The following is a 54,142-nucleotide window of genomic DNA, read 5'->3' as shown; positions in this document are numbered from 1 at the left end:
AATCAACATCAGCGCGAAAGCGGGTGACGATATCGAAGAGCTAGCGACGTACATCAACGGTCAAACAGACCTAGTAAAAGCGTCAGTAGACCAAGACGGTAAACTGCAAGTTTTCGCTGGTAACAACAAAGTAGAAGGCGACGTTGAATTCTCTGGCGGCCTATCTGGTGAGCTAGGTCTAAGCGACGGTAAAAAAGTAACGGTTGATACTATCGACGTAACATCAGTTGGTGGCGCACAAGAATCTGTGGCTATCATTGATGCGGCATTGAAATACGTAGACAGCCACCGTGCAGAGCTAGGTGCTTTCCAAAACCGTTTCAACCACGCAATCAGCAACTTGGATAACATCAACGAGAACGTGAACGCGTCGAAGAGCCGTATCAAAGATACAGACTTCGCGAAAGAAACGACTCAAATGACCAAGTCACAGATTCTATCGCAAGCGTCAAGCTCAATCCTTGCGCAAGCGAAACAAGCGCCTAACTCAGCGCTAAGCCTACTAGGTTAATCAACCTAATATGACGCGATACAAAAGCCAGGCTCACCCCTGGCTTTTTGCTTATTCAAATCACGCATTAGGGACACCGAATAGGACAGGTGACAAGGAGTTCGTATCGATTAGATGGTCTCTTTAAATACCAATGTCACTGCGATGATGACGCAGCGACACCTCAGTCATGCGGCTGAGCAAAACATAGAGTCTCAGCGAAATCTCACCTCGGGTTATCGGATTAACTCCGCCAGTGATGACGCTGCAGGTCTGCAAATCTCCAATACTCTTAACGTTCAAACTAGAGGGCTTGATGTCGCCTTGAGAAATGCGCACGACGCGTACTCCGTGGCACAAACTGCAGAAGGCGCTTTGCAAGAGAGTAGCGATATATTGCAACGCTTACGCTCTCTGGGGCTTCAAGCTGCAAACGGCAGTAATGACTCAAGTGATCGGCAAAGTATTCAATACGAGGTCGTAGCGCTGCAAGATGAGCTTGATCGTGTCGCGATCACGACGACATTTGCAGATAAAAACCTGTTTGATGGTTCTTACGGCTCGCAAAGCTTCCATATTGGTGCGAATGCCAACTCTATCTCTCTGACACTGCGAAATATGCGCAGTCACATCCCGGAGATGGGAGGGCAGCATTATGTTGGTGATGCGGTCGATAAAGATTGGCGAGTCACTAGAGATAATCAAACCCTTAAATTTGAATACCAAGACAGTAAAGGGCAAACCCAAACAGAATCTATTGGGCTCAAGCTAGGAGATCGCATCGAGCAAGTTGCCACTTACATCAACGCACAGCAATCGATAGTGAGTGCTTCAGTGACTGAAAACAATGAGCTGCAATTCTTTGCCTCGACGCTGAATGCACCTGAAGGTGTAACGTTAGAGGGCAGTTTAGCGGATGAGATTGACGTTAGTGCTGGTGGTTTTGTCACAATGGACGACATCGATATGTCGACAGTTGGTGGGGCACAGCTTTCGATTGGAGTGATTGACGCGGCAATTAAGTATGTTGATTCACATCGAAGTGAAATAGGTGGCTTCCAAAACCGGGTGAGTGGCACGATGGATAATCTTAATACGGTGAACCGGAGTGTGACTGAATCTACAGGGCGGATACGCGATACGGATTTTGCTCGAGAATCGACGGAGATGGTACGCTCACAAGTGCTGCAAGATGCGACTACTGCATTGTTAGCCCAAGCGAAGCAGAGACCGAGCTCGGCACTTGGCTTGCTCAGTTAAAAGGGTTGCAGCGATGAACATCGCTCAGGAACAAAAGTTTCAGGTAATAAAAAACGCTGCCAAAGGCAGCGTTTTTTTCGTGTTGGGCTAAGTAAAAATTACTTAGTTACACGTAGAACTGGAGTTTCACCAACAGTAACAGAACCAGAAAGCTTGTTCAGCTCTTTGATTTCGTCCATGTTAGAGATAACAACTGGAGTTAGCGTTGATTTCGCTTTCTCTTCTAGAAGAGCTAGGTCGAATTCAATTACAGTGTCGCCAGCTTTAACAGTTTGACCTTCTTCAGCGATACGCTTGAAGCCTTCGCCTTTAAGTTCAACAGTATCGATACCGAAGTGAACGAAAAGCTCAACACCGTCGTCAGACTCGATAGAGAACGCGTGGTTCGTTTCGAAGATCTTACCGATAGTACCGTTTACAGGAGCTACCATTTTGTTACCAGCAGGTTTGATAGCAATACCATCACCAACGATTTTCTCAGCGAAAACAACATCTGGCACATCTTCGATGTTCACGATCTCACCAGAAAGTGGTGCGATGATTTCGATTGCACCTGCGTCAGCGCTGTCGTCAGATACTAGCTTCTTAAGTTTGTCAAACAGACCCATTGTGTCATGCTCCTAACGTTTTATTTAATTCTGTCGAATTATAGTATACCAATCTTTCGAGATAGACGACTTTTTTTAACCGCCTATCTCATTGGAATTAGTTGATTATTGAGTTTTCTCTGCAATGAACTTTTCTACAACTGCTTCGATTTCTGCTGCTGTTGGTAGAGAAAGTGCTTCTTCAGCCATTGCTTTCACTTCTGCGAAGTTAGAGTTACGGATAACTTTCTTCACTTTAGGGATAGAGATACCGCTCATTGAGAACTCGTCTAGACCCATACCTAGAAGTAGAAGTGTTGCACGCTCATCACCTGCTAGCTCACCACACATACCAGTCCACTTACCTTCAGCGTGAGAAGCGTCGATAACTTGCTTGATCACAGTAAGTACAGCTGGTGATAGTGGGTTGTATAGGTGAGAAATCATCTCGTTACCACGGTCAACCGCCAGTGTGTACTGAGTTAGGTCGTTTGTACCGATAGAGAAGAAAGCAACTTCTTTCGCTAGGTGGTGTGCGATAGCTGCTGCAGCTGGAGTCTCAACCATTACACCGATTTCGATGTTTTCGTCGAATGCATGACCTTCAGCGCGTAGTTCTGCTTTGTACTCTTCGATTGCTTTCTTAAGCTCACGGATTTCTTCAACAGAGATGATCATTGGGAACATGATACGTAGTTTACCGTGTGCAGATGCACGTAGGATACCACGTAGCTGGTCACGTAGGATTTCACGACGATCCAAGCTGATACGTACTGCACGCCAGCCTAGGAACGGGTTCATCTCTTTTGGAAGATCCATGTATGGAAGATCTTTGTCGCCGCCGATGTCCATAGTACGGATGATCACAGACTCACCATTCATTGCTTCCGCAACTTCTTTGTAAGCTTGGTATTGCTCTTCTTCAGTTGGAAGTGCATCACGATCCATGAACAGGAATTCAGTACGGTACAGACCAACACCTTCGCCACCGTTACGGATGATACCGTCACAGTCTTTAACAGTACCGATGTTACCGCAAACTTCTACGCGGTGACCGTCAGTTGTTTCAGCGTGTAGGTCTTTTAGCTTCGCTAGCTCTTCTTTTTCAGCAAGGAATGCAGCTTTAACTGCTTTCGCTTCTTCTAGTTCAGCTTCTGAAGGGTTGATAACGATTTTGTTGTTCATCGCATCAAGAATCAGCATGTCGCCGTTCTTAACTTGCTTAGTGATGTCGTTAGTACCAACGATAGCTGGAAGTTCTAGTGAACGAGCCATGATTGAAGTGTGAGAAGTGCGACCACCGATGTCACAAGCGAAACCAAGAACGTAATCTAGGTTGATTTGTGCAGTTTCAGATGGCGTTAGGTCGTAAGCCACTAGGATAACTTCTTCATTGATGTCGCTTAGCGAAACAATGTTGATGCCTAGAGCGTTCTTAACGAAACGAGAACCGATATCACGGATGTCAGTTGCACGTTCTTTCAGGTATTCGTCGTCTAGAGACTCAAGAGCCGTTGCTTGCTCTTCGATCACAGAGTGGATCGCGTGGTCAGCAGACATTTTGTCGTTTTTGATAAGTGCTAGGATTTCTTCTTCTAGCTCTTCGTCTTCAAGAAGCATGATGTGACCTTCAAAGATCGCTTCTTTTTCTTCGCCAAACGTTTCAAGCGCTTTTTGCTTGATAGTTTCTAGTTGAGCAGAAGATTTGTTACGAGCGTCAAAGAAACGTGCAACTTCTGCTTCTACTTGATCATCAGAAATAGTGTTTGTGTTTAGGACAATTTCATCTTCTTGAAGTAGTAGTGCTTTACCGATTGCAATACCTGGAGATGCTAGGATGCCTGAAATCATAGCCTTACCTTAAGTTGGTCAACTTTATAAAACGGGAGAATAATGGGTGCGCTAACGAATAGTATTAGCTTAGTTTTGAGCCTATTTCCAACGAAGCCATTTTGCTTTCACAAAATGGCTTCTGAAATAGGAGACCGAATTAGTGTAGTTGGTCCATTAGAGCAACTAGGTGGTCAACTGCTTGCTGAGCTTGTGGGCCTTCAGCTGAGATAGTAACTAGAGTACCTTTTACTAGGCCTAGTGTTTGTAGCTTGAATAGGCTCTTAGCGCTAGCGCTTTTACCGTTAGAAGTCACAGTGATGTCCGCGTCGAATGCTTTAGCTTCTTTAACGAACTGTGCAGCTGGACGAGTGTGAAGACCGTTTTCTGCTGTGATTTCTACTTGCTTCTCGTACATGTGATATACCCCAATAAATGTATTTTTTTGTTAGTTTGTGACTGAGTTTTAGCTTAACTGCTTTACACCTTGTGCGCTAGCACGGGAGAGTTCAAAGCGTGTCAGAACTGATACTAGTCAAAAGTTTGGTGATTGCGCAACTGTTTGCGTGCGTAATCACTCTGAAACCTTTTTGGTTTAGATTCTTTATTTTGAACCTAAAAATAAAACACCCTGATATTACCAAAGGTGGGGCAGGGATCAACAAAAAAGCCCCTGAACGGGGCTTTTTTAAACGAAAAATTGATTTGACCACATATTACTGTTGGTTCTCTTTCTCGGTAAAGATGCCGGCAAATAGTGCCGTACTTAGGTAACGTTCACCAGAGCTTGGAAGAACAGTTACAATCGTTTTTCCTTCAAATTCAGGTAGTTCTGCAAGGCGGTTTGCCGCAACGACTGCTGCACCTGAAGAAATACCCGCTAGGATACCTTCTTCTTCCATTAGGCGACGAGCCATCTCAATCGCTTCTTCAGACGTTACTTGCTCAACACGGTCTAGAAGTTCTAAATCTAAGTTACCAGGGATGAAACCAGCGCCGATACCTTGGATTTTGTGAGGAGCCGGTTGGATTTCTTCGCCTGCTAGCGCTTGTGCAATCACTGGTGATTCTGCTGGCTCTACTGCCACAGAAGTGATGGCTTTGCCTTTTTCACCTTTGATGTAACGGCTTGTACCAGTGATAGTACCGCCCGTACCAACACCTGCTACGAATACGTCGATTTCACCGTCTGTTGCTTCCCAAATTTCAGGACCCGTTGTCTTCTCATGAATCTCTGGGTTTGCAGGGTTGTTGAACTGTTGTAGAAGCAGGTATTTGTCTGGATTGCTTGCTACGATTTCTTCTGCTTTCGCAATCGCGCCTTTCATGCCTTTTGCTGCTTCTGTTAGTTCTAGATTTGCACCTAGCGCTTTAAGAAGTTTACGGCGCTCAAGGCTCATTGATTCAGGCATCGTCAGTGTTAGCTTGTAACCGCGAGCTGCTGCTACGAATGCAAGCGCAACACCTGTGTTACCACTGGTTGGCTCTACTAGCTCAACGCCTGGCTTGAGCGTACCTGCTTTTTCAGCTTCCCAAATCATGTTTGCACCAATACGGCACTTAACGCTGAAGCTTGGGTTGCGCGCTTCGATTTTCGCTAGAACTTTACCCTTGCTCACTTTGTTTAGGCGAACTAGAGGAGTATTACCAATGGTAAGAGAGTTGTCTTCGTAGATCTTGCTCATAGTGATGTTCCTTCATTACACGTTTTGTGAATATGGATAGAAGAATATGCGGTATAAAAAAAAGGGAAAAGGATTAAAAAGTTATATCTTATGAGGTTGGTCAAGAAATCCACAAAATAACTGAGGAGGCACATTCGTCCTCCTCAATTGGTTTAAAAAGCCACCTATTATTGATGCTTAAATTCGGTAACCCACATCGCGGTTGCGCCACAGACAGCAACAGGCATAACGATAAGATTGAGAATTGGGATAGTCGTGAATACAGAAACCAACACACCAAATCCATATGCCTTACCTTGCTTTTGTTTCAATTTGTAACGCATGTCGTTGAAAGGGACTTTGTGGTTATCAAATGGATAGTCACAATATTGAATCGCTAACATCCATGCGGTGAAAATAAACCATAGAAAAGGTCCAACGGTTTGACCTAATGCTGGGATGAGCAAGAGTAAAAACAGACCTATCGCTTTTGGTAACACGTAAAGTAGTTTGCGCCATTCACGGGCCATCACGCGAGGTACATCCTTGATGAGTGCCGCAAAGCCGTCGTCATTGACTTTTTGTCCTGTAAGAGATTCTTCTACTTTCTCTGCCAACAACCCATTAAAAGGCGCAGCGATGAAGTTAGCTAATGTACTAAAGAAGTAGGAGAACGTGGCCAGAATGGTCAATACCAATATCGGCCATAAGATGTACGTAAGCCAAGAGAGGAACTCTGGCAGCTTACCAATCCAATTCTCGATCCAAACATCGAGATGGGAAAATAAATAGAAGATAGCGCCACCAACAAGCAAAATGTTGGCAAGCAGCGGCAAGACGACAAAACGTCGGATCTCAGGGGAGAGAGCTATTTGAATTCCGTATAGGAAGTAACCGAATCCGGTTCTAGGCTGATTATTCGACTTCATATCCATTTTGTTTCTTGTAAGTGAAAACCCATTGTACCTGTGGATGCTTTTCTTTCAATGCCCTAACAATTTGGGTCTTGTAAAGTGGAATCGTGGCAAGAATCACAACAAAAAGCGGAACTTCTTGCATTAAGTTGTTCTAAACCTACATATAGTTTTGGTAAAGTAAAAGCATCATTCGGATTTATTGCACTTGGGTTACTGCTCAAGGATGTGCGAGTAGTAAGAACAAGTAGATTGAGAGTAAATAATGCAGGAATTGCGATTCGTACTCATTGTTGTTGGCGCATTAGCCATCGCCGCATTGCTATTTCATGGTTTGTGGACAAGCAAAAAAGAAGGCAAAGCGAAATTTGGTAACAAGCCGCTTGGTAAGTTGGACGTTGACCAAGAGGATAAAGACTCCCTAGATCAAGAGCGTGAAATCGCTCCTGCTCCAGAAGACGATTTCGAAATCATCCGCAAAGATCGTAAAGAGCCTGACTTTGGGATGGAAAGTTCTTTCGACAACAAATTTGCCTCTGATCCACTGATCGATGATGTTCTTGATGTTAGAGAAAAAGAACACAAAGAAGAGCGCGAAATCCCTGCTTTTGTCGCAACGAAGAAAACCGAAGACGAACTAGAGCCTGTTTTGCAAGAGCCAGTACAGTCGTCGGTTGTTGAAGAAGAAATTATTGAACCAGTCTTTGAAGCTCCTGAAGTACCAGAAGCGCCAGTTATGCCACAAGTTGAGGCGACACCGGTAATGGCTGAAGAAGTGATTGAAGAGCCAAAACCTGAACCTGAAATGCAAGTGATCGTTTTGAACGTTCATTGCGCTGGCGATGAGCCTTTCATCGGCACTAAGCTGTTCGATAGCATGCAGCAAAATGGATTGATTTACGGTGAGATGAATATCTTCCATCGTCATGTTGATTTGTCAGGCAATGGCAAAGTGCTATTTAGCGTGGCCAACATGATGCACCCAGGTACGTTAGAACACGGTGACCCAGCTGAATTCAGTACTAAAGGTATTTCGTTCTTTATGACGCTACCTTGTTATGGTGAAGCAGACCAAAACTTCAACCTTATGCTGCGTATTGCACAACAAATCGCTGACGATATGGGCGGTAATGTTTTGGATGATCAACGTAACTTGATGACACCAGATCGATTGGCTTCATATCGACGTCAAATAGTTGAGTTTAACGCTGCTAGCGCATAACCTTAACAACAAATAATGATAGGGCTCCGTTAGGAGCCCTTTTTCTTAGATTCCCAACCTCATTGAACAATATACACGGGGCTTTAATATGTCTGAATCAGTACTTCAGCGACTAGAAGAATTAAAAGAGTCGTTGCATTACCACGCTGTTCGTTACTACGTGGAAGATAACCCAGAGATTCCAGACGCAGAATACGACCGTATGATGCGTGAACTATTGGATATTGAAGCCGAGCACCCAGAGTTGGTGACTGTTGACTCTCCAAGCCAACGTGTTGGTGGTCAGCCTCTGTCTGAATTCAGCCAAGTCACTCACGAAGTGCCAATGCTGTCTTTGGACAACGCGTTTGATGATGCTGAACTGGATGGTTTTCACAAACGTGCTCAAGACCGTGTCGTTGGCCATACCATTAAACAATACTGCTGCGAGCCTAAGCTTGATGGCTTAGCTGTGAGCCTGCTGTATGAAAATGGCGTTTTGGTGCAAGCGGCAACGCGTGGTGACGGTACAACGGGTGAGAACATCACTGAAAACGTACGTACTATCAGCGCTATTCCATTAAAGTTACAAGGCAAAGACTGGCCGACACGTCTAGAAGTGCGCGGTGAAGTGTTTATGCCAAAAGCGGGTTTTGACAAACTTAATGAGAATGCACGAAAAAAAGGCGAGAAAGTTTTTGTTAACCCACGTAACGCGGCAGCAGGTAGCCTACGCCAACTAGATTCCCGTATCACTGCATCACGTCCTCTAAGCTTTTATGCATACAGTGTTGGCGTTGTGGAGGGGGCAACTCTTGCTAACAGTCACTACGAACGATTCTTACAAATCAAATCGTGGGGCTTGCCAATGTGTCCAGAAACCAAGCGTGTCGATAGCTTGGAAGAGGTTAAAGCGTACTACCAAGATATTCTTACTCGTCGTGAAGCTTTGGCTTACGAAATTGACGGTGTCGTTATCAAAGTGGACGACATTACGATTCAAGAGCGTTTAGGTTTTGTCGCTCGTGCTCCTCGTTGGGCTATTGCCTACAAATTCCCGGCTCAGGAAGAAATCACTACACTGAATGAAGTTGAGTTCCAAGTTGGTCGTACTGGCGCGATTACTCCAGTAGCCAAACTTGAACCAGTATTTGTTGGTGGTGTAACAGTCTCTAACGCTACGCTTCATAACGCAGACGAGATTGAGCGTTTACAAGTGATGGTCGGTGACCAAGTCGTGATTCGTCGTGCTGGTGACGTGATTCCACAAGTGGTGTCTGTTATCAAAGAGCGTCGCCCTGAAACGGCTCGTGAAATCCTTTTCCCAGATGCTTGTCCGGTATGTGGCTCTCACGTTGAGCGTATCGAAGGTGAAGCGGTAACACGTTGTACTGGTGGCTTAGTATGTCAGGCACAACGTAAAGAAGCGTTAAAGCATTTTGTTTCCCGCAAAGCGTTAGACGTAGACGGCCTGGGTGACAAGGTGATTGAGCAGCTAGTGGATCGTGAGATGGTGGAAACACCAGCTGATCTATTTAAGCTTTCTGCAGGTGTCTTAACCGTACTAGAGCGTATGGGGCCGAAATCGGCAACCAACGTTGTCAATGCGCTTGAGAAATCAAAACTCACTACATTGCCACGCTTTTTGTACTCACTCGGCATTCGTGAAGTAGGGGAAGCAACCGCAGCCAACCTAGCACAACACTTCAAGAATCTGGATGCTATTCAGCAAGCGACAGAAGAGCAATTGATTGAAGTACAAGACATTGGTGTGATCGTGGCAAAACACATTACGACTTTCTTTGGCGAAGAGAAAAACCAAGCTGTTGTTCGTGACTTGCTAGAACAAGGCATCAACTGGCCAGAGATTGCAGCACCACAAGAAGGTGTTGAATTACCATTGGAAGGCAAGACGGTCGTATTAACTGGCACGCTTTCTCAACTAGGTCGCTCAGAAGCGAAAGAAGCATTACAGAATCTAGGCGCGAAAGTAACGGGTAGTGTATCTAAGAAAACAGACATTCTGTTTGCTGGTGAGAACGCGGGTTCTAAGCTTGCAAAAGCGCAAGAGCTCGGTATTGAGATTCAAACTGAGCAAGACTTACTCAACTTGATGAATTAACTTCTATCAAAAAAGCTAAAAAATACCTAAAAGCCCCAATTGCCAGTCAGTTGGGGCTTTTTCTTTGCAATTAAAAAGTCACTCAATAACCTCCGAATTCCGCTGTTTAGTGATTTCAGTGATCATGATCGACCCTTCAACGATTCATCTCCTATAGACCAAAGTCTGCGATCAACTTCAAATTGAGCTTTGTTATTTTTATCTAACTAATTGTATTTAAACTACTTAATTGCTTGTTGTGTCTTTGGTGTTAAAAATAAGATCTGGATCAACAACTTATATGGAACTTTGGCGTTGGTCATATTTTTTTAGAAAAAAAATAAGTTCCATTTGGATGTTTTTAGATGCGAAGTTAGTCTTAGAAGCGTGGATACACGGTGTGTATGCAGGAACTAAAAAGAACCGATTTAGAAATATTGAGGTTCACTCAGGAATTTACTTCTCTCCTTCGGCGGCCAACTTAAGGTGAGATAGAAAAATACAGCTATATCCATTTTTAGGAGTTTTTTCCATGGACAAATTTTTTAAAGTATCTGCCCTTTCTGCGGCAATGATGGGTGCAGTAGTTGCTGCTCCAGCAATGGCTGAAGATCCATTAGGTCCAGAGTACGCTGGCGCAGTTTCAGAGTTTTTCTCTGAGTCGACTATCAGTGGTAACCTTAACTTTTGGATGCGTGCTCGTGACCGTGGCAATGTAGATGCAAATGGTAACGACACTAAAAAGGTAACGAACCTAGACCACGGTTCTATCTTTGCAAACCTAGGCTTCAACTCTGGCTATGTTGGCGGTGTTGCTGGTCTTGATGTTGTTATCTACAGCACATTCGACATGTGGCAAAACGGTGGTGCAGACCACGAAATGAACTTCTGGGGTGTAAACAACCCATACGATAAAGAAGCGAAAGACAGCGCATGTTCAAATGTATGGACTGACTGTACAGACAACGGCGTTTCATTTGCTACTGCGGCAGCGAAGTTCAAACTAGGTGATTCTGCTACTGCGAAACTTGGTTACTTCCAACCATCTGTACCTAGCTCTCTAGGTGTTAACTGGTCATTCGCTCCTGGTACTTACCTAGGTGGTGAAGTTGGCGGAAAAATCGGTGGTTTTGACCTAGGTTTGGTTGTTGCGACTGAATACAAAGCACCGTGGTTCAAAGAAACTTACGAATTCAGAACAACTAAGGGTGAAGACGCAGGTACACTTTACTCTGTAGGTGGTCGTTACACTCTAGACAACGGTATCTCTCTAGATGCAGCATACGGTGGTCTATCTGATGGTGACCGTTGGAACGCTCACTTTAAAGTGAAAGGTACAACAGAAGGTGGTCTATACTGGTCTCCTCAACTATACATCGTTGATGATAGCGAACAGTACGACAGCACTGCATACCAGCTAGCACTTTTGACAAGCTTCTCTTCTGGTCAGTACTCATACCGTGCTGAAGCGACATACACTGGCGCAGATTCTGGTGACCCAGCAAACGTTGGTAACATGTCTTACCGTCTAACTAGCCAATACGGTGGTTCAAACGGTGCTTACGAAATCTGGTGGAACAACCGTTCTGACTTTAACCACGATGAAGAGCTAGCAGTATTTGGTTCTGTGTCTCGTGACTTCTCTGATATCGGTGGTAAAGGCTTTAGTGCTGGTCTAAGTGGTGCATACGGCTTCGGTTCATCTGCTCAAGGTTACGATGACCTTAGCGAGTACGCATACAGCGTTTTTGCAAACTACGCAATCCAAGCTGGCGCACTTAAAGATGCTCACATCAGCTTCTACTACACTAACTACTACAATGATACAAACGCTCCAAACTGGACAGGTTACACTAACTTGTTCCAAGATGAGGAAGATTTCAAGCTAGTACTAGCAATTCCGTTCTCAGTTAAATAAGCGAACTGAATAAACTAAATAGTGTCTAAAAAGCTGAGCATACGCTCAGCTTTTTTTGTCTCAGAGACCAAGGAGCTAACCATGAAGAAAGCACTGATCATTCCATTTGTATTATTCTCCCTTCAAGCTTGCAGCACTGCCCCTAAAACTCCAGCCGAGTATTGGTATGGGCAAGGTGAACGGTTTGGCTCAAATGGCTACCGCTACGACAACGATGTTTTAGCGAACTTAAAAGAGAGTGTTTCTTTTGACGAAGCATCCTACAAGTCGGGCTATGAAGCAGGTAAAGCAGAGTACTGTGATCCTTTCAAAGCGTTTGAAAAAGGTATCCAAGGTACTCGTTATACTGACCAATGTGCAGGTCAGCCTCAAGAAGTAATGATCAAAGCGGAATGGCAAAGAGGGTGGGATGCATTTATCGGTGCTGACTTCTACAAGTTCTAAGTTTTTTCATTTAATGGCCAACGAAGTTTATCCCCATAAAATAGATAAACTTCGTTAAAACCATTGATAATGTTAATTATTTAAATGTACCACCGTACATTGTGCATAATTCTCGTGGTAGGTGTTTTACTGTACCATCACTAAATGTGCAATCTACGCCGGCACCGAATGCATGTCCCGCTGAGTTTTGTGCTAAAGAAATTGGAGATGCAAAAATAAAGCACGCGATAAATAAAGCAGCAATCTTTTTCATGGTGAATCCTCTCACTCATTAAATTTCCAGCTTAGGCTGAATAATTAATTGATCTTTCAATTTAAAGTTAGAATTGTTTTATTTCTTTATCGTACCATTTTGATGTTGGCATAAGACGATTGGCATATAATCGCTAGTCCCGTCTGGTAGATAGCATTGCACGTTAGGCCCTGTAGCACTGTTACCGTTTGAGCCTGAGTAGGCAAACACGCTTGATGAAAACAACACCACAGCGAACAACATCATTGTCTTTTTCATAGTACTTCCTCTTACTTACCTTAAAAAAATATAAGCACTTAATTGACATGCTTATGCGTTAAGTATGTATAGAGACCTAGAAAGATCAAAATTAAATTCAACAGTGTTTTATTTTTTAAAATAAATTTAGATTTCGAAAAAGGATATATATTTTTCTATGTGTCTGAATTATTTAATTTGAATAATTGAGTAAGAGTAGGAAAAGAGAGTATGCTGATAATATTTATATCACTTAATTTTTTCGGTTAATTTAAATAAGTGAATGAAATAAAAGAAGTAGTTTGAATAGATATGAAATAGGGTGCTTTGCACCCTATTATTTTGACACAAGTCAGCGAGAAACCGGTTTAATCTTAAGAATAATACCGTCAACGGCGATAATTTCGACTCGAGTTCCTGCTGGTAAATCGTGTTCTGATTCAGCAGACCAAGTAGTATCTGCCACTCGTAACCGGTTCATCCCCACCGTGAAATCTTCATCTAATGTCACGATACTACCGACTAATTGCTTCTGCTTTTGGTTAAGATCGCGCGCGCTGTCGCTCTTACGATCTTTCGACCATTGCTTTCTCCACCACAGCCACGTTGTCATCAAGCTGAAAGCGGCAAAAGCTAACCATTGCATCTGCCAACTGATGGGCAAGAATGACAAAATGGTTCCGACGATAAGCGCTGATATGCCAAGCCATAAGAAATAGCCAGCAGTGCCGAGTAGCTCGATCGCTAGCAAAGCGAAGCCAAACGCAATCCAATGCCAGAATGTAACGCTTTCCAATAGGCTAAATAAATCCATAAGTAGACCTTAGTCTTTACTTTGTTTGAACATCTCTGCGATACCAGCAACGGAGCCCATGAGTCCAGTTGCTTCAATCGGCAACATGATAATCTTACCATTTTCTGCTTGGCCGATACTCTTCAATGCCTCAGTGTAGCCCTGAGCAATAAAGTAGTTCACTGCTTTGACGTCGCCTTTAGCAATGGCTTCTGACACCATGTAAGTTGCTTTTGCTTCCGCTTGCGCCGCACGTTCGCGGGCTTCTGCATGTAAGATCGCAGACTGCTTTTCACCTTCCGCTTTTAAGATCTCTGATTGTTTTTGACCTTCAGCGCGTAAGATTTCTGCTTGGCGCACACCTTCAGCTTCTAAGATCTCTGCACGTTTATTACGCTCTGCTTTCATCTGAGCATTCATCGCTGCAGTCAGATCTGCGGGTGGCTGAACGTCTTTAATCTCAATACGTGTCACTTTAACACCCCAAGGGTTAGTCGCTTGGTCAACAATAGAGAGAAGCTTGGTGTTGATCATGTCACGTTGGCTGAGCATTTCGTCCAGCTCCATTGAACCAAGAACTGTACGGATGTTAGTCAACGTAAGGTTACGAATAGCATGCTCTAGGTCGTTTACTTCATAGGCTGCTTTGGATGCGTCGATAACTTGAACAAAGCCGACTGCGTCGATAACGACATTCGCATTATCTTTAGAAATGACTTCTTGAGCTGGAATGTCGAGAACTCGCTCCATCATATTGATCTTCTGACCGATTCTATCGACAAACGGAATGATTAAGTTCAAACCTGGTTTAAGAGTGTGGGTGTAGCGCCCAAAGCGTTCAACTGTCCAGTTGTTGCCTTGAGGAACGGTTTTAATCGCAGATGCGAGGAGGATGATGGCTAGAGCAACGAAAATACCGATGGTGATGAATGAGTCAATTGGCATGTGCTATTCCCTTAAGTGCATAGTATTGATTCATTTTTACTCATTTGGGCCTATGAAACAATCGTAGAAATGAGAGGTTTGATAAATTCCAGACAAAATAAAGGCCGGAAATTCCCAGCCTTTATTCACTTTAATTTCAGATTGTTACTCTACGTCGAGCTTTTACTTAGGATATTCAATCCAACTTGAACCATCTAACGAGACGTAGTACTTACCATTTACTTCAATCACCGTTGAGCCAGAGTTCTGCGCGACGACTTGTGTTTCAGGTAGGTTTCCTGCTAACTCATCCGGACTAAAGGATTTCTTCTCATAAATGTTTTGCTCAAGAATATTCGATACCAATTGCGATAGCGCTAAATAGCTTGATGGTGCTTTTACGTGCTTAGTATCGCCTTGGCGTTGGATACCTTCGCCGAAGACTTTAATTCCGACAGGAGTGTGAACGATCGTTGGTGCCGGAATCTCACGCATGCCTGAAATCTGCATTCTATCTCCTCGCATACCGGCGCCATGTTCTGGCACTAAAGCAACAACGATATTGCGTTTAGAGGCTTTAAGCTCTTGGAAGAACGAATAAAGATCATCAAGAAGGTTCTTTAGACGTTTCTTGTAACTCACCATAGACGTTGTCGAATTGGCATTGATGATGCGGTTACCATCATGCAATGAAATGGTGTTATACAACGCAACGACTTTCTCATCCTCGCTTTTGATTCGTTGTTGCCACCAATCATCAAGCACCTGTTTGTCACGGAAGATCGACGAGCCATCAAATGATTTTTGATAAGGCTTGAACCCTTCTTGAGACATCAAGTTCGTTTTGAGATCGCCATCTTTTTTGATCAGTTCTAAGAAGCTATCGAACACACCGTTATGGTTCATCAACAGATTTTCTTTGAAGCCGAGATCTTTCAGGTTATCGAACAAGTAACATTGCTTTGGAGCAGGCTCGAACAATTTACTGTGTTCTTGTTGACCACAGCTCGCTCTCAGCAGTCTAACAACGGCAGGCCCGCTGTAGGATGTCGCCGCGCTGAAGTTGTCAAACATGACATCAAACTCTTTGAACAACGGGTGATCTGCCATACCAGCAATCTCAATATCATCCCAAGCGACGGAACAGATGCTCAAGAACAGCAAATCAAACGGAGCATCTTGTGCACTATCAGGGCTGAACGAGACACGTCGTGACGCTTCTTTCGCAAAGAAATCTGCTGTCATACTGTTGAGCGACTCATCGTTGATTTCTGTGACTTGAGGTTGTGTCGTTTCCGCCACTTCCGTAGTTGCTGGTGGCGCAGGCTGAGTTGTCTCAACGGCGACTGAACCCTGTGGCGTTTTGGGAATGCTGACGTAAATCATCGCGATGACAACGAATACAGAAACGCGTAAAAACTTACTCAGGATGAAATACGCTGCGCACAAAGCAAACAACCCAAGCAATGCTTGCACAGAGATGAAGCGTCCCATGAGTTCGACAAGATAGCTAAACTCAAACTGCATCAACTGACCCGCCTGAGCCCATAATCGCTCTAACGGAGGTAAGAAAGAGTCATAATGCAGTAGCCATGCAGCGATGATCATTGCGATAACATGCCGCAGGACATTCAATGCTCTTACTGGCACAGGTAACAGAATAAAGAGCAAGAGCGCAAAGTTTTCTAGCGGATGGAAATCGATGATCCCTTGGAGGAAGAGGGCAACTTTGGCAATAAAATAAATGTTCCACCAACCCAATCCAATTGTGAACTGAGCGGGCTGTTTAGAGTGTGAAGTCATCACTTAAGCTTCTTGTTTTTGTTTGCAGAAAGATCTTGTTCAAAGTATTGCGCGCGTTTTAAGTATCTATTGTAGAGTCGCTTTATCGCGCTGACTGCATCACGCAGAAAGTAGCCAAGGACTAATCCTACGCAAAGGCTAATGCCTACGGTGAGTATAAAGTCATCAATGTTCATTCCTGCTCCTTAATGTTGATGGCTTTTTTTACTGCGAACAAAGCAGGAACCTCGCTCATAGGCTTTTTCGTTACCGCGAAAATCTGTTTCTCCGTGGTCAAGCTTGATACCTCCTCGGAGATGCTGACTTCATCCTCTAGGATGTATTTTAGTTCAGCTTCGATGTCGTAATGGGTATCGAAGGTGCGCGTTGAGTGAAACAAATCTCGAGGTGGAAACTCGAAAATATTGTTGAGTGCAACATCGATGTCGTTATGACGGATAGCACTGAACAAAACGTACAGTGCTTTGTTACAAGCGGTGACAACATCACCATCTCGTCGAATGTGGCACAAACGAAGGCATTCTTCAGGACTCATTCCCGGCAGCAAATTCAACTTAATCAAAGCAAAGTTGACGCTAGAACGGCTCGAACTGGCGATCACATCCGTACAGTATTGACTGAAGTCTCTGTTATGCAGGTAGCCTTTGCTGCCAAATTTAACGTCGTACTTTAGTAAGGCCTCTAAGCTTTGAGGCAATGCACGTGTCAGCATTTGTCCTTGTATAGCTTCCACCTGAGTCATAAAGCGCATCTGAGGCACTTGCACCGGTGAAATCAGATTTACACCAGCGCGAAGCAAAAACTTTTCATCCGCGTATCGTAAACATTGTTGTGTTTCTCTGATCACGAGCTTGAGTTGTCTGCCTGCTTTCGTGCGCAGTCGGTAGCAATCCAATGCCAACTGTTGCACTTCGCTCTGGCTTGAACAGTTGAATACAATGGTTGAGGCTCTAGGGCTGTCTAACATCTCCAATAGCTGTTGGTTATTTTCTGCTAGGTGCATTCCTCTTGGCACTTTTGTGCTGTCACCCAGGGCTTCTTTTGTTATGTAAAGTCGTTCGCTATCGGCTTTGTCTTCAGTAACGTCGTTCGTTTGCAACTTTTCATATGGTGTCGCGAGCAAGTGGCCGTTCTCATCAAAAGATAGGATGTATTCCTCTTCTGATTTCACCCCATGTTTGCTGGACCAAAAGTCGACAAAGTAACTGTATCGTGTTTCATCTAATGCGCTCATCGTCGCTAGACCAGCAAGGTATTGATTATTCGTCAACAACTTAGGCTTAAGTATCGATGTCGCCAAATGACCATAGATACATATATTGATAATGAGCGATTTTTTATGGGCGAATTCATTTATTGTTCTTAGGAATATGCCTACATCTTTGTCGCTGCAGTGAGATAAAATCGAGTCGGGAATAAACAAAATATAGTTAGAGCTCTTACTAATATTTATTTTGTGAATATCTTTGGCAAGATTAATTGGGTCTAACTTCTTTTTTTGACTTTTATTACTTATGAAGTAGATCTTATCAAGATAACTATCAGATAAGTCATTGAATTTTTGTGATGCTTCGCGGTTTAGACCGGAAAGGAAAGTTTCTTTATTGGTGAAACTTGTAAGTGAAGTGTTGTAATTTTGGCTTGATGCACTAATTAAGAAATCAATTGTCATGTGTTTGTGAGAAAATAAATTGACGTATACAGATCGATTTTCTCGTTCACTGGTAATTGCGGATAGACCGTTTATTAATGACATCAAAATAGCCTTTTAATCAGTTGGTTATGTTCATCTTTCTTTGTCTTTAAGCTGTCGCTGTATGTAAAACGTTACAGAAAAAAGTGCCAATGTGACAATAAAATGACGCAAAGATATTAAACGAAATTGATCAAAAATAAAATTAGATATAGCATTATCTGCCTTGATGTTTATAAGTTTAAAGTTATGCATTTGCAAACTAATATGTTTATAGTTTGACTATAATTTTGGCTTATATGTCGTAAACGGATAATTACAACTCATCTTCATAATCTCAGTTTCTGAAGCCAAACATCATTTAGGAATTTAATAATCATGTGATCAATGACTTAGGTTGTTCACATTTTTTCTCATTCTATAAATATGTGATGCACGGGTTAGGTGCGTCAAATTTTCAGCATCGTATTTGATAAAAATTTAAGCAAGATAGGAGTGTCTTAGCGCTTTATCAGATGCGTGGATAACGTGGAAAGATGTCGTGACAGAGCCAGCAAAAGACATTAATTCGATCTACTCTTCATATGACTTAACTCAGCATCAATATGTTGAGACGACAGAAAATGAGTCGTATCTCAATGTGAAAAGTAAATGGTTGGTTTTTCAATCTCAATCGACCAAAGACAGTGGGACTGGGATCAAAAACAAACAAGCAGGTCTTGAAACGGAAGCGATATGAAGCGCCTTCTTTTTGTTAGCCTGAGGGGCGGGTGTGGAGCAACCACGATAACCGCAAACTTGGCTCAAGCTTTAGTCAAAATTAACAAGCAGGTTCTTGCGATCGACGCAGTGCCTGAGAATCTGTTACGCCTTCATCTTGGTCTTCCTTACGAAGAGCGAGACGGTTGGGCAGCACGTGTGTTGTCTGGCGATGCCTGGGCAGAGGCCGGGTATCAAAGCCCGCAAGGCGCTCTGTTGCTGCCATTTGGCGAATTGGATACCGACCAAAAGGGTCAGTTCGCTCAATCTTATCAATACCTTCAAGCGCTTGGTCGATCAACGTTGCAAGTCACAGATGCAGAGCAATGGCAGTTGTTCCACGGTGATATGTCTTACCTCATGACTCCAGAAATGAACGCGTTTGTTGAGTCGATGGACATGGTGTTTGTGGTTATTAACGCTGACGCAATGAACTACGCAGTGTTACAAACGGTGCTGAGCCACTCGTCTCAAATCAGCAATCTAGTTGAGTCAGGTAAGCTGCGTTACATTCTTAATCAATATCAGCCTGAGACTGAGATTGGTCGAGATTTCATGCTGGTGTTTAAGAAGGAACTGCAAGCGTCGTTAGTGCCTGTTCTCATGCACCGTGATACGGCATTGGCTGAATGCGCCGCCAATTTGACGACCGTACAGCATTACTCTCCGACGAGCCAAGCAGCGAAAGATTACCAGTCTTTGGCATTTTGGTGCGTTTCTACGCTTGCTGCTGCAACTTCTCAGGGCTAATGCATGCGTAGTCTCAACCTTATCTTCCAAAGCTGGATAGTCGATCAATTTCAGTCGCACAAGCAGGCGTATGAGCAAGCTTGGGAGTGCAAAACCAATTGGTTGGGCAACATTGTGCTTTCTGTTTGGTTTTCATTGAGCTTTGTTTTCCTAAAACCTGTGATTTCTGGTGTTCCCTCTTGGAAGCTGCCTCTGGTCTATTTCCCACAAGTTAACTATGCCGCTCCTCGCTTGTTTGACCCGATTCGATTTGTTGTCCAGAGCGTTTGGTTACTGTGTTTTAAGCAAAGTGTGGCGTCTGCTTGGTCTCATCAAGCCAGTGGTGTCGTGATGCATCTTGCTGAGAAAATCCGCAATGCTTTCTACTTGCCGTTTGAGCTGGTGGCTAAAAGTGTTCGTTGGTTAGAACAAACGGCCAACCAAGTTAAAGATCCTGAAGTTCGTGAACGCATGAAAGCCAGCAAGCCTGCGATGGTATTGAACTATGCATTGCTGTTCCTCGTGGTGTTGCTCGCGTTGCTCTGTTTTACCGTGCCATTCGGCTATCAGGCACAGACTGTATTTGTGCTTTTATTGTGGGCACTTGCCATGATGGTGCGACGCATGCCGGGGCGCTTTCCGACCATGTTGCTCATCATTCTTTCGGTGACAGCATCTTGCCGTTATCTCTGGTGGCGTTACTCATCAACCTTAAACTGGGACGATCCTATTGCACTGATCTTAGGGGGTATTTTGCTTTTGGCAGAAACCTATTCTTGGATCGTGTTGATGCTGGGTTACTTCCAGAATATATGGCCGCTTAACCGTAAGCCGGTTTCGATGCCACAAGATCAATCGACTTGGCCAACCATCGACTTGATGATTCCGACTTACAACGAAGATCTCGATGTGGTTAAAGCGACGGTGTACGCCTCAATGGGTGTGGACTGGCCAAAAGACAAATTGAAAATTCACATTCTCGATGATGGTAAACGAGACAGCTTCCGTGACTTCGCAAAGAGTGTCGGGGTTAACTACATTCGCAGGCCAACTAACGAGCATGCCAAAGCCGGTAATATTAACTATGCGTTAAAGCAGACGGATGGTGAGTTTGTGGCGATCTTCGACTGTGACCACATTCCAACTCGAGCATTCTTCCAGCTCACCATGGGCATGTTCCTCAAAGATCCGAAGCTGGCACTGATTCAAACACCGCACCACTTCTTCTCTCCGGATCCGTTTGAACGTAACTTATCGAACTTCCGCAATGTGCCTAACGAAGGCAACTTGTTTTATGGATTGATTCAAGATGGTAACGATTTATGGGACGCGACTTTCTTCTGTGGATCGTGCGCTATTTTGCGTCGTGAACCGCTTGAAGAAGTGGGTGGTATTGCAGTTGAAACCGTAACGGAAGACGCACATACGTCACTGCGCATGCATCGCTTGGGCTATCGCTCTGCTTACCTTAAGCAGCCGATATCAGCGGGTTTAGCGACAGAAACTTTATCGGCACACGTAGGACAGCGTATTCGCTGGGCGAGGGGCATGGCGCAGATCTTCAGGGTTGACAACCCGCTCACCGGTAAGGGGCTGAAGTTGTCGCAGCGGCTTTGTTACGTCAATGCCATGCTGCATTTCTTATCCGGTATACCGCGTATTGTGTTTTTGATTGCACCTCTGGCGTTTTTGTTGCTGCACTCCTACGTCATCTACGCACCAGCATTGGCGATCATCCTGTACGTTTTGCCGCACATGATCCACGCCAGTATGACCAACTCACGCATGCAGGGTGACTATCGTTACTCCTTCTGGGGAGAAGTGTACGAAACCGTACTTGCTTGGTACATCGCAAGACCAACCACCGTCGCTTTGTTTGCGCCTCATAAAGGGACATTCAATGTAACGGCGAAAGGGGGCTTAGTTGAAAAATCGCATTACGACTGGGTGATCTCTCGACCGTATTTGGTGCTCGTGGCACTGAATATTCTTGGTTTTGCCGTGGGTCTGTATCGAATGGGGTGGGGGCCCCAAGATGAGGTTGGTACTGTCATCGTTAACTTAGTATGGACGATGTACAACTTGCTGATCTTAGGTGCAGCGGTCGCGGTTGCGGTAGAAGCGAAACAGGTACGAAAAGATCACCGCGTCGAGGTGGCAATTCCTGTTGCGGTGAGATTGCACTCTGGGCATTTGATTCAAGCTCAGATGAAAGACTTTTCATTGGGGGGCGTCCGCATCGAAATCGATGGCGTTGACGAACAAACGTGCCAGTACTTACTCGGTCAGTCACTCGAAGTGATTCTGAATCGTGGTGGACAAGAATTCGTGTTCCCGATGACGGTTGCCTATGCTCATAAAGGCATGTTCGGTATGCAACTCAATGAATTGTCGCATCAACAACAAATCCAATACGTCCAATGTACATTTGCACGAGCTGATACATGGGCGAAATGGCAACAAGGCTATCAAGCAGATAAGCCACTATCGAGTATGCAAGCCGTTCTACAAGTCGGCTTTAATGGATACAAGCGCTTGCTACAACACTGCCCGAAATTTGTCGTGGTGAGTGTGGATGCACTTTTATTTTGTATCGAATTTATTTGGTCACTTCGACCTCGCTATGTCCCAATCAGGACCACAAGTCATGCTAAATAATAAAAAACTAACAGCGTTGACGACGGCAATCACTCTGATGTGTATGTCGGGCAGTCTCGCGGCACAAGAAGTAAAACAGCAATTGTCGGAACCCCAAGCTCAGCAACAAGACGCGGAAAATGCCACCGTCTTTAAGCGAGTCGTTCCATTTACTCAATTGGGCTACAGCGGCTCAATTGCGATTCAAGGCAGTGAAGCGAACGCTTATGTCGGCTTTGGCTCTCGCCTTGATGAGGTGGTTTCAAAAGCCACGTTGTACTTTGATATTACGCCTTCGCCAGCGTTACTTGCTTTGGTATCGCACGTCAAAGTGTACTTGAACAACGAGTTGATGGGCGTGGCGTCTATCGTTGATGGCCAGCAGGGTAAAAAGCTCAGCCTTTCTATGCCGCTGGATACGCGTTACTTCAGTAACTACAACCAAATTCGTTTTGAGCTGATTGGCAATACTCAAAAAGACTGTGCCAACCCGAATGATTCCAGTATTTGGGCCGAGATCAGCCAAAGCAGCCGCATCGAAATGTTTGTGCAAAAAACGCAACTAGAAAGCGATTTGAGCTTACTGCCAGCGCCTTTCTTTGATGTTCGTGACTTTAGCCAACTTAATTTGCCTGTTGTGATGGGCGATAAATATGACTTAGACGAAGTGAAAGCAGCGGGTGTTTTGAGTTCCTACTTCGGTTCTTTAGCGGCTTGGCGTGGTGCGCAGTTCCCTCTGAGTTTCGACACTTTGCCAGAGCGCAACGCCGTGGTGTTTATCACCAACGACAACAAACCTGAATTCCTAAAAGACTTCCCAGATACGGATGGCCCGCGTGTCCAGGTGATTACCCACCCAACCGACCCATACGTGAAGCTATTGCTGGTGATTGGTCGTGATAGTGCTGACCTAAACACCGCAGTACGTGGCTTGGCATTGGGTAACCAGATTCTTACCGGCCCAATTGCCAAGATCAACGAGGTGAAGCAAATCAAACCTCGCGTACCTTACGATGCGCCAAACTGGGTGAGCACAGATCGCCCGGTTGCGTTGTCTGAATTGGTTGAGCAAAAGAGCATGCTGCAAGTAGAAGGTCGCACACCACCGCCTATCAGCGTGAGCCTACGTTTGCCACCAGATCTGTTTACTTGGCAGAGTCGTGGTATTCCAATGGATCTGAACTACCGTTACTCACCGCCGACGGAAGACCATTCTGGCTCCCGTCTGACGTTGAGCATTAACGACCAGTTCATCGAAGCCTTTAACTTGACCACTGCGGGTCAAGGTGGCGACTCTAACCGCGTTCGTGTGCCATTGTTGGATGACAGCATTCTGAGCAGCGACGACCGTGTACGTATTCCTGCATTCAAAGTTGGCAGCAAAAACCAGATCGATTTTGAATTTGGCTTTGCCTCTGTCACTGATGGCTTGTGTCAGGTGACTCAACCAAGCAAGCAATATGCAGTAGTTGATGGTGACTCGACGATCGACTTTAGCGGCTTCCCGCATTACATCGAAATGCCAAACATGCGAGCGTTTGCAACATCTGGCTTCCCTTACACACGTATGGCGGATCTGTCTGAAACCGCAGTTGTGGTGCCAAAAAATGCACCAAAAGAAGCACTACAAACCTTCTTGAATGTCATGGGCTCTTTGGGCGGTGATTCTGGTTACCCAGGTATCCAAGTATTGTTGACCGATAAGTGGGATGCACAAGCGCTAAAAGACAAAGATATCTTGAGCATTGGTGTGGTGCGTTCATTAGAAGAAGCGGCGAACGATCCAGACCAAGTGAATCTGGTGGTTGAAGCAGGCGAGCGCCAAATTCGTCTACCGAGCAAGAATGAACAGCAGCTTGGTATGAACTGGATGAACCCAAGCGATGCTAACCAAGTGCCAGCTGATTATGTTTCAGTGGAAGCAGGCGGCTCCTTTGCTGCGATTTATGGTATGGAATCACCTTACACAAATAATCGCAGTTTAGTGTCTATCATGGCTGCTCATCCTGCTGATTTTGCTACGGTTGATGAAGCACTTGCGGATTCGGGCAAAGTGGAGCATATGTTTGGCTCTGTAGTGACGCTAAGAAACGATGAAGTCGCGAGCTATAACGTTGGTTCTCATTACTTTGTGGGTGAGCTGCCAGTGTGGCAATTAGTGTGGTTCCACTTCTCAAATCATCCAATCATCGTGGCATGCTTCGCTGCGTTATTGATGGTGATCGTGACTATTGTGCTTTGGCGTGTTCTGCGTCAGGTTGCTGCAAAACGTCTAGAGAAAACTGAGGAGAAAGAGGAATGAAAAAGCTGATTGCACTTATCATGCTACTGACTTCTACTCAGCTGTGGGCAAACACGTGTGACTGGCCACAATGGGACACATTCAAGTCGGTTTATATCGAACAAGGTCGAGTCGTGGATGGCAGCGATGAGCGCATGATCACTACATCGGAAGGCCAGTCCTATGCGTTGTTCTTTGCTTTGGTTGCCAATGATCAAAAAGCCTTCGCCGAAGTATTAAACTGGACTCAAGTGCATTTAGCTGGTGGCGACCTTACGGCAAGATTGCCAGCATGGTTATGGGGCAGAAAAGCGAACGGCAGTTTTGGTGTGTTAGATACCAATGCAGCATCGGATTCCGACCTTTGGATTGCTTACGCTTTAGTGGAAGCGGGTCGACTGTGGGATAACTATTACTACCAATCGCTTGGTCATCTGCTTGCTAGTCGTATTCTACGAGAAGAGACTGTAACCATTGACGGTGTGGGCACCGTGTTACTGCCTGCACCAACAGGATTTGAGTTTGGTGATCGCTACCGTGTGAACCCGAGCTATGTGCCGTTACAGCTGATTGCGCGAATGGAAGCTCTGTATCCGCAGTATTCATGGGATGGTATGTATAAAGCAAGTGCGAGAATGCTGACGCGAACCATGCCAAAAGGTTTCAGCCCTGATTGGGCGACGCTCAGCCAAGGCCAGTACAGTGCAGATTCGGTGACTGGGCCAATTGGCAGCTACAACGCCATTCGTACCTACTTATGGGCGGGTATGCTTGATGACCAAGTCACAGAAAAAGCTCAGCTGATTCAGCAAATGCAGCCCTTTGTCGCAGCGACTAAAGCGCTCGGCGCACCACCACGAGAAGTGAATACAGAAACGGGTGAATACACTCAAGTTGGCAGTGCAGGATTTTCTGCCGCTGCTTTGCCTTTGTTGGCGGCGTCTGGTGAGTCTGAGCTGCTCAAAGCACAAGCAAGCCGAGCGCAGCAAGAGCTTATCTCGGACAGAAACGACCACTACTACGACAATGTTTTGAGTTTGTTTGGCCTAGGATGGCATCAGGCGCGCTACCGCTTTGGCAAACAAGGTGAACTGTTGCCTGCATGGAGCGAGCAATGCCAATAGCAAGACGTGCTTCATGGTTGATCTCGCTGGCCATGATGGCGAGCGGGATTGCTCCTGTCTATGCACAAAGTTTTAGCTCAAAACCGCTTAGCAAAGCGCAGTTAGCCGCAGTATACCAACCAGTTGAAACGGTTCAGTTCTCGACGTCTCTTGCTCGGGTAAACTCGGTGGAGTGGCTGGTTGAACAACTGAAACTGGCGGATGCAATAGGACGCGACGACATTGTTGAAAGTACGTTAGAGCGTTTGTTTGCGATTGAGGAAGGCAACCCGATTGGCTTGTATTACCAAGCCAATATGTACTTAAAGCGTAAACAACCTGAGCTGGCGAAGCAGACGTTTCAGCGTTTAACTAAACAATCGCCAAATTCTCCACAAGCCAAAGACTTGGCTGCCATCATGTCTCTTCAAGGAGATAAGAAAGGCGATTACCAACGAGCTAAGCTGCTTGCGAAATCTGGTCGTTACGAAGAAGCCATCCAAGCGTATAAAGTTATTTTCCCAAACGGCATGCCTTCTGCCGCATTGCAGTTAGAGTTTCTTCAGCTGCAAAGCAATCTTGATGGAAGTTGGCAGGCGGTAAAGCAAGGTTTAGAGCGCTTAAATGCAGATTACCCGGGGGTGCCTCAGTTTCAACTCGCATTGGCAAATCATATCCGCAAAGAGAATCCAGCTGACCCATGGATTTTGGATACTTACAAAAAGCTCGCTTTAGCGCCAGTCATTGGCAGCAGTGCGGCGACATCTTGGTTGCGTGCTCTCGATCAACTGCCTATCTCAGAACAAGTGGTTCAACAATACGCGATTTTAGCGAGTTACTATCCATCAGATCTTGAGATACAACGAGCTAACCAAGGCGCGAAGAAGCGCTGGGCAACCGAGCAAAATCTGCGTAAAGACCCAACCTATCTTGCTAAATTGAAAGGTCTCAAACTGCTGGATGAAGACAAAACCTTGCAAGCTGAGAAGCAGTTGCGTTATGCGATGACGACGCGTCCGAACGACCCAGAAATATTGGGTGGTATGGGCAAGGTCTATCTGCGTAAAGGTCAGCAACAAAAGGCGCTTGAGTATTTTGAACGTGCACAGCAGCTAGATAAAGACCCAGATAGTGCTTCTAAATGGGCCACTTTGATTGAAACCTCGCAATATTGGGCTTATTTGGATCAAGGTGATGCACTGGCTGAGAAAGGGCAGTTTAAACAAGCTGAAAGCCTTTACCGTAAAGCCATTCAGTCTGATAAAACACAGCCTTATGCCTTTACCTCTTTAGGGGCGCTTTACTTAGCACAAAAGAATTATGCCGCAGCAGATAAAGCTTATATCCAAGCACTACAACTTGAAGCGCTGAACGGATCTGCCTTACGTGGACGACTCGATGTTCGTATTGAGCAGCAGGATTGGGCGGGTGCGGCTTCACTTGCACAGCGTTTTTCTCCAGCACAAAAACAGGTGGTGTCTGAGAAAATCAATGGCATTCAATCTGAGATCATTCTGGCGAGATTGCGCATTGCGATAGCGAAAGATGACCAAGCAGGTATGCAATCTGCAGTGGAAGAATTGATTGAGCTAAAACCAACATCGCCGTGGTTGAGACTGGATATTGCTGATGTTGTTCGCTCTATGGGGGATAAACGTCGTGCCGACAAACTGATGTCTGAATGGGCGACGAACAGCACTGATCCGGAAATGAAGTTCTCTTATGCCTTGTATCTTGCTCAAGATTTTAAAGTAGATGCGGCGATTTCTGAGTTAGAGAGTGTGCCGAAGCGCGACGTTACCCCTGCCATGGAGCGTAACCTCACACGCTTAAAGCTCAATGCTGATTTACAAGATTTACCCGCGCGTTATCAGGCCTCACCGAAGGCTGTCACTACCATGTTGACGTCGCTTGAGTCTCAATATGCTGGGCAAGTTCAACCTCTAGCAAGGCTTGTGAGTGCGTGGGTAGAGATTGAAAAGGTTGATGAAGCGCAGCGCATTTATCAAAGCATCCGCCCCTCAAGCAAATGGACTACCGACGAAAAACTCGCTTACGGCAGTATGATGGTGAGCTTGAATCAGTTTGATGATTTCGACCAATGGTACGAAGGCTTGGCGTTGAGTAAAGACCAGCAAGCAGTCAGTGCCTCTGAAGCGCTGCAATTTGATGAACTCAAAACACGTCGTACTTTAGCGCAAGCGGATTTGTTACTTGCGAATCAACAACCAGAGCAAGCATTGGCTTTGTATGAACGTATCTCATCAAAACCTGAACCATTCAAGACGCAAGCTCAGGTGGGGTTGTTGCAAGCCAGCGCCCAGAGTGGAGATGAGGCAACCTATCACGACTTGCATCTGATCTTGAATAAGAAGCGTGACACGCTAAATGCTGCTCAGTTGATGACGGTTGCTTCGGTATTCAATCAACTTGGTTACCGCAATGATGCGAACACCCTGAACCGCTTGCTCGATGATACACAGGACGCCGACGCTCTAGCGTATCGAAACAGCATGTCTATTGCGATGGACAATCAGCAATGGACGTTAGCGGAAGAGCGCGGACGTCAGGCACTGAACAGTGATCGAATTGAAAAAAGTGCAAAACCAGATGAAGCAAGTCTAGAGACGCTTACTTTGCGTGAGTTGTATGATACAGCAGATGACTACTGGCTAACGCGCAATGTTAAGTCGGACATCGATACGCTCCATGACCGCAGTGATGGTCATGTAATTATTGGTTGGGATTACAGTGCCCGTGATGGACGTAACTCATCTAACCAAGTGCCAATCGAAGCACGTATTCCGATTGAATCACTCGACGGGCATCTGCTGCTGAGAGCGGATTACGTGTCTATCGATTCCGGCGAGCTAGATTACTACGAGAAGGATCCTAAAAACTTCCCAACTACAACAACGGTTCAAAATGATGCATCGGGTATGTCGCTTGGTGTAGGTTGGCAAGCCAAAGATTGGCAAGTGGATATCGGCACTACACCGATTGGTTTTGACCATACTACTTGGGTAGGCGGGGTCAGTGTGGATGGTGATCTCGGGGACTTCGGATGGACAGCAGAAGCGTCTCGCCGTCCTGAAACCAGCAGCACACTTTCTTATGCTGGAATGACAGTACCGAGTGGAACCAGTGATCCTCAAGGCAAAAAATGGGGTGGTGTAGTTCGAACAGGTGTTAAGCTCAATTCGAGCTGGGATATAGGTGGCCCTTACGGTTTTTGGAGCAGCCTGCAATACCATGCACTGACGGGTGAAAACGTTGAAGACAATACTCGCCTCGGTGTGCTTGGTGGGGCTTACTACAAACTGATCGCAACGGATGATCAGCGCCTGAGCATTGGCACTAACTTGATGTACCTCGACTATGACAAGAACTTGGGCGAATACACACTTGGCCATGGTGGCTACTACAGCCCGCAAAGTTATTTCTCGGTGTCATTGCCAGTCAACTATTACGGTCGCTACGACAGCACATGGTCGTATCAATTGAGTGCTTCCATTTCTAACTCATGGACAGAAGAAGATGCGCCTTATTTATCTTCTAGTGATAGTTCTGAGCGCGGTGGCGGTTTTGGTGCTTCGCTGCAAGCAGCCGTTGAGAAACGAGTGAGTAAACGTTGGTATATCGGTGCGCTGGTGGATCTACAGCGTTCAGAGTTTTATACGCCAAACCATTTTATGCTGTACGGAAAATACACCTTCAATGACCGCTGGCAGCCGATTGAATACCCACCTGCGGTACCTACGCTGTACAGTGATTTTTAGTACCAGCCTCTCTCGTGATGAGTATTTTAGGAATGGTAGAAACAACAAAGGCCGGAGTTTTCCGGCCTTTTCTATTTGAGCTGTCCTGCTTTAAATCGATTCGCTTAGTACAAAATCGAGTAAAGTTGACGGCGGTACTTACTTGCCAGTGCGTTGCCTTGGCCAAGTGCGCTCAAGATATCCATAAAGACTTTCTTCACTTCACCATCTTGTGCGCCTAGGTTGGTCTTAAGAATGTTCCAAAGTAACTCTAGCGCTTCTTCATCGCGACCCACTTGGTTGTACTGAACGGCAAGTTCACACGCCAATTCAATGTTGTCAGGGTTTGCTGCTAGTTCTTGTTCAAGACGCTGAAGCTCTGGGCTTTCTGCTGCTTGAAGGTGCAGGTCTAACTTCGCGATCAAACCTTTGTAGTAGTTGTCTTGGTATTCCAGTGGAATCGCGCTTAACAGCGTTTGTGCCAATTCAAACTTTTTGGTTTCCAGCAAGCAATCTGCCATCGCCAGTTTCACGTCTCCACGGTTTTGAAGCTCTTCCGATAGCGTTTGAAGAATCGCTAATGCCTGAGCATGCTCACCTTGTTGGAGCAATTCACTTGCTTGCTTCAACTGCATCTCATCTTGGCTTGGTAGATGCTTTTGCAGCATTGCTGTAATCGCGTCAATAGGCTGAGGACCACCCATACCATCGACGGCTTGGCCGTTCATGAATAATGCGATGGTTGGTAGCACTTGCACGCCAAATTGAGAAGCAAGAGCAGGTTGCTGTTCACAGTTCAATAGAGCAAGGGTAAATGCACCGTTGTATTGCTGAGTCAGCATTTGTAGATCAGGAATCACTTGTGCGCTTTCTGGTTGAGCGCCCGCCCAAAAGTGAATCAATACAGGCGTGTTCATTGATCCTTCAAGCGTTTCACGGAAATTTTGTTCTGTTAACTCAACGATAAATGGGGATTGCATCAGAGTATCCTTGCTTTTTGTTTCTTGTCGTTGATTGTAGATATGGAGTTGATATTTGGGAAATTCAAGCGATAGAAAGGAAAAACGCTGCCGAAGCAGCGTATTCCTGATAGCAAGCGAAAGTGCTATTAAATTTGGCTAGTCCAGCACGGTTTAGAGAGTCTTGTTAGACGTTATAGTAGTGTGCTGAGTGCGGTATCAAAATAGGATGAACATGGTCAACACTACACCCACACTAAGCCAGTTAAGCTGATTTAATGTCATTATTGTCTCGCGAAAATACAAAACAGAAAGGGTGGCGATACCAAATCTATAGTGAGTATCCACATCACGTTCAGGCTCGATGGATGAAGATACTGACTTAGAAATTGATTCGAACATTGAGGTTTTCTTAACCTACATGCTCATAATGACATCACATTGTTACGGTAAAATTACATCGTGATAAAAATTTTTTATGCTGCTTGTCGCAAAATCTTATCAAGAATACGAGTTGGTAACAGGCGCTTTAATACCGCAAATACTTTGGTCGGTGTGGTGATTCGGTAGCGAATCTTTGGTTTATCACTGGTGAGTGCGTGAAGCACTGGCTCAATACAAGACTCAGCAGGAAGGACAAATTTGTTGTTCGACTTGTCGTTATCCAAACGCTGCTTTTGTCCTTCGTAAGCTGCTCTGTGGGCACTGTTTTCCACATCAATCCACTGCTCAAACGCTTTTAAGGCATTTTGTCTAAACTGGGTCTCTATCGGGCCGGGTTCGATCAGCGCAACTTTGATGTTGGTGTCCATCAATTCCAAACGTAGCGTGTCTGTCCAGCCTTCAAGAGCGAATTTAGAGGCGTTATAGGCACCACGATATTTCATCGCAGCAAACCCTAGCACAGAGCTGTTTTGGATGATTCTTCCTTCACCCTGTTTGCGCATGTGTGGCAACACTTCTCTTACGAGTTGGTGCCAGCCAAAAAAGTTGGTCTGAAATTGTGCTTGAAGTGCTTCTGTAGGTAGATCTTCTAATGCGCCAGGTTGTCCATAAGCGCCATTGTTAAATACGGCATAGAGCTTTCCCTCGGCCAGTTCCAGAGCTGTTGAAACTCCAGCAGAAATACTTTGAGGATCATTAAGATCTAACTGAATGCAGGTTAAGCCTTCACTGGTTAAGCGTTGAACGTCTTGCTCGTTGCGACAAGAGGCAATAACGTGAAAGCCCTCTTTTTGTAAAGCATGGGCACATACGTATCCGATGCCTGTGGAGCATCCGGTGATCAGAACTGACTTTTTCATATTAGGGCTCACAAAAGGCGGTAGTGAGCCTTATGATTCAACAACTTCTGTCTTGAAGCAAGTTCTTGAGTGCAGGCTCGACGCGAGAATAACTGAACTTGAAGCCAAGCTCGGTGAGCTTTTTAGGTTTGGCTCGAACGCTATCAAACAGCAAACAAGACGATTCGCCCATTGCCATGTTCATGACCCATTTAGGGGTAAACAGGATATGTGGTCGTTTGAGAGTTTTCGCCAACGTGCCGCTAAAGATTCGGTTGCTGACAGGGTGCGGGGCACACAAGTTGAACTCGCCATGAGCATGCGGTGTTTCGAGCAAATACATGATAGCCCGAACCATATCCAAAATATGAATCCAAGGCATGTACTGTTTGCCGCTTCCTAGTGGGCCGCCTAAGCCGAGCTTATAGGGGAGAAGCATTTTGGCAAGTGCTCCACCATTTTGTCCAAGCACTAAACCTGTTCGAAGTATGCAAACTCGAGTTTGCTCGGATTCTGCACGCTTGGCAATTTGCTCCCAACGAGCACAAACATAGTGCGCAAATGCCTCACTATTTACGTGTAAGCATTCGTCAAAAGGGTGGTCTTGTTGATCGCCGTAATAGCCGACCGCAGAGCCGCTAATAAATACCGCTGGCGGCTCGGTACTGGCGTGAATTAATTCAACGATTCTCTCGGTCACTTTCCACCGACTGTTACAAATGACCTCTTTCTGCTCCTTGCTCCAGCGCTTATCTGCAATCGGTTCGCCGGCAAGGTTAATCACCGCATCGACGTCATTGAGATCTTCAATCGAATCTAGGGAGTCTAGATATTCAATGTTACCGACATCGGCATGCTGTAATCGCTGTTTTGCTTGCGCAGGGTTGCGCGTCAACAAAATAACCTGATGCGTAGTCAGGAGCTTAAGGAGCTCTGAACCGATAAAGCCTGTACCGCCAGTCAGTAATATCTTCATGTCATCCCTTTGATTGTAAAACCATTCAAATATTATAGTCGTTAACCGCCTTGCATGATCATTTCAATGACTTGCGATGTCGATTTTATTATTAGTTCCTAATGGTTTAGTAGCGATTTCTTACCAAGCGATGCAAAGCTCACAGTTTGAGTAAATGTAACAGAATGTTATCAAGCATTGAGCGTTGCTCACACTTAGCTTCAGCAAACTGTGTCATGCTGAATTTAGAAAGGATGAAGCGTTGCTAGGAGGGGAATATGGAAGCATTTGTTGCTCTGTTTCGAGCCTTGCTAAGTAGCGCCCGTGATTTGCTGCCGATTGTCCTTGTTATTACCTTCTTCCAACTTGTGGTACTTCAAGAGCCGCTTCCTAATCTGGTTTCGATTTTATTCGGCCTTTTACTGGTTATTCTGGGTTTAACCTTTTTCATTTTTGGTTTAGAGCTGGGCTTATTTCCGATTGGCGAAAACATGGCGCAAGCTTTTGCCAACAAAGGGAGTGTGTTTTGGCTGCTGATTTTCGCATTCTGTTTAGGCTTCGGGACAACCATTGCTGAACCGGCATTGACGGCTGTAGCGGAAGAAGCTTCGGAGGTGGCGGCCGAGGGAGGGATGATCGCCAATACTGAGCAATCAATGGAGGAATACGCAGATGGCTTGCGCTTAACGGTCGCTTTGTCGGTGGGGGTGGCGATTGTATTAGGCGTGCTTCGGATTCTTAAAGGTTGGCCGATTCAATATATGATCATCGGTGGCTACATCGGTGTTGTGATCCTGACGGGATTTGCGCCGGAATCCATCATCGGTGTGGCTTACGATTCTGGCGGTGTGACGACTTCTACCATAACGGTGCCATTGGTGACTGCGCTTGGGGTTGGACTGGCGTCGGCGATTAAAGGTCGAAATCCTATGATTGATGGGTTTGGACTTATCGCTTTTGCCTCTTTGTTACCGATGATGTTTGTCATGGTTTACGGGATGGTGGTGGCATGATTTCCTTTGCGCATTTCATCGATACTTTTATCTCAACCATCAGTGATGTGGTTCCTATCGCGACCATTATCTTCGGTTTTCAGTTGGCAGTGCTGCGTCGTCCCGTTTCAAACTTACCCAAAGTAATACTTGGCTTTGGTTACGTTATTTTAGGGTTATCGTTGTTTTTGCTTGGTTTGGAGATGGCGTTGTTTCCACTTGGTGAAACCATGGCGACTCAATTGACCGCACCTGATTTCCTTCGGGAGTTTAAAGTTTCAATTGGCCAAGCCTTAAGTTGGGTTGATTACTATTGGGTGTACATTTTTGCGTTCTTTATTGGTTTTAGCACTACGATTGCGGAGCCTTCTCTCATCGCGGTCGCCATCAAAGCCAATCAAGTGTCTGGCGGCAGTATTAGTGTGAATGGATTACGTGTTGCCGTCGCATTAGGTGTTGCGGTGGGTATTGCACTTGGAAGCTACCGGATTGTGGTGGGCGACCCGATTCATTACTACATCATCGCGGGTTACATTGTGGTGGTGATTCAAACCTTTTATGCGCCAAAGCTAATTGTGCCTTTGGCCTACGATTCCGGTGGTGTGACGACGTCGACGGTGACTGTTCCCTTGGTGACTGCTCTTGGCTTGGGGTTAGCGTCAACGGTTCCGGGACGAAACCCAATGATTGATGGCTTCGGTTTGATCGCCTTTGCCAGTTTATTCCCAATGATTTCTGTTATGGGCTACGCCCAAATCACCCAGTGGTTGAACAAAGAGACCGCGGAGGAGAAAGAAAATGCGCTTTAAATTGATTCTGGCCTTTGTTGAAGACAGCAAAACCGACAAAGTGCTTGATGCCGCACGTGATGCCGGTGCGACAGGTGCAACCGTGATCAACAATGCTCGGGGGCAAGGTTTAAACCAAAAACGAACTTTCTTTGGTCTGACTCTAGAAGTACAAAAAGACGTGTTGTTGTTTGTGGTGGAAGAGCATTTATCGAGGCACATTTTGGAGACAATCAGTGAGGTCGGGGAGTTTGATCAAGAGTCTGGTCAAGGCATCGCAGTGCAGATTGATGTGGAAGACGCAGTGGGCGTCGCACACCAAGTAGAGAAACTGACCAAAGTAGTAGAGGACGAATTATGAGCCATCATGAGTTGATTCGAGTTAGAGACGTAATGGCAGCGACCTACATCATTGTTGATGGGTTAATTACGGTCCATGAAGGGATAACCTTGGCAAGAAAGAGTGAAGTGAAAGCGCTTGTGGTGAAAAAACGCGATGAGGATGATGAGTACGGAATTGTACTAATGAACGATATCGCGAAAAAAGTATTAGCGAAAAACCGCTCGCCACAACGAACCAATCTTTATGAAATCATGACCAAGCCAGCGCTTTCTGTCGATCCTAATATGAACGTGAAATATTGCGCGCGTTTATTTGAGCGCTTCGGTATTAGTCGTGCACCAGTGATTGAAAACGGTGAGGTTATTGGCATGGTGAGTTACAACAATATCGTGATTAACGGCATGGCACGAGAAGAGTTATAGGCGTGTTTGTTGTGAGGCTCACTCATAATTAGGGCAATAAGTTTTCTCAGGTGAGCGACATTTAGCAAACCCCATTCGAATTGCTTATCTGTGCCATTGCATATCCGCAATCTGAGGCTTATTCTTTGAGAATTAAAGAAATAATTGAGGATGTCATGTCATGCCGCTAGTCGCTTGTCCTGTATGTGAGAAACAAATTTCAAAACGAGCTCATACCTGTCCAGGGTGCGGAGAACCCGACCCATTAAATCATTTAGCTAAGTCTAAGTTCCTATCGATGATCTTTTGGGCGGTGGTCTTGGTCGGTGCCGGTTACTTTGCGTGGTTCTACTTGGTGCCAATGTTGGTTGAGATGCTTCGTAACCACTAGTTTCTTACTTCGGTTGAGCTTCTATAAGAATGCCGTAGAATACCCTCATTACTTTTGAGGAGACGATGTCGTGAAATTATTTTTTGCCTCAGACTTGCACGGCTCTTTGCCAGCAACCGAAGAAACCATTCAGCTTTATTTAGCCTCTGGTGCCGATCATCTTATCTTGTTGGGTGATACGCTCAACCATGGGCCAAGAAACCCGGTTCCAGAAGGTTACAATCCTCCACAAGTCGCGGAGTTGCTTAACCAGTACAGTGAGCAGATCATTTCTGTGCGCGGTAACTGTGACAGCGAAGTAGACCAAATGCTGCTGAACTTCCCAATGATGACAGACTACGCTTGGTTGCTATTAGAATCAGGCAAGCGTGTGTTCCTCACTCATGGTCACTTGTACAACAGCGCGAAACGTCCACCACTGCGTGAAGGCGATATCATTGCTCATGGCCATACTCATGTCCCAGTGGCAGAGATGCAAGAAGGGGCGGTGATTTTTAATCCTGGTTCTATGACCTTCCCAAGAAACGGATTACCACGCAGTTATGGTTTGATGGAAGGTAATACGCTGACAGTGCAAACACCAGAAGGTGAAGTGCTAGCTCAGACCACGATTTAACGATCGAGTTATCGAATAAATCGTGAATTGGATAAAGAAGCAAGGGAGCCAATTGGCTCCCTATTTTGTATCTGAATGCCCCAAATCGCGCTCTGGATCGATGATGTCTCTTACACGTTGCTTTAGAATTTTGGCTTCAGGGAAACCTCCGTCTTTTTTACGTTCCCAAATCTGGACTCCATTGCAAAAAATCTCAAAACGGCCACCCGTATCAGGATGTAAGCTGACGGTTTCAATCTCTTCACTGAACGTATGAAGCAATTCTTGTGATAGCCAAGTTGAACGCAACATCCAATTGCACTGACGACAGTAGTGAATGTTTATGATGGCTTTATCCATTTCTTATTTCCTTTCTTTAAATACTAAAGCAGTAGTTTTATTCCCACCGCAAAGGTGAGGATCTCAAACGCGATTTTGATAATTCGATTGCTGTACTTTGTCGCCGCCCATGCACCTAAGCTGCCGCCTAAAAATGAACTCACTAATAAAACCGGTAACCAGGCCCAATGAATTGGTGCTCCGGCTTGTACCACTGCGACGCCACCAATACCGTTCCAAAACAGACCGACACAAATCATTGTGTAGGCCACCGCTTGCTTGTAGTCGTAACCAAACCAACGAACAAGGAAGAGGGTAACAAGTAAGCCAGAACCAGCAGTCAACGAGCCATTCACTACACCAATGAACATCAAACCTAACCCGCCGACTATCCAGCCAAAGGTATCACGATGAATTGGTATCTCTGTCTGGCCCAGTTGTTTCTTAAAGCGAGAGTAAATTCCAAGAGCAAGGATCATCGCCCCGAGCATTTTCTCTGCGATGTTGTCGGGGATTTGGACAATCAGATTAGCGCCAATCACGACTCCGATGCTGCCCACCAGAATCAGATAAAGCGCGACTTTAGGTTTTATTGTGCCTGCTTTTAGATGCGTACTCGCAGCACCAAGTCCAAGGGCAACGGAAGCGACTTTATGCGTTCCTAGTGCGACGGAGAAAGGCAAACCAAGAAAGATCAATAACGGAAATTGCAGTAACCCAGCGCCACCACCAGAGAGCGAAGCGAGCGTATTTGCGATAAGAGAACCAAAGAAGAGAGTGAGGGTATCTAGCCAGTCCATGTGCAAAATAAAAGGGGGCATCTTGCCCCCTTATCATCGAATCAAAATCAGTTTCTAAACAGTACCGTAGAACCGTGGTTCAGGCTAGTCAGTAGTAACGTTTTTTCGTTCACTACGTCAATGCGACGGCTTTGCTCTGCATCCAACTTAAAGATTTGTGTGATGAGACGAAGTTGTGACTCAGAGAAATCTTTAGATTGAGAAGCTGAAATATCTTTGAATTCAGCTGGTGAGACAAGCAAGTAGTTATCGCTCACTTCCCAACGGCCTTTTTCAGAAATATTGATCGTGGATTCTGTATTAGAACCTTGAGCAAACAGGCGAATGTTTGCCACGCGAATGTAATCGCCATTAGGCAAGTACTTCACATTCGATTCCACATTGACTTTACGTAGAGGACCAACCGTATCGTCTGGCAAGTTATCGGTGATCAGTGTCACCATAGTCGATTGCCATTCGTTTGATGTGAGAACCTGTTCTATCTTCAGGTCACTTCCCCAGTATAACCAACCACTAAAAAGGATTGATACGGCCAAAACCGCAGATGCTATCTTAATCTTCATTTCAGCCTCCTTTAATTGCAGATGTCTGTTGGGTCATTACGACCAGCGAAAATACGCAGCGTCACGTTCTCGTAGGAATGCTCGCTGTCGTGAATGTAGTTCAGTATCAGTTGGTTGTTTTGACCACCAGTTGCGATCACTTCTACCGGAGAGGACTCTTCTGCGTGGTGCTCCACGTAGCGTTTGATGCATTGCTCAATTGAAGGCATCCAATCATTTAACTGAGGGTGGTTAACTGGTGTCATTACCGGAACGTTGTGGTATTCACCAATTTGACGGAATTGAGATTCCGCAGGGTTAGTCAGCATCAGTACACAAACAGGCAGCAAGACTGCAACCACAACTAAAATACGAAACAGCCAGTTTGCGTTCTTTTGTGATGGGGCTGTTTTAGGTTTTTCAACCGTCACTTCAGCTTCTGTTGTCTTGTCTACCGGAGTCTCAACCGCAGATTCAGCAAATTGCTCTAGGTCGACAACGGGTGCTTCGTTCTCTTCTTCTTGTTCATCAAGTTCAGGGATTGAATCAGAAGAAAGCGGGCTTAAGCGCTCAACAGTACTGATAAGTTGGTAGCCGCGTTTTGGTACGGTTTTTACGAATTCTGGTGATTTTGTTGAGTCCTTCAACATTTTACGCAGCGTCGAGATAGCCTGAGTTAGGCTTGAATCATCCACCTCAAAGCCTTGCTCACGCCAAACGAACTCGTGCAGCTCGTTACGCGTTATCACTTCGTTAGGTCTCTCTGCCAACATGAGGAGAATACGGCTTTCGTTGCTTCCTAATCGTACAACTTCGTTGCCATTTTGTTGGTCAGCGAGCGAATTACTATTTGGGTCAAAGACAAATCTTTGAGCAAGCAGAAATTTGGTGCCTATGTTAGTCATTTAGTTCTTCTTAGATGGATGATTCTGTAATTATAGTGATTTGCGTCACATAACAAGGCGTGCGCAAAAAGACATGTGCTACGTTTTAGATGCTTTTAGGGACGTAGGATAATTAAAATTTTCTAAAAAAACACCGTTTTTAGCAATATTGACCTTGAATTTACATTTGTCAGCCACATGTTAAATGACATCTTAGTAATGTCGCTTTTATGAGGCGGCGGTTAGGGCTTTGTCATTAAAAGTCTATTTAGTTTAGATGTTATGGAGCAAACATGAGCGAAACCGTATCTCAAAACAAAGAAACTCGTGGCTTTCAATCAGAAGTAAAACAACTACTTCACCTGATGATTCACTCTCTTTATTCCAACAAAGAGATTTTCCTACGTGAGTTGATCTCAAACGCGTCTGACGCATCAGATAAGCTTCGTTTCAAAGCGCTATCTACTCCAGATTTATACGAGGGTAATGCTGACCTTGGCGTTAAGCTAGCGTTTGATGAAAATGCTAACACATTAACCATCTCTGATAACGGCATCGGTATGAGCCGTGATGATGTGATTGAACATTTAGGCACGATTGCAAAATCAGGGACAGCAGAATTTTTCTCAAAGCTGTCGGATGAGCAGAGCAAAGACTCTCAACTTATTGGTCAGTTCGGTGTGGGTTTCTACTCTGCATTCATCGTTGCGGATGCCGTAACGGTTCGCACTCGTGCGGCTGGTCTTCCTGCTGAAGAAGCCGTTCAATGGCACTCAGCTGGCGAAGGTGATTACACCATCGAGACTATCACGAAAGACTCTCGTGGTACTGACATCGTGCTTCACATGCGTGAAGAGGGCAAAGAGTTCCTAAACGAATGGCGTCTACGTGATGTGATCAGCAAATACTCTGACCATATTGGTATCCCTGTTTCTATCCAAACTGCGGTTCGCGATGACGAAGGCAAAGAAACGGGTGAGAAGAAGTGGGAGCAAATTAACAAAGCTCAAGCACTTTGGACACGCAATAAATCCGATATCTCGGATGAAGAGTACCAAGAGTTCTACAAACACGTTTCTCATGACTTCGCTGATCCTCTTACTTGGAGTCATAACCGTGTAGAAGGTAAGAACGATTACACGAGCTTGCTTTACATCCCTGCGAAAGCACCATGGGATATGATGAACCGTGATCATAAATCAGGCTTAAAACTGTATGTACAACGCGTATTCATCATGGATGACGCTGAGCAGTTTATGCCTTCTTACTTGCGCTTTATTCGTGGTTTGATTGATTCAAACGATCTGCCGTTGAACGTATCACGCGAAATTCTGCAAGATAACAAGGTCACTCAGTCACTTCGCAACGCATGTACCAAGCGTGTACTTACTATGCTTGAGCGTATGGCGAAGAATGATGAAGAGAAATACCAATCATTCTGGAAAGAGTTCGGCCTTGTCATGAAGGAAGGCGTTGCAGAAGACATGGCAAACAAAGAGAAAGTTGCTGGTCTATTGCGCTTTGCGTCTACTGAAGTGGACTCTGCTGAACAAACCGTTGGTTTAGCTTCTTACATTGAACGCATGAAAGAAGGCCAAGATAAGATTTACTACCTAACGGCAGACAGCTACGCAGCTGCGAAGAACAGCCCGCACTTAGAGCAGTTCAAAGCGAAAGGCATCGAAGTTATCTTGATGTTTGACCGCATTGATGAGTGGTTGATGAACTACCTGACTGAGTTTGATGGTAAGCAGTTCCAGTCGATTACTAAAGCAGGCTTAGACCTAAGTAAGTTTGAAGACGAAGCGGAAAAAGAAAAGCAGAAAGAAACGGAAGAAGAGTTCAAATCTGTTGTTGAGCGCACCCAGTCTTACCTAGGTGACCGAGTAAAAGAGGTTCGTACGACGTTCAAACTTGCGACTACGCCAGCCGTTGTCGTGACGGATGATTTCGAAATGGGCACGCAGATGGCGAAGCTTCTTGAGGCCGCTGGTCAAGCGGTGCCAGAAGTGAAATACATCTTTGAAATTAACCCAGAGCATGAGCTAGTGAAGCGCATGGCGGACGAAGTGGATGAAGAAGCATTCGGACGTTGGGTAGAGGTGCTACTAGGTCAAGCGATGTTAGCAGAGCGCGGTTCGATGGAAGACCCAACGCAATTTGTCGGTGCTATTAACAAGCTTTTGACTAAGGTTTAATAACCAAACATCAATAAAAAGCTCGCGAAATGCGAGCTTTTTGTTTGTAAACGCATAGATTCACACTTTGAGTGTTGAGTTAGTAATCAATAAAGCTCGAAAGCAGGCATTGCTAACATTCTTTAGTCTTAATCTGCTCATTGCGCAGTGAACCTGTGTTAGAATCGCAACACTTGAATGTGAGTAATAAGGCGTGTATTTTGGCTCGCCTAAACGTTATACCGAAACTTATCGTTGTGAGCACTTCGTAGGGTTAGTGACCTGGAAGTCCAATTATTGTGAGCTTCGGTATAAATCTTAAATATTAAAGAGGATAAATCATGCGCATCATTCTTCTAGGTGCTCCAGGTGCAGGTAAAGGCACACAAGCAAACTTCATCATGGATAAATACGGTATTCCACAAATCTCTACTGGTGATATGCTTCGTGCTGCTATCAAAGCAGGTACAGAACTTGGCAAACAAGCTAAAGCTGTTATCGACGCTGGTCAGCTAGTTTCTGATGAAATCATCCTTGGCCTAATCAAAGAGCGTATCGCTCAAGACGATTGCGAAAAAGGTTTCCTACTAGATGGTTTCCCACGCACTATCCCTCAGGCTGATGGCCTAAAAGAAATGGGCGTTGACGTAGATTACGTTATCGAATTCGACGTAGCTGACGACGTGATCGTTGAGCGTATGGCGGGTCGTCGTGCTCACCTTCCTTCAGGTCGTACTTACCACGTTGTTTACAACCCACCTAAAGTGGAAGGTAAGGATGACGTTACTGGTGAAGACCTTGTTGTTCGTGATGACGACAAAGAAGAAACAGTACGTGCACGTCTAGGCGTTTACCACGAGCAAACTGCTCCGCTTATCAACTACTACGGCAAAGAAGCTGAAGCAGGCAACACTAAGTACCTTAAATTCGACGGTACTAAGCAAGTTGCAGAAGTAAGCGCAGATATTGAGAAAGCGCTAGCATAATTTGCTAACGGCAAAATTTAATATTTTGATATATTTAAAAGCGACCCTCGGGTCGCTTTTTTATTTAGCCTGAAAGTACGCTGAACCATTTGGTTCGATGCGCCGTACAAACCAAGCCGTTTACCATGAATAGGATGTTATGAAAAACAACAATAATAAACAGGGCGTGTTACTGGTTAACTTAGGTACGCCTGATGAGCCAACCGCACCGGCCGTTAAACGCTTTCTAAGTCAGTTTCTTCATGATCACCGTGTCGTTGATATGACGCGTTGGCTTTGGTGTCCGATTCTTCACGGTGTCATTCTACCAATCCGCTCTCCAAAAGTAGCCAAGCTTTATCAATCGGTATGGATGGAAGAGGGCTCACCTTTGATGGTGTATTCCAAACGACAAGCTCAGAAGCTCGCTGCGGCACTTGATATGCCTGTTGAGTTAGGCATGACTTATGGCAACCCAAGTCTGCAATCAGGCTTTGAAGCGTTGCAAGCTCAAGGCGTAGAAGAAGTGATTGTATTGCCGCTTTATCCGCAATACTCAGGCACTACGACTGCAGCTGTTTCTGATGGCATGACGAAAGCATTCAAAAACATACCAGTAATGCCAGAGTTTAGCTTTATCCGCGACTACCACAATCATCCTAAGTACATCGCAGCACTCGCTCAATCAGTTCGTGAACATTGGGCAGAACATGGTCAAGGTGATTACCTACTTTGCTCGTACCATGGTATCCCTAAGCGCTACGCAGACAACGGAGATATCTATCCTAAGCATTGTGCAGAGACAACACGCTTGCTTGGAGAAGCGCTAGGTTTGAGTGACGACCAGATCGGCATGACTTACCAGTCTCGCTTTGGTCGAGAAGAGTGGCTACAACCATACACGGACAAGACACTAGAAGTGCTACCAAGTCAGGGCAAGAAGAAGCTCAACGTGCTGACTCCTGCGTTCTCTGCAGACTGTTTAGAAACGTTGGAAGAGATCTCAGAAGAGTGCCGAGAGATTTACCTAGAAGCAGGGGGCGAGAGCTTCAGCTACATTCCATGTCTTAACGATAACGATGACCACATCGAGATGATGGTAGAGTTAGTTCGCTCTAAGCTGTAACCGTTGATTCGAACGCGTCTTAAAGTGGCGCGGATAAGAGACAACAAAAAGGGTCGCGATTGCGACCCTTTGTTTTTATTTGCACTTTATATTAAGCGATTTGGGTTTGTTGCTCTTCAATTTGTTCCGCTGTGCTGTGCGTGTTTTCAGCGCCATGCATCCAACGAACGAGTGTGTTAGAGAACAACAGTAGAATCACACCAGAAACAGTCGCTGTTACTGCGATACCGCTGAAGATTGCTAGTGCGCCTAGTTCACCTACGTGAGAGCCAACATAACCAGCAACGTAGTTTGCGATCGCGTTACAACCGAACCATGCACCCATCATTAGTGATGCAAGACGTAGCGGAGCTAGCTTAGTTACTAGAGATAGACCAATAGGAGATAGACACAGTTCACCCAACGTATGGAAGAAGAAAGCGCCTACTAGCCATAGCATTGATGTTTTAACCGCAGTATCACCACCTTGCTCCATAACAGCACCGACCATACATAGGAAGCCTAGTGCTAGGAAGAACATCGCAAAAGCGAACTTCATTGGTGAGTTAGGTTCACGTTTACCCAGTTTCACCCATAAAACGGCTAATACAGGTGCAAGAGTAATAATGAAGAATGGGTTTAGTGATTGGAACCACGCAGCAGGAACTTCAAAGCCACCGATCATACGATCTGTGTATTGCTGCGTGTAGATGTTCATTAGACCGCCAGCCTGCTCAAAGCCCGCCCAGAAAACGATAGTAAACAGACTCATTACAAGGATAACCTTGATACGATCGACTTCTTCTTTCGTTAGAGGCTCTTTTTTCGCAGATTTCTTAATTGCTAAGTCACGTTTAGCTGCAGGTACGCGGCCAATGTCACCTAACCAAGATTGCGCCATAGTCATTTGCATCACAAGGCTGATGATCATACCAACACCAGCGGCAATGAAACCCGCTTTCCAACCAAATTCATTGGTTACTGAACCTGAAACAACACCAGCAAGTAGCGCACCTAGGTTAATACCCATATAGAAGATAGTGAACGCGCCATCACGACGGTTATCGCCTTCGTTGTAAAGGTCACCAACCATGGTTGAAATGTTTGGCTTAAATAGGCCGTTACCACAGATAAGCAGAGCAAGACCTAGGTAGAAAGTGTGTAGAGAGCCAAGACCTAGTGCATCTGCTGGCATTGCTAGTGTGAACTGGCCAATAGCCATTAACGCACCACCAATCAGGATTGAACGGCGTTGACCCAAGTAGTTATCCGCAAGGTAACCACCGATAAGAGGTGTGATGTAGACAAGTCCAGTATAGATGCCGTAAAGGTCTAGGGCATCTTTAGTCGACCAGCCAAGACCACCATTCATTGTTGTGTCAGTTAAATACAGTACTAGAATGGCGCGCATTGCGTAGTAAGAAAAGCGTTCCCATAGTTCTGTACCGAACAGAAGGAACAAGCCACGTGGGTGACCAAAGTATTGATGTTGGTTTGACATAAGCTCTTCTAATAGTAGTTATTACATTTTTTAACGAAATCTACGTATACATGTCATTTTGATGACTTACAAACAATAAAATTTTATGTGACGATTCGTTTGCCTTATTAAATGATGGTTCTACGTTGATTTGGTGGGCTTTTCGTCGGTGAATTGGTCGTGTTACAAACTTACTTTTCATTTTTGTCTATAGACTTATTTTCTTAACCTTATGAAAAGGTGTAAGTTGTATGTGCAATATAAAGTGGCTTATTGATAGGTTGCTTGAATATCCATGACTCATCTTGGCCTTAATGCTAGGATGAAACAAAAACATAATTGGCTAGTAATAAAATGAAACGTTGGTATTTATTGTATTGTAAACGAGGAGAGCAAGTTAGGGCTAAGCAACACCTTGAAAACCAAGGCGTAGAGTGCTTTTACCCAACTTTCGAGGTCGAAAAGATCTTGCGAGGTAAGCGACAGAAAGTCGAAGAACCTTTGTTCCCTTGTTATGTTTTTGCCCGATTTGACTACGAACAGGGCCCTAATTTTACTTCAGTTCGCTCTACGCGAGGTGTAGTAGACTTTGTTCGTTTTGGCGCTCAGCCTAAAGAGATACAGGGCGATTTGGTGTATGAGCTCAAACAGCTTGATAAATGCGTAGACGAGCAGGCAAGTGATGAATGTATGCCTCAACCTGGCGATCAGGTTCGTGTGAAGAGCGGTCAGTTTGCGGGCATTGATGCCATCTTCCAAGAACAAGATGGTGAGAAACGTTCAATTATGCTGGTTCAGATGATCACCAAGCGTGTACCTGTCAGCATAGACAACAGCGATTTAGATTTAAAATAGTCTAATTCCATCAAACATAAAAAAGAGGTGCGAAAGCACCTCTTTTTGATCGTATCTATTATGTCTTTCATAAAGGGCTGGTGGAGCCAACCCTTATTGATGTCGCTTAAAACTAGTATGAATCGTTGTGAACGGTCTGTACTGCACGGCCTGATGGGTCAACACAGTTTTGGAACGACTCATCCCATTCAATCGCTTTCGCTGAAGAACACGCTACTGAAGGGCCGCCAGGAACACACTCTGCCGCAGATGGCAGTGGGAACAACTCTTCAAAGATTTCGCGGTATACATAACCTTCTTTTGTTGTTGGTGTGTTGTAAGGGAAACGGTATTGCGCTGTTTCCATTTGCTGGTCCGTCACTTTCTGTTCTGCTACTTCTTTCAACGTATCGATCCAGCTGTAGCCTACGCCATCAGAGAACTGCTCTTTTTGACGCCATGCGATCGATTCTGGCAGGTAGTGCTCGAAACACTCACGAAGAATGTGTTTCTCCATCTTGCCGTTGCCACACATCTTGTCGGCTGGGTTCAAGCGCATTGCTACATCAATGAACTCTTTATCTAGGAAAGGTACACGGCCTTCTACCCCCCACGCTGCTAGTGATTTGTTAGCACGTGCGCAGTCAAACATGTTTAGAGCTAGAAGTTTACGTACCGTCTCTTCGTGGAACTCTTGAGCGTTTGGTGCTTTGTGGAAGTACAAGTAACCACCAAAGATTTCATCGGCGCCTTCGCCAGACAGTACCATCTTGATGCCCATCGCTTTGATCTTACGACCCATTAGGAACATCGGAGTAGAAGCTCGAATCGTTGTTACATCATAAGTTTCAATGTGGTAAATCACATCACGAATCGCGTCCAAACCTTCTTGGATGGTGTACGTCATTTCGTGGTGAACCGTACCAATTTGGTCGGCAACTTCACGAGCCGCTTTCAGATCAGGTGCGCCTTCTAGACCGACAGCAAAAGAGTGCAGCTGTGGCCACCAAGCTTCAGACTTTTCGTCGTCTTCAATACGCATCGCTGCAAAGCGTTTTGCTACCGCAGATGTAATAGAAGAATCTAGACCGCCTGAAAGAAGTACACCGTAAGGCACGTCAGTCATCAGTTGGCGCTTGACCGCTGCTTCTAGCGCTTCAGTCAATTCTTCTTTGCTAGTGCTGTTGCCTTGTACTGCTGCATACTCGTTCCAGTCACGGATGTAGTAGCGTTGAGGCTCTGCATCTGCACTGCCGTAGTGACAACCTGGAGGGAACTCGCTCACGGTCTTACATACTGGTACTAGTGCTTTCATTTCTGAAGCAACGTAGTAGTTGCCGTGCTCATCGTAACCTTGGTAAAGCGGAATGATACCGATGTGGTCACGACCTACTAAGTATTCATCTTTTTCTTCATCGTAAAGTACGAATGCGAAAATACCGTTTAGTTCTTCAAGAAGGTCTGCGCCCATGTCTTGGTATAGCGCTAGGATAACTTCACAATCTGAATCGGTTTGGAACTCGTATTTGCCTTCGTAGCGAGCACGAATCTCTTTGTGGTTGTAGATTTCACCGTTTACAGCAAGGATGAGTTTTTTATCAGGGCTGTATAGTGGTTGCGCACCACTATTTAGGCCAACGATCGCTAGACGTTCATGCGCTAGAATTGCGCGCTCTGATGAATAAATACCAGACCAGTCTGGACCGCGGTGACGAAGCTTTTTCGACATCTCAAGGGCGATAGGGCGCAATGCTGCTGCATCGCTCTTAATGTCTAAAATGCCAAATACTGAACACATACAACATCCTTTTTAAACTAAACAATTTTTAATCGGTATGGGTTCAATTTGCCATTCTGAGTAAAAAAAGCAACGTTTGATGATTAAAAAAATGATAAAAAGGCTTGATGGTTAGATGTTGTTTAAAAATAACTTTGATTTGGTGAATGAGATCAAGGTTTGGTTTAAAAAATGCACAAAAAAGCCCTCTTATTAGAAGAGGGCTCAATAAAGCTGGTTGCGTTTTATGCTTATTTCATCGGTGTAAATTGAGGTTGAAGTTGCTCGCAAACATGACGTGCGAAACCACTACCAGCTTCGCTGTAGATGTTGAATGCGGCATCGACTCCCGTCTCTAATAAACCTTCTAGTTGATCTGGATACTCGGCAATCGCTGCAATCTGCCCTTTGTAGTTTCGGCTTTGAAGCTGCTCAAGTGCCGTTTGGTTACCTTGGTGATGTGGCATTGCCAGAAGCACCATTTTCACGTTAGCCGTATCCAAAATGCGCTCCCAGAAATCCGGGTCAGTTGCATCTCCCGAGATTACGTTACGACCTTCCGAGCGATGCTTATGCGCAGCTTCTTCACGAACCTCCACGCCAAGTGAAATCTTACCGTAGCGAGATCGCAGTTCATCGTATGCACCGGTACCAATTCGACCCATACCGAGGATCAGTACTTGAGCATGACCTGGGTTAATGAGTTGGTCGCGTTGGTTCAGTTTCTCTGCAGCGGTTTCTTGCAGCCATTTACCTGAATGTTGGTAAATCTGATGGCCCAAACGGTTAAGTGGTGCTGAGATGATAAACGAGATAGAAACGGCAACGGCAATCGCTGCCAGCATGTCACTTGGCATCCATCCCATTTTGTATGCGAGACCACCAACAATCAGGCCGAACTCACTGTAGTTGAAAAGTGATAGCGACGTAAGCAATGAAGTGCGCACACGGAACTTAAAGTGGTTGATGGTTAGGAAGTACAGCAGCCCCTTGATTGGCAATAACAAGATAAATAGCAGGGCTAAGCCAACCCCCGTAAAGCTCAAGGATGCAGATAAACCGATATTGAGGAAGAAACAAACTAAGAATAGCTCTTTCATATTAAAGAGCGATTTTGATAGCTCGGACGCTTTGCGGTGGCCAGCTAGAAGCATGCCTAAAATCAGCGCGCCTAAATCAGGTTTCATTCCCACCAGTTCAAACAAGCCTGCGCCAACTACTAATGCGAAGAAAATGCCGAACAGCACCAGCATTTCCCCGTGGCCTACTTTATCCAACAACTTGTAGAACAGAGGTCGAGCGAGTGGTAGGGCAAACAATCCAATGGCGTACCACTCTGGAATTTTACCGGTCGAAGCAGTAAGGAATACTACGGCAAAGATATCCTGCATAACCAGAATACCGATTGCTAGTGTGCCGTAAGTCGCGTTCATTTCCCCTTTTTCTTGCAGTGTCTTAACCGCAAATACCGTACTGGAGAAGGAGAGGGCGAAGGCGAGAAGCAGAATCTGGCTGTGATCCATCGTGGAGAGTGATGACAACCCTAGCAGTTTTAGACCAACGAGAACCAGCGCAAAGAAAAGGGTAGAAAGAATATTGTGCGCGGTAGCGCCGCCCCAAATTTCTTTAGAAAGCAGCGTTTTTACATCCAGCTTTAAACCAATAGTGAAAAGCAGCAAGGTCACACCAAGGTCAGCAAGCGTGACAATAACGTCATTACTTTGGTAGCCAAACGCGTGAAGGCCGAAACCAGCGAGTAGGAAACCGACCAAAGGGGGGAGGTTACATTTTAGAGCGATGAAGCCGGCGAGAAACGCCGTTGTAATTAGAATAATTTCCATACTGTTGAGCTATATTCCTGATATACAAAAACGGGCTGTGAAACCACAGCCCGAGATTGTAACTCAATTGGTTGTATAAACTTAGTCTTCTAGTAACTTTTGTAACAAAACTCCGTTCAACATAGCGCGTTTGATCATTGCAAATGCGCCCATCGTTGGTTGCTTATCAATGTGAGAAGCAACAATCGGGAGTTCGTTATGGAAAGTTTTCAGAGATTGGTTTTCTACATTGCGCTGAATTGCAGGGAACACAATTTCTTCAGCAGCAGTAATGTCACCGGCAATGACGATCTTCTGAGGGTTGAACAAGTTGATTGTAATCGCGATAGCTTTGCCAAGTTGGTTACCTACGCGTACAAGGCTTTGCTTCGCCAGCTCGTCACCGTTCATCGCGTGCGTACAAACGTCATCAATAGTGATGTGCTCAAGTTGAGTCAGACTTGATTCGTAGCCCTGAGCAATCAGTTTTTTCACACGCTGTACGATGGCAGGGTTTGCTGCAACCGTTTCTAGACAGCCGAAGTTACCACACTGACATTGCTCGCCAAGTGGGTCGATTTGGATATGACCGATTTCACCTACGTTGCGGTTAAAGCCAAGGAATACCTGACCATTCACGATGATGCCCGCACCAGTACCACGGTGAACACTCACCAGAATCGAATCTTGGCAGTCTTGGCTCGCGCCAAAGTAGTGTTCAGCCAGTGCCATACCACGAACGTCGTTACCAACAAAACACGCGGTGTTGAACTTCTCGCGGATGATTTCGCCCAGCGCTAGGTTATCAATGTCGGTATTCGGCATGTATTCAACGACACCAGTGGTTGGGTTTACCAAACCAGGCAGCGTGATACCGATAGCGATAAGTTGGTCGATTTTGTCTTGGCAGCGATTCACAAAGTCCTTCAATAAATCAATCAAACCGGCGATTAAGTCCGCTTGGTTGGTGTAGTGAAGCTCGTGCTGGTCTTCTGCTAGTGCTGTGCCGCCTAGGTCATACAAGCAGAATTGCACGTAGTCACGACCTAATCGAACTGCGATAGAGTGGAAGGGTTTTACTTCAGTGGTCAGCGAGATAGCTCGGCGACCACCGGTAGAAGCTTGTTGCGCGACTTCTTTGATTAAGCCGCGCTCCAAAAGTTGGCGGGTTATTTTGGTAACACTCGCTGGGGCGAGCTGACTAACATCCGCTACCTGAATACGGGAGATTGGACCTTGTTGGTCAATCAGCCTGTATACCGCAGCGCTGTTAAGCTGTTTTACTAAATCTACATTACCAATCTGTCCGCCATTCATGCTTAATTTTGCTCGTATTGTCCGTTAACAACCGTCGCTTTTACATTGAAGTCACGATCGAAAATAGTCAGGTTCGCTACCATTCCTTTTCGAACTCGGCCTAGTTGTTCCTCAACACCAATTGCGGTTGCTGGGTACAGTGTCGCCATTCGTAGAGCTTCGTCTAAAGCGATGCCTGCGTGCTCAACTGTGTTCTGAACTGCTTCGATCATAGTCAGAGCTGAGCCGCCTAGTGTGCCGTTTTCATCAACACACTTACCATCTCGGTAATATACTTTCTTACCGACAAAAATAAAGTGATCAATGTTAGCACCTGCTGGAGCTGTGGCATCCGTCACCAAAACAAGCTTTTCACCTTTGATTTTATGAGCAATTCGGATGTTTGCGTAGTCTACGTGGAAACCATCAGCAATGATGCCTGCATAAACTTCTGGTGTATCGTAAATCGCACCCACCACACCTGGTTCACGACCAACCATTGGTGTCATCGCGTTGAATAGGTGAGTCGCAAATGAGATACCTGCTTCAAAGCCTTGGCGTGCTTCTGCGTATGTTGCGTTGGTGTGACCGATAGAAACCACAATGCCAGCTGCTTTCAAACGAGAGATGTGCTCAGGGTCATTTTGTTCTGGTGCAAGTGTAACTTTTGCGATGATGTCAGCGTTCGCGCAGATCAAGTCAATCATGCCGTCGTCAGAAGGGCGGATGAAGTCAACGCTGTGAATACCTTTTTTCGCTACGTTAAGGTACGGACCTTCAAGATGCAGACCTAGCGATTGGTTTTGGTATTTGTTGTGGTACTCGCGAGCCGCTGAGATTGCAGCACGCATGTCTTCGTCTGAAGAAGTGATAAGAGTTGGTAGGAAGCTTGTACAACCCGATTTTAGGTTAGCTTCGTGCATGATCTGCATTGTTTCTGGTGTGATTTCGTCGTTAAGCATCACACCACCACAGCCGTTTAGCTGTAGGTCGATAAAACCAGGGCTTAGGTTAGCACCGTCCAGATCTTTAACTTCAATACCTTCTGGTAGTTGAGTTACTGGCACAACTGATTGAATCTGGTCATTGTCGATGATGACAGCATGATCGGTAAGAACATCACTACCGGTATAGATTTTACAGTTACTTAGCGCGTACATAGTCAGCTAGTCCTTATAGATGAGAATTCATTTTCTGTTCCGTTATCTAACTGGTGACTCTGTGAGTCGGGCTGGTACTTAGTTTGTATCACTGAATTAGATAACGAGTCACATACAGCAAGTCGCGTTTTATCGATGTCATTATCAGAGTAACTAACTGAAAAATAATAAATGAATTAGTTTTTATGATTGTTTTCCAGAGCAAAGTTACTGCGAATCATCTGTAGAGATACCAAAATAACACTGATTCTGTCTTGCATAAAGTACGAGAATCTTATCTCTAAAACGCCATTTTTTTGTATAATAAAATAAGTTTTATGATCTCGCTAGCAAAAACCTTCTGAATGACCAATTTCTGGTGATTATGATCACAAACAATGAGGTTTTAATTTGCGGAGCAAAATTAATATCATAAACTGGTAGCGACTAAATTGAACGACTGAAATAAGTTATTCAACAAAACATAAAATCCTATAGGGGGAACTTAAGGTGAATATTCTTGGATACGCGCAGAAGTTAGGTAAAGCTCTTATGCTTCCTATCGCAACGCTTCCAGTTGCAGCGCTTTTACTACGTTTGGGTCAGCCTGACCTTTTAGATATCGCGTTTATGGCATCTGCTGGTAACGCAATCTTTAGTCAACTACCACTACTATTCGGTCTAGGTATCGCGATCGGTCTTTCTAAAGACGGTCAAGGTGCTGCTGGTCTAGCTGGTGCAGTTGCTTACTTCGTTCTTACTGCAACAGCAGCAACAATCGATGCAAGCGTTAACATGTCATTCTTCGGCGGTATCATTGCTGGTATCATCGCTGGTCACTCTTACAACGCTTTCCACGCTACTCGTCTTCCTGAGTGGTTGGCATTCTTCTCTGGCAAACGTCTAGTACCAATCATGGCGGGTCTATTCTCGCTAGTTGCTGGTGCAATTGCTGGTGTTGTATGGCCAACAATCCAAGGCGGTCTTGATGCGCTAGCACACGCAGTTTCTACTTCTGGTGCTATCGGTCAGTTCGTATACGGTACTCTTAACCGTGCACTTATCCCTGTAGGTCTACACCACGTACTAAACTCATACTTCTGGTTCGGTATGGGCACGTGTCAAGAAGTTCTAGTGTCTGGCGCAACTGCTGCTGGTCAAGCGCTTCCTGCTCTACAACAGCTTTGTGTTGACCCAGCTCTAGCTAAGACTCTTGTTGCTGGTCAAACTCACACATTCGAATTCGCTAACTCTGTAACTCCAGAAATCACAGCAACAGTTAAAGAAGTAACTGAAACTCTGAAATCTGGTGACCTACACCGCTTCTTCGGCGGCGATAAGAGCGCTGGTGTATTCATGAACGGTTTCTTCCCTGTAATGATGTTCGGTCTACCAGGTGCGGCACTTGCAATGTACCTAGCAGCACCAGTTGAGAAACGTAGCCAAGTTGGTGGCGCACTATTCTCAGTAGCATTCTGTTCATTCCTAACAGGTATCACTGAGCCTCTAGAGTTCATGTTCGTATTCCTAGCACCTGCTCTATACGCAATCCACGCAGTATTTACAGGTCTATCTCTAGTACTTGCAAACATGCTTGGCACGCTACACGGCTTTGGTTTCTCTGCAGGTCTAATCGACTTCGTACTGAACTACGGTCTAGCAACTAAGCCTCTAGTGCTTCTTGCTCTAGGTCTAAGCTTCGGTGCTCTATACTTCTTCACATTCAGCTTCGCAATCCGCGCTTTCAACCTGAAATCACCAGGTCGTGAAGATGACGACGAAGAAGCGTCTGCAGCTCCAGCTGGTGATGCAGCAAAAGGTGACCTAGCTCGTCAATACCTAAAAGCGCTGGGTGGTCACGATAACCTAACTTCAATCGACGCGTGTATCACTCGTCTACGTCTAACACTTAAAGACCGCTCTGTTGCTGACGAAGCTGTTCTTAAGAAACTAGGCGCGAAAGGTGTGGTTAAGCTTGGCGAAAACAACCTTCAAGTTATCCTTGGTCCTCTTGCAGAAATCGTTGCTGGTGAAATGAAAGCAATCGGTGCAGGTGAAGACCTATCTGATGTAAAACTTCCTTAATTACATCTTACTGACTCTCTATAAAGACCTCCCTCGGGAGGTCTTTTTTTGTTTGTGCGGATTTAATATGCTGCGCTTTCAAGCGAAGAAGAGAAATATTGTCGTTTTAACGACGGTTCTTGTTGTCTAATCGCTAAGAATTGTGGATCATTAGGAACAATGCACTCTGTAAACCGAGTAAGGCTACGGAGTACTGTTTTCTCTGACAATACTAATATTTTTGAGGTGCTATAGATGAGTGAAGCTGATGCTCGTCCATCAAACTTTATTCGCCAGATCATTGATAAAGATCTAGCGGATGGTAAACACACTAGCGTGCATACTCGATTCCCGCCGGAGCCAAATGGCTACCTGCACATCGGTCATGCTAAGTCTATCTGTTTGAACTTCGGTATTGCTCAGGACTACCAGGGCCAATGTAACTTACGTTTCGACGATACAAACCCTGAAAAAGAAGACATCGAATACGTTGAGTCTATCAAGAAAGATGTAAACTGGTTGGGCTTTGAGTGGGATGGTGAAGTATGTTACTCATCAAACTACTTCGATAAGCTTTACGAATATGCAATTGAATTGATTAATAAAGGCTTAGCGTACGTTGATGAGCTAAGTCCTGAGCAGATTCGTGAATACCGCGGTACGCTAACGGCTCCGGGTAAACCAAGCCCATACCGTGACCGTCCAGTAGAAGAAAACCTAGCGCTATTTGAAAAAATGCGTGCAGGTGAATTCGAAGAAGGCAAAGCGTGTCTACGTGCGAAGATCGACATGGGTTCTTCATTCATGGTAATGCGTGACCCAGTTATCTATCGT

General features: G+C 45.2%; 49 protein-coding genes (1 of these 49 only partly in view). 24 read left to right on the top strand and 25 right to left on the bottom strand.

All coding sequences use genetic code 11. The features are described from left to right. On the top strand, positions 1-511 hold a 511-nt coding region (locus VCHENC03_RS05895; protein ID WP_009707256.1), incomplete at its 5' end, for a flagellin. Positions 512-625: 114 nt separating this feature from the next. After that, positions 626-1,750 carry a flagellin gene (locus VCHENC03_RS05900; protein WP_009707255.1) on the top strand — a complete coding sequence of 375 codons (1,125 nt, stop codon included), beginning with the start codon at positions 626-628 and terminating at the stop codon, positions 1,748-1,750. A gap of 98 nt (positions 1,751-1,848) precedes the next feature. Here VCHENC03_RS05900 and crr read toward each other — a convergent pair whose 3' ends face one another. The 5 genes from crr to cysZ all read right to left on the bottom strand — a co-directional run bounded on the left by crr (position 1,849) and on the right by cysZ (position 6,760). Beyond that, positions 1,849-2,358, bottom strand: coding sequence for a PTS glucose transporter subunit IIA (gene crr / locus VCHENC03_RS05905; RefSeq protein WP_005425608.1), 510 nt, complete (start codon positions 2,356-2,358; stop codon positions 1,849-1,851). Between the two features lie 105 nt (positions 2,359-2,463). Beyond that, on the bottom strand, positions 2,464-4,188 hold the full coding sequence (ptsI, locus tag VCHENC03_RS05910) for a phosphoenolpyruvate-protein phosphotransferase PtsI (protein WP_009707254.1): 1,725 nt from the start codon (positions 4,186-4,188) through the stop codon (positions 2,464-2,466). Positions 4,189-4,327: 139 nt separating this feature from the next. Further along, complete coding sequence (locus VCHENC03_RS05915; RefSeq protein ID WP_005436894.1) at positions 4,328-4,585, bottom strand: HPr family phosphocarrier protein; 258 nt, start codon at positions 4,583-4,585, stop codon at positions 4,328-4,330. 298 nt (positions 4,586-4,883) lie between these two features. Beyond that, positions 4,884-5,852 carry a cysteine synthase A gene (cysK, locus tag VCHENC03_RS05920; protein WP_005436896.1) on the bottom strand — a complete coding sequence of 323 codons (969 nt, stop codon included), beginning with the start codon at positions 5,850-5,852 and terminating at the stop codon, positions 4,884-4,886. A gap of 167 nt (positions 5,853-6,019) precedes the next feature. Next, a complete protein-coding gene (gene cysZ / locus VCHENC03_RS05925) occupies positions 6,020-6,760 on the bottom strand; it encodes a sulfate transporter CysZ (protein ID WP_009707253.1) in 741 nt (246 codons plus the stop codon). Between the two features lie 250 nt (positions 6,761-7,010). Between cysZ and zipA the strand changes: the two genes are divergently transcribed. From zipA to VCHENC03_RS05945, 4 genes are all read left to right on the top strand, one after another. Further along, positions 7,011-7,967: a cell division protein ZipA gene (gene zipA, locus VCHENC03_RS05930; RefSeq protein ID WP_009707251.1), complete on the top strand. Its 957-nt coding sequence runs from the start codon at positions 7,011-7,013 to the stop codon at positions 7,965-7,967. A gap of 88 nt (positions 7,968-8,055) precedes the next feature. Then, complete coding sequence (ligA, locus tag VCHENC03_RS05935; protein ID WP_009707250.1) at positions 8,056-10,068, top strand: NAD-dependent DNA ligase LigA; 2,013 nt, start codon at positions 8,056-8,058, stop codon at positions 10,066-10,068. 511 nt (positions 10,069-10,579) lie between these two features. Next, the gene (locus VCHENC03_RS05940; RefSeq protein ID WP_009707249.1) at positions 10,580-11,965 is read left to right on the top strand and encodes a hypothetical protein; all 1,386 of its coding nucleotides are present in this window, start codon (positions 10,580-10,582) and stop codon (positions 11,963-11,965) included. Between the two features lie 81 nt (positions 11,966-12,046). Further along, positions 12,047-12,409 (top strand): DUF2799 domain-containing protein, encoded by a 363-nt coding sequence (locus tag VCHENC03_RS05945; protein ID WP_009707248.1) that lies wholly within the window; start codon positions 12,047-12,049, stop codon positions 12,407-12,409. Between the two features lie 76 nt (positions 12,410-12,485). Here VCHENC03_RS05945 and VCHENC03_RS27850 read toward each other — a convergent pair whose 3' ends face one another. From VCHENC03_RS27850 to bcsE, 7 genes are all read right to left on the bottom strand, one after another. Next, positions 12,486-12,662 carry a hypothetical protein gene (locus tag VCHENC03_RS27850; protein ID WP_020197694.1) on the bottom strand — a complete coding sequence of 59 codons (177 nt, stop codon included), beginning with the start codon at positions 12,660-12,662 and terminating at the stop codon, positions 12,486-12,488. A gap of 78 nt (positions 12,663-12,740) precedes the next feature. Further along, positions 12,741-12,920 carry a hypothetical protein gene (locus VCHENC03_RS27025; RefSeq protein ID WP_009707247.1) on the bottom strand — a complete coding sequence of 60 codons (180 nt, stop codon included), beginning with the start codon at positions 12,918-12,920 and terminating at the stop codon, positions 12,741-12,743. A 331-nt stretch (positions 12,921-13,251) separates the two neighbouring features. After that, positions 13,252-13,713, bottom strand: coding sequence for an NfeD family protein (locus VCHENC03_RS05950; RefSeq protein ID WP_009707246.1), 462 nt, complete (start codon positions 13,711-13,713; stop codon positions 13,252-13,254). 9 nt (positions 13,714-13,722) lie between these two features. Then, positions 13,723-14,637: an SPFH domain-containing protein gene (locus VCHENC03_RS05955; RefSeq protein WP_009707245.1), complete on the bottom strand. Its 915-nt coding sequence runs from the start codon at positions 14,635-14,637 to the stop codon at positions 13,723-13,725. 162 nt (positions 14,638-14,799) lie between these two features. Then, positions 14,800-16,419: a cellulose biosynthesis protein BcsG gene (gene bcsG, locus VCHENC03_RS05960; protein WP_009707244.1), complete on the bottom strand. Its 1,620-nt coding sequence runs from the start codon at positions 16,417-16,419 to the stop codon at positions 14,800-14,802. Beyond that, on the bottom strand, positions 16,419-16,595 hold the full coding sequence (locus tag VCHENC03_RS28045) for a hypothetical protein (RefSeq protein ID WP_009707243.1): 177 nt from the start codon (positions 16,593-16,595) through the stop codon (positions 16,419-16,421). The genes bcsG and VCHENC03_RS28045 overlap by 1 nt, the downstream gene beginning before the upstream one ends. Continuing rightward, positions 16,592-18,175, bottom strand: a complete 1,584-nt coding sequence (bcsE, locus tag VCHENC03_RS05965; RefSeq protein ID WP_009707242.1) for a cellulose biosynthesis protein BcsE — start codon at positions 18,173-18,175, stop codon at positions 16,592-16,594. The genes VCHENC03_RS28045 and bcsE overlap by 4 nt, the downstream gene beginning before the upstream one ends. Before the next feature lie 478 nt (positions 18,176-18,653). Between bcsE and VCHENC03_RS05970 the strand changes: the two genes are divergently transcribed. The 6 genes from VCHENC03_RS05970 to VCHENC03_RS05995 are packed head-to-tail and all read left to right on the top strand — an operon-like array spanning position 18,654 to position 29,400. Then, positions 18,654-18,851, top strand: coding sequence for a hypothetical protein (locus tag VCHENC03_RS05970; protein ID WP_009707241.1), 198 nt, complete (start codon positions 18,654-18,656; stop codon positions 18,849-18,851). Beyond that, on the top strand, positions 18,848-19,621 hold the full coding sequence (gene bcsQ / locus VCHENC03_RS05975; RefSeq protein WP_083481864.1) for a cellulose biosynthesis protein BcsQ: 774 nt from the start codon (positions 18,848-18,850) through the stop codon (positions 19,619-19,621). Before VCHENC03_RS05970 ends, bcsQ begins: the two co-directional genes overlap by 4 nt. Before the next feature lie 3 nt (positions 19,622-19,624). Then, complete coding sequence (bcsA, locus tag VCHENC03_RS05980; RefSeq protein ID WP_009707239.1) at positions 19,625-22,258, top strand: UDP-forming cellulose synthase catalytic subunit; 2,634 nt, start codon at positions 19,625-19,627, stop codon at positions 22,256-22,258. Continuing rightward, the gene (bcsB, locus tag VCHENC03_RS05985) at positions 22,248-24,539 is read left to right on the top strand and encodes a cellulose biosynthesis cyclic di-GMP-binding regulatory protein BcsB (RefSeq protein ID WP_009707238.1); all 2,292 of its coding nucleotides are present in this window, start codon (positions 22,248-22,250) and stop codon (positions 24,537-24,539) included. Before bcsA ends, bcsB begins: the two co-directional genes overlap by 11 nt. After that, positions 24,536-25,642, top strand: a complete 1,107-nt coding sequence (gene bcsZ / locus VCHENC03_RS05990; protein WP_009707237.1) for a cellulose synthase complex periplasmic endoglucanase BcsZ — start codon at positions 24,536-24,538, stop codon at positions 25,640-25,642. Before bcsB ends, bcsZ begins: the two co-directional genes overlap by 4 nt. After that, positions 25,633-29,400, top strand: coding sequence for a cellulose synthase subunit BcsC-related outer membrane protein (locus VCHENC03_RS05995; RefSeq protein ID WP_032802958.1), 3,768 nt, complete (start codon positions 25,633-25,635; stop codon positions 29,398-29,400). Before bcsZ ends, VCHENC03_RS05995 begins: the two co-directional genes overlap by 10 nt. A 104-nt stretch (positions 29,401-29,504) precedes the next feature. Here the strand turns inward: VCHENC03_RS05995 and VCHENC03_RS06000 are convergent, their stop codons facing one another. From VCHENC03_RS06000 to VCHENC03_RS06010, 4 genes are all read right to left on the bottom strand, one after another. Next, the gene (locus VCHENC03_RS06000; protein ID WP_009707235.1) at positions 29,505-30,359 is read right to left on the bottom strand and encodes a thioredoxin family protein; all 855 of its coding nucleotides are present in this window, start codon (positions 30,357-30,359) and stop codon (positions 29,505-29,507) included. A 198-nt stretch (positions 30,360-30,557) separates the two neighbouring features. After that, the gene (locus tag VCHENC03_RS27845) at positions 30,558-30,740 is read right to left on the bottom strand and encodes a hypothetical protein (RefSeq protein ID WP_009707234.1); all 183 of its coding nucleotides are present in this window, start codon (positions 30,738-30,740) and stop codon (positions 30,558-30,560) included. Positions 30,741-30,814: 74 nt separating this feature from the next. Then, on the bottom strand, positions 30,815-31,642 hold the full coding sequence (locus tag VCHENC03_RS06005) for an SDR family oxidoreductase (RefSeq protein ID WP_009707233.1): 828 nt from the start codon (positions 31,640-31,642) through the stop codon (positions 30,815-30,817). A 37-nt stretch (positions 31,643-31,679) separates the two neighbouring features. Beyond that, positions 31,680-32,597 (bottom strand): TIGR01777 family oxidoreductase, encoded by a 918-nt coding sequence (locus VCHENC03_RS06010; protein WP_009707232.1) that lies wholly within the window; start codon positions 32,595-32,597, stop codon positions 31,680-31,682. Positions 32,598-32,854: 257 nt separating this feature from the next. On the opposite strand from VCHENC03_RS06010, the gene VCHENC03_RS06015 reads away from it, so the two are divergent. From VCHENC03_RS06015 to yfcE, 6 genes are all read left to right on the top strand, one after another. Continuing rightward, positions 32,855-33,589 (top strand): DUF1538 domain-containing protein, encoded by a 735-nt coding sequence (locus VCHENC03_RS06015; protein WP_005436927.1) that lies wholly within the window; start codon positions 32,855-32,857, stop codon positions 33,587-33,589. Next, positions 33,586-34,377 carry a DUF1538 domain-containing protein gene (locus VCHENC03_RS06020; RefSeq protein ID WP_009707231.1) on the top strand — a complete coding sequence of 264 codons (792 nt, stop codon included), beginning with the start codon at positions 33,586-33,588 and terminating at the stop codon, positions 34,375-34,377. The genes VCHENC03_RS06015 and VCHENC03_RS06020 overlap by 4 nt, the downstream gene beginning before the upstream one ends. Then, positions 34,367-34,717 (top strand): P-II family nitrogen regulator, encoded by a 351-nt coding sequence (locus VCHENC03_RS06025; RefSeq protein WP_005436932.1) that lies wholly within the window; start codon positions 34,367-34,369, stop codon positions 34,715-34,717. The genes VCHENC03_RS06020 and VCHENC03_RS06025 overlap by 11 nt, the downstream gene beginning before the upstream one ends. Beyond that, on the top strand, positions 34,714-35,121 hold the full coding sequence (locus tag VCHENC03_RS06030; protein ID WP_009707230.1) for a CBS domain-containing protein: 408 nt from the start codon (positions 34,714-34,716) through the stop codon (positions 35,119-35,121). The genes VCHENC03_RS06025 and VCHENC03_RS06030 overlap by 4 nt, the downstream gene beginning before the upstream one ends. A 160-nt stretch (positions 35,122-35,281) precedes the next feature. Then, positions 35,282-35,491 carry a hypothetical protein gene (locus VCHENC03_RS06035; RefSeq protein ID WP_009707229.1) on the top strand — a complete coding sequence of 70 codons (210 nt, stop codon included), beginning with the start codon at positions 35,282-35,284 and terminating at the stop codon, positions 35,489-35,491. 70 nt (positions 35,492-35,561) lie between these two features. Continuing rightward, complete coding sequence (yfcE, locus tag VCHENC03_RS06040) at positions 35,562-36,107, top strand: phosphodiesterase (RefSeq protein ID WP_005436936.1); 546 nt, start codon at positions 35,562-35,564, stop codon at positions 36,105-36,107. A 60-nt stretch (positions 36,108-36,167) separates the two neighbouring features. Here the strand turns inward: yfcE and VCHENC03_RS06045 are convergent, their stop codons facing one another. Genes VCHENC03_RS06045 through VCHENC03_RS06060 form a run of 4 tightly spaced genes read right to left on the bottom strand, consistent with a single transcriptional unit; the run spans position 36,168 to position 38,672 of the window. Beyond that, positions 36,168-36,446, bottom strand: coding sequence for a SelT/SelW/SelH family protein (locus VCHENC03_RS06045; RefSeq protein WP_009707228.1), 279 nt, complete (start codon positions 36,444-36,446; stop codon positions 36,168-36,170). A 23-nt stretch (positions 36,447-36,469) separates the two neighbouring features. After that, positions 36,470-37,225, bottom strand: a complete 756-nt coding sequence (locus VCHENC03_RS06050; protein ID WP_009707227.1) for a sulfite exporter TauE/SafE family protein — start codon at positions 37,223-37,225, stop codon at positions 36,470-36,472. A gap of 47 nt (positions 37,226-37,272) precedes the next feature. Continuing rightward, complete coding sequence (toxS, locus tag VCHENC03_RS06055) at positions 37,273-37,788, bottom strand: transmembrane regulator ToxS (RefSeq protein ID WP_009707226.1); 516 nt, start codon at positions 37,786-37,788, stop codon at positions 37,273-37,275. Between the two features lie 11 nt (positions 37,789-37,799). Next, positions 37,800-38,672, bottom strand: a complete 873-nt coding sequence (locus VCHENC03_RS06060) for a winged helix-turn-helix domain-containing protein (RefSeq protein WP_009707225.1) — start codon at positions 38,670-38,672, stop codon at positions 37,800-37,802. 272 nt (positions 38,673-38,944) lie between these two features. Between VCHENC03_RS06060 and htpG the strand changes: the two genes are divergently transcribed. The 3 genes from htpG to hemH all read left to right on the top strand — a co-directional run bounded on the left by htpG (position 38,945) and on the right by hemH (position 42,919). Next, a complete protein-coding gene (gene htpG, locus VCHENC03_RS06065; RefSeq protein WP_009707224.1) occupies positions 38,945-40,849 on the top strand; it encodes a molecular chaperone HtpG in 1,905 nt (634 codons plus the stop codon). Between the two features lie 320 nt (positions 40,850-41,169). Continuing rightward, the gene (gene adk, locus VCHENC03_RS06070; RefSeq protein ID WP_005425498.1) at positions 41,170-41,814 is read left to right on the top strand and encodes an adenylate kinase; all 645 of its coding nucleotides are present in this window, start codon (positions 41,170-41,172) and stop codon (positions 41,812-41,814) included. Between the two features lie 139 nt (positions 41,815-41,953). After that, a complete protein-coding gene (gene hemH / locus VCHENC03_RS06075; protein WP_009707223.1) occupies positions 41,954-42,919 on the top strand; it encodes a ferrochelatase in 966 nt (321 codons plus the stop codon). 91 nt (positions 42,920-43,010) lie between these two features. Here the strand turns inward: hemH and VCHENC03_RS06080 are convergent, their stop codons facing one another. Beyond that, positions 43,011-44,399: a peptide MFS transporter gene (locus tag VCHENC03_RS06080; RefSeq protein WP_009707222.1), complete on the bottom strand. Its 1,389-nt coding sequence runs from the start codon at positions 44,397-44,399 to the stop codon at positions 43,011-43,013. Between the two features lie 333 nt (positions 44,400-44,732). On the opposite strand from VCHENC03_RS06080, the gene rfaH reads away from it, so the two are divergent. Further along, positions 44,733-45,233, top strand: coding sequence for a transcription/translation regulatory transformer protein RfaH (gene rfaH, locus VCHENC03_RS06085; RefSeq protein ID WP_005436951.1), 501 nt, complete (start codon positions 44,733-44,735; stop codon positions 45,231-45,233). Positions 45,234-45,345: 112 nt separating this feature from the next. Here the strand turns inward: rfaH and asnB are convergent, their stop codons facing one another. The 4 genes from asnB to nagA form a co-directional block, all read right to left on the bottom strand. After that, on the bottom strand, positions 45,346-47,010 hold the full coding sequence (asnB, locus tag VCHENC03_RS06090) for an asparagine synthase B (RefSeq protein WP_009707221.1): 1,665 nt from the start codon (positions 47,008-47,010) through the stop codon (positions 45,346-45,348). A gap of 230 nt (positions 47,011-47,240) precedes the next feature. Beyond that, complete coding sequence (locus VCHENC03_RS06095) at positions 47,241-48,830, bottom strand: cation:proton antiporter family protein (protein WP_009707220.1); 1,590 nt, start codon at positions 48,828-48,830, stop codon at positions 47,241-47,243. Between the two features lie 81 nt (positions 48,831-48,911). After that, on the bottom strand, positions 48,912-50,126 hold the full coding sequence (gene nagC / locus VCHENC03_RS06100; protein ID WP_005436955.1) for a DNA-binding transcriptional regulator NagC: 1,215 nt from the start codon (positions 50,124-50,126) through the stop codon (positions 48,912-48,914). 2 nt (positions 50,127-50,128) lie between these two features. After that, positions 50,129-51,265, bottom strand: a complete 1,137-nt coding sequence (nagA, locus tag VCHENC03_RS06105) for an N-acetylglucosamine-6-phosphate deacetylase (RefSeq protein WP_009707219.1) — start codon at positions 51,263-51,265, stop codon at positions 50,129-50,131. Positions 51,266-51,754: 489 nt separating this feature from the next. On the opposite strand from nagA, the gene nagE reads away from it, so the two are divergent. Together nagE and glnS are read left to right on the top strand one after the other, a co-directional pair. Next, positions 51,755-53,329, top strand: a complete 1,575-nt coding sequence (gene nagE, locus VCHENC03_RS06110; RefSeq protein ID WP_009707218.1) for an N-acetylglucosamine-specific PTS transporter subunit IIBC — start codon at positions 51,755-51,757, stop codon at positions 53,327-53,329. Between the two features lie 234 nt (positions 53,330-53,563). Continuing rightward, on the top strand, positions 53,564-54,142 hold the start of the coding sequence (gene glnS / locus VCHENC03_RS06115; RefSeq protein ID WP_009707217.1) for a glutamine--tRNA ligase. The gene runs 1,092 nt beyond the window's last position; 579 of the gene's 1,671 nt are visible here — the first part of the coding sequence; it begins with the start codon at positions 53,564-53,566; the stop codon falls past the right edge of the window.

This window comes from Vibrio sp. HENC-03 (genome assembly GCF_000305755.2).
GTDB classification, from domain to species: domain Bacteria; phylum Pseudomonadota; class Gammaproteobacteria; order Enterobacterales; family Vibrionaceae; genus Vibrio; species Vibrio owensii.
This window is presented reverse-complemented; position numbering and strand designations above follow the sequence as displayed.

What these genes read in the sequence shown, in the direction of transcription:
- VCHENC03_RS06020 (WP_009707231.1), top strand. Translation starts at nt 33,586, where the DNA reads ATGATTTCCTTTGCGCATTTCATCGATACTTTTATCTCAACCATCAGT.
- hemH (WP_009707223.1), top strand. Translation starts at nt 41,954, where the DNA reads ATGAAAAACAACAATAATAAACAGGGCGTGTTACTGGTTAACTTAGGT.
- bcsQ (WP_083481864.1), top strand. Translation starts at nt 18,848, where the DNA reads ATGAAGCGCCTTCTTTTTGTTAGCCTGAGGGGCGGGTGTGGAGCAACC.
- VCHENC03_RS06030 (WP_009707230.1), top strand. Translation starts at nt 34,714, where the DNA reads ATGAGCCATCATGAGTTGATTCGAGTTAGAGACGTAATGGCAGCGACC.
- VCHENC03_RS06050 (WP_009707227.1), bottom strand. Translation starts at nt 37,225, where the DNA reads ATGGACTGGCTAGATACCCTCACTCTCTTCTTTGGTTCTCTTATCGCA.
- adk (WP_005425498.1), top strand. Translation starts at nt 41,170, where the DNA reads ATGCGCATCATTCTTCTAGGTGCTCCAGGTGCAGGTAAAGGCACACAA.
- cysK (WP_005436896.1), bottom strand. Translation starts at nt 5,852, where the DNA reads ATGAGCAAGATCTACGAAGACAACTCTCTTACCATTGGTAATACTCCT.
- ligA (WP_009707250.1), top strand. Translation starts at nt 8,056, where the DNA reads ATGTCTGAATCAGTACTTCAGCGACTAGAAGAATTAAAAGAGTCGTTG.
- VCHENC03_RS06010 (WP_009707232.1), bottom strand. Translation starts at nt 32,597, where the DNA reads ATGAAGATATTACTGACTGGCGGTACAGGCTTTATCGGTTCAGAGCTC.
- VCHENC03_RS05950 (WP_009707246.1), bottom strand. Translation starts at nt 13,713, where the DNA reads ATGGATTTATTTAGCCTATTGGAAAGCGTTACATTCTGGCATTGGATT.
- htpG (WP_009707224.1), top strand. Translation starts at nt 38,945, where the DNA reads ATGAGCGAAACCGTATCTCAAAACAAAGAAACTCGTGGCTTTCAATCA.
- nagC (WP_005436955.1), bottom strand. Translation starts at nt 50,126, where the DNA reads ATGAATGGCGGACAGATTGGTAATGTAGATTTAGTAAAACAGCTTAAC.
- ptsI (WP_009707254.1), bottom strand. Translation starts at nt 4,188, where the DNA reads ATGATTTCAGGCATCCTAGCATCTCCAGGTATTGCAATCGGTAAAGCA.
- VCHENC03_RS06060 (WP_009707225.1), bottom strand. Translation starts at nt 38,672, where the DNA reads ATGACTAACATAGGCACCAAATTTCTGCTTGCTCAAAGATTTGTCTTT.
- VCHENC03_RS05955 (WP_009707245.1), bottom strand. Translation starts at nt 14,637, where the DNA reads ATGCCAATTGACTCATTCATCACCATCGGTATTTTCGTTGCTCTAGCC.
- VCHENC03_RS06035 (WP_009707229.1), top strand. Translation starts at nt 35,282, where the DNA reads ATGCCGCTAGTCGCTTGTCCTGTATGTGAGAAACAAATTTCAAAACGA.
- zipA (WP_009707251.1), top strand. Translation starts at nt 7,011, where the DNA reads ATGCAGGAATTGCGATTCGTACTCATTGTTGTTGGCGCATTAGCCATC.
- VCHENC03_RS05995 (WP_032802958.1), top strand. Translation starts at nt 25,633, where the DNA reads ATGCCAATAGCAAGACGTGCTTCATGGTTGATCTCGCTGGCCATGATG.
- VCHENC03_RS06095 (WP_009707220.1), bottom strand. Translation starts at nt 48,830, where the DNA reads ATGGAAATTATTCTAATTACAACGGCGTTTCTCGCCGGCTTCATCGCT.
- VCHENC03_RS27025 (WP_009707247.1), bottom strand. Translation starts at nt 12,920, where the DNA reads ATGAAAAAGACAATGATGTTGTTCGCTGTGGTGTTGTTTTCATCAAGC.
- crr (WP_005425608.1), bottom strand. Translation starts at nt 2,358, where the DNA reads ATGGGTCTGTTTGACAAACTTAAGAAGCTAGTATCTGACGACAGCGCT.
- VCHENC03_RS06080 (WP_009707222.1), bottom strand. Translation starts at nt 44,399, where the DNA reads ATGTCAAACCAACATCAATACTTTGGTCACCCACGTGGCTTGTTCCTT.
- toxS (WP_009707226.1), bottom strand. Translation starts at nt 37,788, where the DNA reads ATGAAGATTAAGATAGCATCTGCGGTTTTGGCCGTATCAATCCTTTTT.
- VCHENC03_RS06045 (WP_009707228.1), bottom strand. Translation starts at nt 36,446, where the DNA reads ATGGATAAAGCCATCATAAACATTCACTACTGTCGTCAGTGCAATTGG.
- VCHENC03_RS05900 (WP_009707255.1), top strand. Translation starts at nt 626, where the DNA reads ATGGTCTCTTTAAATACCAATGTCACTGCGATGATGACGCAGCGACAC.
- bcsA (WP_009707239.1), top strand. Translation starts at nt 19,625, where the DNA reads ATGCGTAGTCTCAACCTTATCTTCCAAAGCTGGATAGTCGATCAATTT.
- VCHENC03_RS05915 (WP_005436894.1), bottom strand. Translation starts at nt 4,585, where the DNA reads ATGTACGAGAAGCAAGTAGAAATCACAGCAGAAAACGGTCTTCACACT.
- rfaH (WP_005436951.1), top strand. Translation starts at nt 44,733, where the DNA reads ATGAAACGTTGGTATTTATTGTATTGTAAACGAGGAGAGCAAGTTAGG.
- VCHENC03_RS06025 (WP_005436932.1), top strand. Translation starts at nt 34,367, where the DNA reads ATGCGCTTTAAATTGATTCTGGCCTTTGTTGAAGACAGCAAAACCGAC.
- asnB (WP_009707221.1), bottom strand. Translation starts at nt 47,010, where the DNA reads ATGTGTTCAGTATTTGGCATTTTAGACATTAAGAGCGATGCAGCAGCA.
- bcsG (WP_009707244.1), bottom strand. Translation starts at nt 16,419, where the DNA reads ATGACTTCACACTCTAAACAGCCCGCTCAGTTCACAATTGGATTGGGT.
- VCHENC03_RS27845 (WP_009707234.1), bottom strand. Translation starts at nt 30,740, where the DNA reads ATGTTCGAATCAATTTCTAAGTCAGTATCTTCATCCATCGAGCCTGAA.
- VCHENC03_RS05945 (WP_009707248.1), top strand. Translation starts at nt 12,047, where the DNA reads ATGAAGAAAGCACTGATCATTCCATTTGTATTATTCTCCCTTCAAGCT.
- bcsB (WP_009707238.1), top strand. Translation starts at nt 22,248, where the DNA reads ATGCTAAATAATAAAAAACTAACAGCGTTGACGACGGCAATCACTCTG.
- VCHENC03_RS28045 (WP_009707243.1), bottom strand. Translation starts at nt 16,595, where the DNA reads ATGAACATTGATGACTTTATACTCACCGTAGGCATTAGCCTTTGCGTA.
- bcsE (WP_009707242.1), bottom strand. Translation starts at nt 18,175, where the DNA reads ATGTCATTAATAAACGGTCTATCCGCAATTACCAGTGAACGAGAAAAT.
- VCHENC03_RS05940 (WP_009707249.1), top strand. Translation starts at nt 10,580, where the DNA reads ATGGACAAATTTTTTAAAGTATCTGCCCTTTCTGCGGCAATGATGGGT.
- VCHENC03_RS06005 (WP_009707233.1), bottom strand. Translation starts at nt 31,642, where the DNA reads ATGAAAAAGTCAGTTCTGATCACCGGATGCTCCACAGGCATCGGATAC.
- bcsZ (WP_009707237.1), top strand. Translation starts at nt 24,536, where the DNA reads ATGAAAAAGCTGATTGCACTTATCATGCTACTGACTTCTACTCAGCTG.
- VCHENC03_RS06000 (WP_009707235.1), bottom strand. Translation starts at nt 30,359, where the DNA reads ATGCAATCCCCATTTATCGTTGAGTTAACAGAACAAAATTTCCGTGAA.
- nagA (WP_009707219.1), bottom strand. Translation starts at nt 51,265, where the DNA reads ATGTACGCGCTAAGTAACTGTAAAATCTATACCGGTAGTGATGTTCTT.
- VCHENC03_RS06015 (WP_005436927.1), top strand. Translation starts at nt 32,855, where the DNA reads ATGGAAGCATTTGTTGCTCTGTTTCGAGCCTTGCTAAGTAGCGCCCGT.
- VCHENC03_RS27850 (WP_020197694.1), bottom strand. Translation starts at nt 12,662, where the DNA reads ATGAAAAAGATTGCTGCTTTATTTATCGCGTGCTTTATTTTTGCATCT.
- cysZ (WP_009707253.1), bottom strand. Translation starts at nt 6,760, where the DNA reads ATGAAGTCGAATAATCAGCCTAGAACCGGATTCGGTTACTTCCTATAC.